The organism is Frigoribacterium sp. Leaf186 (genome assembly GCF_001423905.1).
GTDB lineage: Bacteria > Actinomycetota > Actinomycetes > Actinomycetales > Microbacteriaceae > Frigoribacterium.
The window spans coordinates 496,562-538,877 of sequence record NZ_LMPQ01000012.1; the positions used below are offsets into that span (position 1 = coordinate 496,562).

The 42,316-nt window shown below is 70.4% G+C and carries 43 protein-coding genes; 40 read left to right on the forward strand and 3 right to left on the reverse strand.

Going from position 1 to position 42,316, the window contains the following annotated elements; genetic code table 11:
- The first annotated feature begins 133 nt into the window (after positions 1–133).
- The 13 genes from ASG05_RS15410 to dapF all read left to right on the forward strand — a co-directional run bounded on the left by ASG05_RS15410 (position 134) and on the right by dapF (position 13,502).
- Entirely contained in the window at positions 134–1,159 is a 1,026-nt protein-coding gene (locus tag ASG05_RS15410) for an efflux RND transporter periplasmic adaptor subunit (protein ID WP_056262847.1), read from the forward strand.
- The gene (locus tag ASG05_RS15415) at positions 1,159–1,863 is read left to right on the forward strand and encodes an ABC transporter ATP-binding protein (protein ID WP_056262848.1); all 705 of its coding nucleotides are present in this window, start codon (positions 1,159–1,161) and stop codon (positions 1,861–1,863) included. Before ASG05_RS15410 ends, ASG05_RS15415 begins: the two co-directional genes overlap by 1 nt.
- Entirely contained in the window at positions 1,860–3,077 is a 1,218-nt protein-coding gene (locus tag ASG05_RS15420; protein WP_056262851.1) for an ABC transporter permease, read from the forward strand. The genes ASG05_RS15415 and ASG05_RS15420 overlap by 4 nt, the downstream gene beginning before the upstream one ends.
- Before the next feature lie 54 nt (positions 3,078–3,131).
- Complete coding sequence (locus ASG05_RS15425; RefSeq protein WP_056262855.1) at positions 3,132–6,005, forward strand: DNA translocase FtsK; 2,874 nt, start codon at positions 3,132–3,134, stop codon at positions 6,003–6,005.
- 3 nt (positions 6,006–6,008) lie between these two features.
- Positions 6,009–6,656 (forward strand): CDP-diacylglycerol--glycerol-3-phosphate 3-phosphatidyltransferase, encoded by a 648-nt coding sequence (gene pgsA / locus ASG05_RS15430; protein WP_056262859.1) that lies wholly within the window; start codon positions 6,009–6,011, stop codon positions 6,654–6,656.
- Positions 6,653–7,144 (forward strand): CinA family protein, encoded by a 492-nt coding sequence (locus tag ASG05_RS15435; protein ID WP_056262862.1) that lies wholly within the window; start codon positions 6,653–6,655, stop codon positions 7,142–7,144. The genes pgsA and ASG05_RS15435 overlap by 4 nt, the downstream gene beginning before the upstream one ends.
- Positions 7,145–7,295: 151 nt before the next feature.
- Positions 7,296–7,604 (forward strand): helix-turn-helix domain-containing protein, encoded by a 309-nt coding sequence (locus ASG05_RS15440; protein WP_056262865.1) that lies wholly within the window; start codon positions 7,296–7,298, stop codon positions 7,602–7,604.
- A gap of 70 nt (positions 7,605–7,674) precedes the next feature.
- A complete protein-coding gene (locus ASG05_RS15445; protein ID WP_056262867.1) occupies positions 7,675–7,899 on the forward strand; it encodes a DUF3046 domain-containing protein in 225 nt (74 codons plus the stop codon).
- Between the two features lie 293 nt (positions 7,900–8,192).
- Entirely contained in the window at positions 8,193–9,254 is a 1,062-nt protein-coding gene (gene recA, locus ASG05_RS15450; protein ID WP_056262869.1) for a recombinase RecA, read from the forward strand.
- Positions 9,255–9,484: 230 nt separating this feature from the next.
- Positions 9,485–10,093, forward strand: coding sequence for a regulatory protein RecX (locus ASG05_RS15455; RefSeq protein ID WP_162240667.1), 609 nt, complete (start codon positions 9,485–9,487; stop codon positions 10,091–10,093).
- Positions 10,094–10,130: 37 nt separating this feature from the next.
- Positions 10,131–11,714, forward strand: a complete 1,584-nt coding sequence (miaB, locus tag ASG05_RS15460) for a tRNA (N6-isopentenyl adenosine(37)-C2)-methylthiotransferase MiaB (RefSeq protein WP_056262874.1) — start codon at positions 10,131–10,133, stop codon at positions 11,712–11,714.
- A 1-nt stretch (position 11,715) separates the two neighbouring features.
- Complete coding sequence (gene miaA, locus ASG05_RS15465; RefSeq protein WP_056262876.1) at positions 11,716–12,627, forward strand: tRNA (adenosine(37)-N6)-dimethylallyltransferase MiaA; 912 nt, start codon at positions 11,716–11,718, stop codon at positions 12,625–12,627.
- Positions 12,624–13,502 (forward strand): diaminopimelate epimerase, encoded by an 879-nt coding sequence (gene dapF / locus ASG05_RS15470; protein ID WP_056262879.1) that lies wholly within the window; start codon positions 12,624–12,626, stop codon positions 13,500–13,502. Before miaA ends, dapF begins: the two co-directional genes overlap by 4 nt.
- A gap of 98 nt (positions 13,503–13,600) precedes the next feature.
- Here dapF and ASG05_RS15475 read toward each other — a convergent pair whose 3' ends face one another.
- Positions 13,601–14,221: a class I SAM-dependent methyltransferase gene (locus ASG05_RS15475; RefSeq protein WP_056262882.1), complete on the reverse strand. Its 621-nt coding sequence runs from the start codon at positions 14,219–14,221 to the stop codon at positions 13,601–13,603.
- Between the two features lie 76 nt (positions 14,222–14,297).
- On the opposite strand from ASG05_RS15475, the gene hflX reads away from it, so the two are divergent.
- Positions 14,298–15,842, forward strand: a complete 1,545-nt coding sequence (gene hflX / locus ASG05_RS15480; protein ID WP_056262884.1) for a GTPase HflX — start codon at positions 14,298–14,300, stop codon at positions 15,840–15,842.
- 91 nt (positions 15,843–15,933) lie between these two features.
- Here hflX and lexA read toward each other — a convergent pair whose 3' ends face one another.
- On the reverse strand, positions 15,934–16,647 hold the full coding sequence (gene lexA / locus ASG05_RS15485) for a transcriptional repressor LexA (protein WP_056262886.1): 714 nt from the start codon (positions 16,645–16,647) through the stop codon (positions 15,934–15,936).
- A gap of 273 nt (positions 16,648–16,920) precedes the next feature.
- Here lexA and ASG05_RS15490 point away from each other — a divergent pair, with 273 nt between their 5' ends.
- From ASG05_RS15490 to ASG05_RS15515, 6 genes are all read left to right on the forward strand, one after another.
- Positions 16,921–17,289: a LysM peptidoglycan-binding domain-containing protein gene (locus tag ASG05_RS15490; protein WP_056262888.1), complete on the forward strand. Its 369-nt coding sequence runs from the start codon at positions 16,921–16,923 to the stop codon at positions 17,287–17,289.
- 92 nt (positions 17,290–17,381) lie between these two features.
- Positions 17,382–18,467: a histidinol-phosphate transaminase gene (locus ASG05_RS15495; RefSeq protein WP_056262890.1), complete on the forward strand. Its 1,086-nt coding sequence runs from the start codon at positions 17,382–17,384 to the stop codon at positions 18,465–18,467.
- The gene (gene hisB / locus ASG05_RS15500) at positions 18,464–19,081 is read left to right on the forward strand and encodes an imidazoleglycerol-phosphate dehydratase HisB (protein WP_056262893.1); all 618 of its coding nucleotides are present in this window, start codon (positions 18,464–18,466) and stop codon (positions 19,079–19,081) included. Before ASG05_RS15495 ends, hisB begins: the two co-directional genes overlap by 4 nt.
- Positions 19,078–19,716, forward strand: coding sequence for an imidazole glycerol phosphate synthase subunit HisH (gene hisH / locus ASG05_RS15505; RefSeq protein ID WP_056262897.1), 639 nt, complete (start codon positions 19,078–19,080; stop codon positions 19,714–19,716). The genes hisB and hisH overlap by 4 nt, the downstream gene beginning before the upstream one ends.
- A gap of 67 nt (positions 19,717–19,783) precedes the next feature.
- Positions 19,784–20,530 (forward strand): bifunctional 1-(5-phosphoribosyl)-5-((5-phosphoribosylamino)methylideneamino)imidazole-4-carboxamide isomerase/phosphoribosylanthranilate isomerase PriA, encoded by a 747-nt coding sequence (priA, locus tag ASG05_RS15510; protein WP_056262899.1) that lies wholly within the window; start codon positions 19,784–19,786, stop codon positions 20,528–20,530.
- The gene (locus tag ASG05_RS15515; protein ID WP_056262902.1) at positions 20,530–21,363 is read left to right on the forward strand and encodes an SseB family protein; all 834 of its coding nucleotides are present in this window, start codon (positions 20,530–20,532) and stop codon (positions 21,361–21,363) included. The genes priA and ASG05_RS15515 overlap by 1 nt, the downstream gene beginning before the upstream one ends.
- Before the next feature lie 71 nt (positions 21,364–21,434).
- Here ASG05_RS15515 and ASG05_RS15520 read toward each other — a convergent pair whose 3' ends face one another.
- Positions 21,435–21,767 (reverse strand): DUF1844 domain-containing protein, encoded by a 333-nt coding sequence (locus ASG05_RS15520; protein WP_056263238.1) that lies wholly within the window; start codon positions 21,765–21,767, stop codon positions 21,435–21,437.
- Between the two features lie 398 nt (positions 21,768–22,165).
- Here ASG05_RS15520 and infC point away from each other — a divergent pair, with 398 nt between their 5' ends.
- The 20 genes from infC (at position 22,166) to tyrS (ending at position 41,798) form a co-directional block, all read left to right on the forward strand.
- Positions 22,166–22,795 (forward strand): translation initiation factor IF-3, encoded by a 630-nt coding sequence (infC, locus tag ASG05_RS15525; RefSeq protein ID WP_082486865.1) that lies wholly within the window; start codon positions 22,166–22,168, stop codon positions 22,793–22,795.
- 3 nt (positions 22,796–22,798) lie between these two features.
- Positions 22,799–22,993 carry a 50S ribosomal protein L35 gene (gene rpmI, locus ASG05_RS15530; protein ID WP_043596704.1) on the forward strand — a complete coding sequence of 65 codons (195 nt, stop codon included), beginning with the start codon at positions 22,799–22,801 and terminating at the stop codon, positions 22,991–22,993.
- A 30-nt stretch (positions 22,994–23,023) separates the two neighbouring features.
- Positions 23,024–23,410, forward strand: coding sequence for a 50S ribosomal protein L20 (gene rplT, locus ASG05_RS15535; protein WP_043596706.1), 387 nt, complete (start codon positions 23,024–23,026; stop codon positions 23,408–23,410).
- Between the two features lie 123 nt (positions 23,411–23,533).
- Positions 23,534–24,334 (forward strand): RNA methyltransferase, encoded by an 801-nt coding sequence (locus ASG05_RS15540; protein ID WP_056262906.1) that lies wholly within the window; start codon positions 23,534–23,536, stop codon positions 24,332–24,334.
- 129 nt (positions 24,335–24,463) lie between these two features.
- Complete coding sequence (locus ASG05_RS15545) at positions 24,464–25,201, forward strand: amino acid ABC transporter ATP-binding protein (protein ID WP_056262908.1); 738 nt, start codon at positions 24,464–24,466, stop codon at positions 25,199–25,201.
- A gap of 110 nt (positions 25,202–25,311) precedes the next feature.
- Positions 25,312–26,175, forward strand: coding sequence for a glutamate ABC transporter substrate-binding protein (locus ASG05_RS15550; protein ID WP_056262909.1), 864 nt, complete (start codon positions 25,312–25,314; stop codon positions 26,173–26,175).
- Between the two features lie 78 nt (positions 26,176–26,253).
- Positions 26,254–26,922, forward strand: a complete 669-nt coding sequence (locus ASG05_RS15555) for an amino acid ABC transporter permease (protein WP_056262910.1) — start codon at positions 26,254–26,256, stop codon at positions 26,920–26,922.
- Positions 26,919–27,836, forward strand: coding sequence for an amino acid ABC transporter permease (locus ASG05_RS15560; RefSeq protein WP_056262912.1), 918 nt, complete (start codon positions 26,919–26,921; stop codon positions 27,834–27,836). Before ASG05_RS15555 ends, ASG05_RS15560 begins: the two co-directional genes overlap by 4 nt.
- A 94-nt stretch (positions 27,837–27,930) precedes the next feature.
- The gene (pheS, locus tag ASG05_RS15565) at positions 27,931–28,971 is read left to right on the forward strand and encodes a phenylalanine--tRNA ligase subunit alpha (RefSeq protein ID WP_056262915.1); all 1,041 of its coding nucleotides are present in this window, start codon (positions 27,931–27,933) and stop codon (positions 28,969–28,971) included.
- A complete protein-coding gene (pheT, locus tag ASG05_RS15570) occupies positions 28,971–31,481 on the forward strand; it encodes a phenylalanine--tRNA ligase subunit beta (protein ID WP_056262916.1) in 2,511 nt (836 codons plus the stop codon). Before pheS ends, pheT begins: the two co-directional genes overlap by 1 nt.
- Before the next feature lie 58 nt (positions 31,482–31,539).
- Complete coding sequence (argC, locus tag ASG05_RS15575; protein ID WP_056262918.1) at positions 31,540–32,589, forward strand: N-acetyl-gamma-glutamyl-phosphate reductase; 1,050 nt, start codon at positions 31,540–31,542, stop codon at positions 32,587–32,589.
- Positions 32,586–33,743, forward strand: coding sequence for a bifunctional glutamate N-acetyltransferase/amino-acid acetyltransferase ArgJ (gene argJ / locus ASG05_RS15580; protein WP_056262920.1), 1,158 nt, complete (start codon positions 32,586–32,588; stop codon positions 33,741–33,743). The genes argC and argJ overlap by 4 nt, the downstream gene beginning before the upstream one ends.
- Entirely contained in the window at positions 33,743–34,789 is a 1,047-nt protein-coding gene (argB, locus tag ASG05_RS15585) for an acetylglutamate kinase (RefSeq protein WP_082486866.1), read from the forward strand. The genes argJ and argB overlap by 1 nt, the downstream gene beginning before the upstream one ends.
- Positions 34,790–34,791: 2 nt before the next feature.
- The gene (locus ASG05_RS15590; protein ID WP_056262922.1) at positions 34,792–35,988 is read left to right on the forward strand and encodes an acetylornithine transaminase; all 1,197 of its coding nucleotides are present in this window, start codon (positions 34,792–34,794) and stop codon (positions 35,986–35,988) included.
- Positions 35,985–36,905 (forward strand): ornithine carbamoyltransferase, encoded by a 921-nt coding sequence (gene argF, locus ASG05_RS15595; protein ID WP_056262925.1) that lies wholly within the window; start codon positions 35,985–35,987, stop codon positions 36,903–36,905. Before ASG05_RS15590 ends, argF begins: the two co-directional genes overlap by 4 nt.
- Positions 36,906–36,958: 53 nt before the next feature.
- Positions 36,959–38,161: an argininosuccinate synthase gene (locus ASG05_RS15600; protein WP_056262928.1), complete on the forward strand. Its 1,203-nt coding sequence runs from the start codon at positions 36,959–36,961 to the stop codon at positions 38,159–38,161.
- Complete coding sequence (gene argH / locus ASG05_RS15605; protein WP_056262931.1) at positions 38,158–39,624, forward strand: argininosuccinate lyase; 1,467 nt, start codon at positions 38,158–38,160, stop codon at positions 39,622–39,624. The genes ASG05_RS15600 and argH overlap by 4 nt, the downstream gene beginning before the upstream one ends.
- Positions 39,621–39,758, forward strand: coding sequence for a hypothetical protein (locus ASG05_RS16760; RefSeq protein ID WP_200936901.1), 138 nt, complete (start codon positions 39,621–39,623; stop codon positions 39,756–39,758). Before argH ends, ASG05_RS16760 begins: the two co-directional genes overlap by 4 nt.
- 46 nt (positions 39,759–39,804) lie before the next feature.
- A complete protein-coding gene (locus ASG05_RS15610; RefSeq protein WP_056262934.1) occupies positions 39,805–40,449 on the forward strand; it encodes a DNA-3-methyladenine glycosylase in 645 nt (214 codons plus the stop codon).
- Between the two features lie 35 nt (positions 40,450–40,484).
- Positions 40,485–41,798, forward strand: a complete 1,314-nt coding sequence (gene tyrS, locus ASG05_RS15615; protein ID WP_235491544.1) for a tyrosine--tRNA ligase — start codon at positions 40,485–40,487, stop codon at positions 41,796–41,798.
- Positions 41,799–42,316 lie beyond the last annotated feature (518 nt).

Here is a 42,316-nt window from a genome sequence, read left to right on the forward strand (position 1 = left end):
CTCGTGCCGACGCGGGTCCGGTCCGAGAGGCGGACCTTCGGCGACGCCAGTCATCCTCGGGGGTGAGGCGCTGATCCCCCCGGCCTCGCTACGGTGACGTCTGACACGTCAGTACATCGACCGGGGGTAGCCCTTGCGCATCGCCAAAGTCTGGGTCTTCCCGATCCTGCGCATCCTGATCTTCGTCGCGATCGCGGCGGCACTCGTCAAGCTCGCGTTCTTCGCGGCTCCCGCCGCCGGGGACGACACGGTGGCCGTCCCGACGGGTGAGCTCGTCGAACCGCAGGTCGCCGTCGCGATCGGCACCATCACCAACGACGTCGTGGTCGACGCCACGGTCGTGTCCGACCCGGCGTCGGCCGTGCCCGCCACCCTCGCCGGCACGGTGACGACCGTCGACGTGGCCACCGGCCAGGTCGTGGCGGCCGGTGACCGGCTGGCGACCCTCCGGTCCGAGACGCCGCAAGACCCGCTCGTCGCGGCCGACGGCACGGTGACCGAGCGCAAGCCGATCGTCAAGACGGCGGTCGTCACGGCACCCGTGGCGGGGACGGTCACGTCGGTGGCCGTCATCAAGGACCAGACGGTGGCCGTGGGTGACGCGGTCGCGCAGGTCGCGCCTCCCACCTTCCACGTCACCGGGTCGTTGGCGGCCGACCAGCTGTACCGCCTCGTCAGTCGGCCGACCGAGGGCTCGGTCGCCATCACCGGCGGGCCCGCGCCGTTCACGTGCACGGGGCTGACCGTCGGCGGGTCGACCTCGACGCCCGCCGGCGACGACGCCTCCTCGGACGGTGCCACGTCGGCGCAGGGCTCCTCGTCGGGTCAGGGCGTCTCGTGCGTCGTGCCCGGCGACGTGACCGTGTTCAGCGGGCTCGCGGCGAAGCTCACGATCCCTGCCGGCGTCGCCACAGACGTCCTTACCGTGCCCCTCACGGCCGTCGAGGGCGCAGCAGGCAAGGGCGTCGTGTCGGTGGTCGGCGCGGACGGCACGGCCGAGAAGCGCGACATCACCCTGGGCATCAACGACGGCACGACGGTCGAGGTCACGGACGGCCTCTCGGAAGGCGACCTCGTGCTCGAGTTCGTCCCCGGCGCGGCCGCCGTGCCCCAGGACGGCTGCGTCGACGCCGAGACCGGCGAGGACCTCTGCAGCTGATGTCCCTGATCAGACTCGAGGCGGTCACCAAGACCGTGCCGCTGGCCGACGACGCCACCCTCGACATCCTCACCGGCGTCGACCTCGAGGTCGACGCCGGCGAGCACGTGAGCATCGTCGGGCGGTCCGGCTCGGGCAAGTCGACGTTGCTCAACATCCTCGGGCTCCTCGACGAGCCCTCGACCGGCACCCACTGGTTCGACGACGTCGACGTGCGGACCCTGCGCAGCGGGCGTCGAGATCGTCTGCGGGGTGCACAGGTCGGGTTCATCTTCCAGCAGTTCAACCTCTTGCAGGGGCGCACGGCGCTCGAGAACGTCATGACGCCACTGCTGTACTCGTCGGGCTCCGAGTTCTGGCGTCGTCGGGCCATCGCGGGCGAGATGCTCGAGCGCGTCGGCCTCGATCACCGGGCCGAGTCGATGCCCCACCGGCTCTCCGGCGGCGAGCAGCAGCGTGTGGCCATCGCCCGGTCGCTCGTCCGGCGGCCCCGGGTCATCCTGGCCGACGAGCCCACGGGGGCCCTCGACGTCGAGACCGGGGCCGGGGTGATGACCCTGCTCGACGGCATCGCCCGAGAGAACGAGGCCGCGCTGGTGACCATCACCCACGACCTCGCGGTGGCCGCACTCGCGTCGCGCCACTACCGGCTCGACGCCGGCGTCCTCTCAGCTGCTGCCTCCTCGACCATGGTGGACGCGTGAAGCGCGCGGTGGCCGACGTCGTGGGTGCCGTCGTCGAGGCGTGGGCCGAGCTCCGCGTCAACAAGCTGCGCGTGCTCCTCAGCCTGGTGGGCGTGGCGGTGGCGGTCGCGGCGCTGACCGGGGTCGTCGCCCTCGGTGGCCTCGCCGAGCAGTCGTCGCGCGAGAGCGCCGAGCGGAACGGCGGACGGCCCGCGAACTACTACGTCAACGCCTACTCGACCGGTTCGTCGTCACCCGACGCCGACGCGATCCAGGACGCCTTCGTGACGGCGACGGAGCGCTACGGCATCGACCAGATCAGCCGTGTCGCCTACGGCACCCGCGCCGTGCAACTGTCGGACGGCGTGACCGAGGTCGGTTCCGTGACGGTCGACGTCCCCTACGGCGAGATGCACCGGGTCGTCATGACCGAGGGGTCGTGGTTCACCGAGGCGGACACCTCACGGCTGGCGCCCGCGGTCATCGTGAACGAGGTGCTCTGGCGCCAGCTCGGTTCCCCGCCCCTCTCGACCCACCCGACGCTGCTCCTCCGTGGGTCCGACTCGGCCACGGTCGTCGTCACCGGCGTGTCCGCCGCGGCCGACTACGAGTCGGCGTCGCTGTACCTCCTGCCCGTCCCCGACCACGACCTCGCCGTGACGACCTACGGCGAAGAGACCCCGCAGTACGAGATGTGGTTGCCGCCCGAGACGAGCGACGCACTCAGTGCCCAGGTGGCGTCCGACATGGAGGCCGCACTCGGCGACGGCTTCCAGGTCGACGTCAGCCGACAGGACTACGCCGCCGGCGGCGACGCCGATCCTTTCGGCCCGATCAAGCTGATCATCACCGGGGTGGGCGTCCTCGTGCTGCTGCTCGGCGGTCTCGGCCTGGTCAACATCGCGCTCGTGACGGTCCGGCAACGCATCCGCGAGATCGGGGTGCGTCGATCGTTCGGGGCCACGGCGCCTCGCGTCTTCTTCTCGGTCATGCTCGAGAGCGTGGTGGGGACGGTCGTGGCCGGCGCGGTCGGGGTGATGGCCGCCGTCCTCGTGGTCGAGAACCCGACCGTGCAGGGCTTCATCGCGCAGGGGTCCGTCAGCGACCTGCCGCCGTTCCCCGTCGAGGCCGCCCTGATCGGGCTGGCGTCCGCCACGGCGATCGGGGCCGTGGCCGGAGTGCTGCCGGCCCTCGTCGCGATCCGCGTCAAGGTGATCGACGCCATCCGCTACTGACACACACCGGACCGCCTCCGGCCCCTGTCGGTGCCGCGAGGTACCTTGGAGCCCATGGCCACGCCCACCAAGTCGACCGCGCGTTCGCGCTCGTCGTCGCGCGCGGCGCAGCCCTCCGGCGCCACGAAGGCGACCAAGAAGCTGCCCGCGGCCCGTCAGCCCGACCCCGTCCGAGAGGGCCCCGGTCCACTCGCCTCGGCGTGGATGGGCCTCGCCCACCTGACCGGGGGCGCGTTCCGCCTGCTGGGCAAAGAGTCCCTCGCCAAGGACGAGCGTCGAGACGGCGTGCCGTTCCTGCTCGTCCTGCTCGCCGTGGCCGGCGCGGTCGTCGAGTGGCTGAACCCCACCAGCCCGCTCGCCGTGGGGTTCGACGCCTACACGTTCGGTGGGCTCTTCGGGCGGGTCGCCTACGCCCTGCCGGTCATCATGGTCCTGTTCGCCGGTTGGTTGTTCCGACACCCGGCCTCGGTGCACGACAACACGCGCATCGGCATCGGCCTGGGGCTGTCGATCGTGTCGATCAGCGCCCTGTGCCACATCTTCGGCGGACAGCCCCAAGCGGCCGAGGGTCTTCGTGCCCTCGCCACCGGCGGTGGGGTGCTCGGTTGGGTCGTGGCCTCGTGGCTCGTCGCCCTCGCGACCGAGTGGGTGGCCGTCCCCCTCGTGATCGTCCTCCTGGCGTTCTCCCTGCTGATCATCACGAAGACGCCCCCCAATCGCATCCATCGGCGCCTCGGCGAGCTGTACTCCTACCTCTTCGGCGAGACGACGTCGACGTCGTCCGACGGCGCCGAGGGCGACCGCGACCTGGTCGACCTGGCCGAGTCCGAGTCCCTGCCGTGGTGGCGACGCAACAAGGACCAGCGCGAGGACGACCCGGCGTACGACACCCCGCTGGTCAGTGCCGGCGAGACCTCTCCGACCGAGACGCTCGGTCGTCGGCGTCGCAAGAAGCCCTCGTTCGAACCCGTCGCCGACGACCCGGGTGCCACCACGGGCGCCGGCACCGTGGGCGCTTCCGCCACGGCGGGGGCGGGGGCGGGGGCCGGGGTGCCGCCGACGGCGGCGACCGACGTGTTCTCGGCCGACCTCCTCGGCGATCTCGACCGCGCCGAGGACGCCGTCAGGGCGCAGGGTTTCGACGTGCCCGCGGCCCGGCCCACCACCTCCACCACCGTCCTGCCGTCCGTCCCGGCCGAGCCCGTCGGCGAGAGCGACGCGGCCGCCGACTTCCTCGCCGTCGATCCCGACGAGCCCGCTCCGCCGTCGCTCGACGAGGTCGACGACGGTGCCGAGAGTGCCCCGTACCGGCTCCCCGCCGTCTCCAGCCTGTCGGTGGGCGAGCCCGCCAAGGCTCGCAGCGAGGCGAACGACGCGATCGTCGCGGCGATCAGCCAGGTGCTCGACCAGTTCAACGTCGACGCCAAGGTCACCGGCCTGAAGCGTGGACCGACCGTCACGCGCTACGAGATCGAACTCGGTCCCGGCGTCAAGGTCGAGCGCGTCACGGCCCTGACGAAGAACCTCGCCTACGCGGTGGCCTCGAACGAGGTCCGCATCCTGTCCCCGATCCCGGGCAAGAGCGCGATCGGCGTCGAGATCCCCAACACCGACAAAGAGATCGTCGCCCTGGGCGACGTGCTGCGCTCGTCGGCGGCGACCAAGAGCGTCCACCCGCTGACGATCGGCGTCGGAAAAGACGTCGAGGGTGGCTACGTGGTCGCGAACCTGGCCAAGATGCCCCACTTGCTCGTGGCCGGCGCCACGGGTTCGGGCAAGTCGAGCTTCATCAACTCGATGATCACCTCGTTGCTCATGCGGGCCAAGCCGACCGACGTCCGGATGGTCCTGATCGACCCCAAGCGGGTCGAGCTGTCGATCTACGCCGGCGTCCCTCACCTCATCACGCCCATCATCACGAACCCCAAGAAGGCCGCCGAGGCGTTGCAGTGGGTCGTCAAAGAGATGGACATGCGGTACGACGACCTGGCCAGCTTCGGATTCCGTCACATCGACGACTTCAACCGTGCCGTGGTGGGCGGAGAGATCGTCCTGCCGGCCGGCAGCCAGCGCAAGCTCAAGCCCTACCCGTACCTGCTCGTGGTGGTCGACGAGTTGGCCGACCTGATGATGGTCGCGCCCCGCGACGTCGAGGACAGCATCGTCCGCATCACCCAGCTCGCACGCGCCTCGGGCATCCACCTCGTCCTCGCCACGCAACGGCCCTCGGTCGACGTGGTGACCGGGCTCATCAAGGCCAACGTGCCCTCCCGTTTCGCGTTCGCGGTCTCGAGCGTCACCGACTCGCGGGTCATCCTCGACCAACCGGGTGCCGACAAGCTCATCGGCCAGGGCGACGGTCTCTTCCTCCCGATGGGCGCCTCCAAGGCCATGCGGGTCCAGGGGGCCTGGGTGCAAGAGAACGAGGTGGCGCAGGTCGTCGCCCACGTCACCCGTCAGGCCCGGCCCGACTACCGGCCCGACGTCGCGGCGGTGGTCGAGAAACGCGAGATCGACGGCGACATCGGCGACGACCTCGAGCTGTTGCTCGCTGCCGCCGAACTCGTGGTCAGCACGCAGTTCGGTTCGACGTCGATGCTGCAGCGCAAGCTCAGGGTGGGGTTCGCCAAGGCGGGACGCCTGATGGACCTCATGGAATCCCGCGACATCGTCGGTCCCTCCGAGGGGTCCAAGGCGCGTGACGTGCTCGTCACGACCGAACAGCTCCCCGGCGTGCTGGCGAAGCTGCGCGGCGGAGACGCCGGCGGTGCCTCGTCCGCAGGAGGCGCCTCCTCGGCCGCTGCGACGTCGTCGCGAGCCGAGGCGGGCGACTACGACGACGACCCGGTCGAGGCGATGACCCGAGGTTTCGCGGAAGACGACGACGCCGGCAGCGAAGACGCCTGGCACCTGACGGGCAGGGACTAGACCATGAGCCAGCACGACCCGACCGATCCGGCTGCCCCACGTTCGGCCTTCTCGTTCCGCGGGCGGGTCGCCTCGAAGGGTGCGGGGCCGGCCAGCACGGGCAACATCGCGAACGTCATCACGGTCGTCCGCATCTTGATGGCACCGCTGTTCATCGCGTGGTTGCTGATCGACGACGGTGCCGATGGATCGTTGCGCATCTGGGCTGCGGTGCTCTTCGTCGTGGCGATCCTGACCGACAGCCTCGACGGCATGCTGGCGCGAGGGCTCGACCTCGTCACCGACTTCGGCAAGATCGTCGATCCGATCGCCGACAAGGTGCTGATCGGCGGCGCGCTCGTCTCGCTGACGATCCTGGGTGAACTGCCCTGGTGGGTCACCGCCCTCATCCTCGTGCGCGAGATCGGCATCACGGTGTACCGCTTCGCGGTGTTGCGCGACCGTGTCATCCCGGCCTCGCGGGGTGGCAAGGCCAAGACGGTCCTCCAGGCCGTGGCCGTGACGCTCGCACTCTTCCCGCTCTGGAACGTCTTCGGTGAGGGCATGCACTGGGTCAACGGCGTGCTCATGACCGCGGCCACGGTCGCGACCCTCGTCTCCGGTGCGGACTACATGCGCGTGGCCCTCCGACACGGCAAGGCCGGCGCGTGACCCTGGCCTCCGATCTCGTGGCCGAGTTGACGCGTCGGCGGCTGACGGTGGCGGTTGCCGAGTCCTTGACCGGCGGTGCCCTCGTCTCCGAGTTCGTGTCCGTGCCGGGGGCGTCGGCGGTCGTGAGCGGTGGAGTGGTCGCCTACCAGACCGAGCTCAAGCACACCCTGCTGGGGGTCGACGCGGGCCTGCTCGCCCGCCACGGGCCCGTGCACCCCGACGTGGCCGAGGCCATGGCGACCGGGGTGCGCGACGTCCTCGCCACCGACGGACGCTCGGCCGACATCGGACTGGCGACGACGGGCGTCGCCGGGCCCGATCCGCAGGGCGGGCACGAGCCCGGGACGGTGTTCGTCGGGCTCGCTTGGTCAGGAGGCGCGCGCGTCGTGCGCCTCTCGCTCGCCGGCGACCGGCAGGCCATCCGAAACGGCACGGTCTCCGAATCACTGGCAGCACTCGACCGATGGTTGGCCGAGACGAGGGAATAGCCGGCGTTTCGGTCTCGTTACAACTCCCGAGTTCACAACAGGTGCACAGTCCCCGATGGCTACAGTCGTGGTCAGTCGGTCAGAGCACCACACCCGTCGTCCCCCACCTGAAACCATCCCGTCAGGTGGGTCGTCCCCGAAGGAGGGTCCCATGGTCCTGGTACGTCAAGAAATCGGCGACGTCCTCCGCGACTTCCGTCTGCAGAAGGGGCGCACCCTCCGCCAGGTCGCGAGCAAGGCGAGCGTCGCCCTCGGTTACCTCAGCGAGGTCGAGCGTGGTCAGAAAGAGGCGAGCTCCGAGATCCTCGCGTCGGTCGCGGACGCCCTCGAGACGCCCATCTCCGTCATCATGCGAGAGGTCGGTGACCGCATGGCCGTCATCGAGGGGTTGAACCCCATCCCCGACACGCTTCCCGACGACCTCGTCGCCGAGTTCGACGCCGACCTCGCGGTGCGCTGACGCCCCGAAGTCCCTCCGAACGCCCCCGGCTCACGCCGGGGGCGTTCGTCGTCCGGGGTACCCTCGTCTGATGCGCAAGAGCGAGTTCGCCCGAGCCGTCGAGGACGAGTTCGGAGACGCCTACGGTCGCGTTCTCACGCGAGACCTCGTCATCCAGTCGCTGGGCGACCGGACGGCCGACCAGGCCATCGCGCAAGGGGAGTCGCCTCGAGACGTCTGGCTCGCCCTCTGCGAGGCCGAGGGCGTCCCGGTGCCCCGCCGACACGGGGTGGGTCTCCCCGAGCCGAAGGGCTGACGACGATCGGCTCGACCGTGTGTTCGACACGCCGGGGCGGATCGGTCGAACACGTGTTCGGGTGGGTGATAGCGTCCTCCACAAGGACGTAGATCGTCGAGTTGTGCACCTCGGGCCGTCGTCGCCACCGCGATGTCGGGGGTGGCCCGTAGCGTTTCTCGCATCGACGTCCCGCGTCACCGGCACACGCCGGCGACACCAGCCTTGTCGTAGCGACGCCGACCTTGCACCACCGGTCGACGGCGACGCGACAGCCTACAGGCGCACGGACGACCACCACGAAGGAGAACGACATGCCCTCAGCCGAAAACCGCGAGAAGGCCCTCGAGACGGCTCTCGCCCAGATCGACCGACAGTTCGGCAAGGGCGCCGTCATGCGCCTCGGCAGCGACGAGCGTGCTCCCGTGGCCGTGATCCCGACCGGCTCGATCGCCCTCGACGTCGCTCTCGGCATCGGCGGCATCCCCCGGGGCCGCATCGTCGAGATCTACGGTCCCGAGTCGTCGGGCAAGACGACCCTGACCCTGCACGCCATCGCCAACGCCCAGCGCAACGGCGGCATCGCCGCCTTCATCGACGCCGAGCACGCCCTCGACCCCGAGTACGCCAAGAAGCTCGGCGTCGACATCGACGCCCTGCTGGTGTCGCAGCCCGACACCGGCGAGCAGGCGCTCGAGATCGCCGACATGCTCGTCCGCTCGGGGTCGATCGACCTCGTCGTCATCGACTCGGTCGCCGCCCTCGTGCCGCGTGCCGAGATCGAGGGCGAGATGGGTGACTCGCACGTCGGCCTGCAAGCTCGACTCATGTCTCAGGCGTTGCGCAAGTTGACCGGTGGGCTCAGCCAGACCGGCACCACCATGATCTTCATCAACCAGTTGCGCGAGAAGATCGGTGTCTTCTTCGGCAGCCCCGAGACGACGGCCGGTGGCAAGGCGCTCAAGTTCTACGCGTCCGTCCGCCTCGACATCCGGCGCATCGAGACGCTGAAAGACGGTACCGACGCGGTCGGCAACCGCACCCGCGTCAAGGTCGTCAAGAACAAGATGGCGCCGCCTTTCAAGCAGGCCGAGTTCGACATCCTCTACGGCGTGGGCATCTCGCGCGAGGGCAGCCTCATCGACTTCGGTGTCGAGCACGGCATCGTCCGGAAGTCGGGTGCCTGGTACACCTACGACGGCGACCAGCTCGGCCAGGGCAAAGAGAACTCGCGCAACTTCCTCATCAAGAACACCGCGATCGCGCAAGAGATCGAGCAGAAGATCCTCGCCAAGCTCGGTGTCGGCGGTGCGAAACCCGTCGAGGCACCCGTCGAATCGATCGAGGCGAAGATCGCCGCTCGAAAGGGCGCATGACCTCGCGCGACGACGACGGTGCCACGGCGTCGGGGCCGTCTGACGACGGTGCCGACGCCGGGCGTCTCGCTCCGGTCACGCCTCTCTTCGGCGCCTCGACCGATGGCGGGCGACAGCCGGCATCACTCGCTCAAGCCGACGACGGCGACGGGCGTCACGCAGACGGTGCAGCCGACAGAGACGCCGTCCTCACAGCGATCAGTGCCCACTGGGCGGGCGACGATGGTGGCGTGGCCGCGTCGGCGGCGGATCATCCGTCGGCCCGCGGAGCCCGTGCCGGGTCCGCCGGGCGGCCCAAGGCGACGGGCTTCGACGAGCAGCCCGACGACGGGCCAGAAGACCTCGAGGCCCAGCGTCGCCGCGCAGAGAACGTGAGCCTGCACGCCCTGTCCCGTCGAGGCGTGTCGTCGCACGAGATGGAGAAACTCCTCCGGTCACGCGACCTCGACGAGTCGGTCGTGTCCGACGAGATCGCGCGTCTCGAACGCGTCGGACTCCTCGACGATGCCGAGCTCGCCGCGACCTTGGTCCGCTCCAAGCAAGAGCGCAAGGGGCTCGGCCGCGGCGCCGTCACGTCCGAGTTGCGGTCGCGGGGCATCGACCCGGCGGTCATCGACGAGGCGCTGGGCGAGACCGACGACGACGAAGAGCAACAGCGGGCCGACGAGTGGGCACGGAAGCGAGCGGGGTCCCTGCGGGGACTCGATCGAGAGACGGCCGAGCGTCGACTCAACGGCTACCTGATGCGACGGGGCTATCGCTCCGAGGTCGTCCGTCGGGCTGTCGAGAAGGCCCTCCCTCGCGGCGGAAGCTCCCGCGGCGGCGTCCGCTTCGAGTGACCGGCTCGGGGGTGGCGGCGATCTACACTGAGTCACCATGACGACGGTCGCCACCATCCCCCTCGCCTCGCCCGTCGACGGGTCGGCCCGCACGTACGAGGTCCGTACCTTCGGCTGTCAGATGAACGTCCACGACTCCGAGCGTCTGAGCGGCTCTCTCGAGGCGGCGGGCTACGTCCGCGCCGACGGGGTCGAGGCCGACATCGTCGTCATCAACACGTGTGCCGTGCGCGAGAACGCCGACAAGAAGCTCTACGGCACGTTGGGCACGCTCGCGGGTCAGAAGAAGAAGCACGAGGGCATGCAGATCGCCGTCGGCGGCTGCCTGGCCCAGAAAGACCGCAGCGTCATCCTCGACAAGGCCCCCTGGGTCGACGTGGTCTTCGGCACCCACAACATGGGGGCGCTCCCCACCCTGCTCGAGCGCGCGCGCCACAACGACGAGGCCCAGCTCGAGATCCTCGAGTCCCTCGACGTGTTTCCCTCGACCCTGCCCACCAAACGGGACTCCACCCACAGCGGCTGGGTCTCGATCTCGGTGGGGTGCAACAACACCTGCACCTTCTGCATCGTGCCGTCGCTCCGTGGCAAGGAGAAAGACCGTCGCCCGGGTGACGTCCTGGCCGAGGTGAGGTCCCTCGTCGTCGACGGCGCCGTCGAGGTCACGTTGCTCGGCCAGAACGTCAACTCGTACGGCGTCGAGTTCGGTGACCGCCTCGCCTTCGGCAAGCTGTTGCGAGCCGTCGGGGCGATCCCCGGCCTCGAGCGCGTCCGCTTCACCAGCCCGCACCCCGCCTCCTTCAGCGACGACGTGATCGCCGCCATGGCCGAGACCCCCACCGTCATGCCGCAACTCCACATGCCCCTCCAGTCGGGTTCCGACCGGGTGCTGAAAGCCATGAGGCGCAGCTACCGCAGCGAGAAGTTCCTCGGCATCATCGACCGTGTCCGCGCAGCCATGCCGGACGCCGCGATCAGCACCGACATCATCGTGGGGTTCCCGGGCGAGACGGAAGACGACTTCGCCGAGACCCTGAGGGTCGTCGAACGGTCGCGGTTCGCCTCGGCCTTCACGTTCCAGTACTCGGTCCGTCCCGGCACGCCGGCGGGCGAGATGGCCGATCAGATCCCGAAGGCCGTCGTGCAAGAGAGGTTCGAGCGGCTGACGGCCCTCCAAGACCGCATCTCGGCCGAAGAGAACCGTCGCCAGGTGGGTCGACGGGTCGAGGTCCTCGTGGCGGCCGACGAAGGCCGCAAGGACGCCTTCACCCACCGCCTCTCGGGGCGGGCGGAAGACAGCCGACTCGTCCACTTCGAGGTGCCCGCCGGGCGCGAGGTGCCGCGTCCCGGCGACGTCGTCAGCGTTCGCGTGACCGACGCCGCGTCGTTCTTCCTCCTCGCCGACGCCGAGGCCCCCGGCACTTCCGGATCGCTGTACGAGGTGCGTCGCACGCGGGCGGGCGATGCGTGGGATCGCGCCCAGGCGGCGTCGTGCGGGGTGCCGTCCGCGAGCGAGGCGACCAGCGCCTCCTCGGCTCGACCGGCGAGGGTGAGTCTCGGGCTGCCGACGATCAGGGTCTCGACGACTCCGATCTACAGCACCACCGACGACCTCCGCTGACGTGCTGGTCGCGATCGTCGGTGCCACCGGCACGGGCAAGTCCGCGTTCTCGCTCGCGATCGCCGAGGCACTCGTGGCCCGGGGGCGGCCGGTCGAGGTCGTCAACGCCGATGCCATGCAGTTGTACCGAGGCATGGACATCGGCACCGCGAAACTGCCGGTGGCCGAGCGCCGGGGCATCCCGCACCACCTCCTCGACGTGCTCGACGTCACCGACGAGGCGAGCGTCGAGTGGTACCAGCGCGAGGCCCGTGCGGCCGTCGACGACATCGTCGGTCGCGGCGCCGTGGCCGTGCTCGTGGGCGGCTCGGGACTCTACGTCTCGAGCGTCCTGTTCGACTTCCGGTTCCCGGGCACCGACGCCGCCGTCCGGGCACGGTACGAAGCGATCGCCGACGAGCGAGGGGCGGGCGCCCTGTACGACCTCCTGGCCGAACGCGATCCGGCGTCGGCGGCGTCGATCGGGCGGTCCAACGCCCGGCGACTCGTCCGGGCCCTCGAGGTGGGCGACCTCACCGGGCGTCCGCTCTCGGGAACGCTGCCCGAGTCGTCGACGCCCTGGCGGCCCTCGACGGTGTTCGGGGTCGCCGAAGAGCGTCCCGTCCTCGTGGAGCGACTCGACCGACGGGTCGGACGCATGTGGCAGGACGGCCTCGTCGACGAGGTGCGCGGCCTCCTGCCGCTCGGACTCGAGCAGGGGGTGACCGCCGGTCGAGCGATCGGCTACGCCCAGGCGGCGGCGCAGGTCAGGGGGCAGCTGAGCGAGTGCGAGGCGATCGAGGCGACGGCGGCCCTCACCAGGCGGTACGCCCGACGGCAGGCGAGCTGGTTCCGCCGGTACGACGACGTCGAGTGGTCCCGTTCGGGCGACGCCCAGGCCGTCGACCGGGCCGTGGCTAGACTCCTCGGGTGACGACCACGCTGCAGTTCACCAAGGGGCAGGGCACGGGCAACGACTTCGTCCTGTTCACCGACCCCGACGCGAGCACCGACCTGACGCCCGCGACGATCCGGGCACTGGCCGACCGACGCTTCGGCGTGGGCGGCGACGGGGTCATCCGTGCCGTCCGCACGGCCGCCCTGTCGACCGAGGCGGGCCTGCTCGAGACCGAGCCGCGCGCCGAGTGGTTCATGGACTACCACAACGCCGACGGCAGCCCCGCCGAGATGTGCGGCAACGGCATCCGGGTCTTCGCGCGGTACCTCGTCGAGCGGGGGCTCGTCTCGATGGGCGACGACGACGTCCTGGTGGTCGGCACCAGGGCCGGCGCGCGCGAGGTGCGCCGTGACGGCACCGGGTTCCGGGTCGACCTGGGCCCGTGGCGGCTCGGAGACGACGACCCGGTCGTGCGGGCTCGGCAGCTGCACGCCGCGCGACCCGGCCTGCCGATCTCGGTCGGCAACCCGCACGTGGTCGTGGCCCTCGCCGGCGACGAAGAGCTCGACGGCCTCGACCTGACCTACGTGCCGATCATCGAGCCGGCCCCGGCCGACGGGGCGAACGTCGAGTTCGTCGTCCCGGCCGACCCGCTCGTCGTCGACGGTCTCGGGCGCATCCGCATGCGGGTGCACGAACGGGGCAGCGGCGAGACCCTCTCCTGTGGCACGGGGGCAGCCGCGGCGGCCCTGGCCACCCGACACTGGGCGGGTGCCTCGGCGCCCGACGCCTGGTTGGTCGACGTACCCGGGGGTGTCGTGGGCGTCTCGATCAGCCACCACGCCGACGGCGAGCACGTCTCGCTCAGTGGCCCGGCCGAACTCGTCTTCACCGGGGCGCTCGAGATCTGACGTCGGGTGACGCCACGAGGGGGCCGGTGACGCCGAGAGCGTCGCGTCAGCGGACGGCGTGGGGCGCTGCCGACGCTGCCGACACCGCGGGCGATGCGTCAGCGGGCTGTGTCTACCCGTTCGGCGCGGAGCACGCGGTAACCCTTGCTGGTGGAGGCGCGGGTCACGTCGACGACGTCGCCCATCGTCTCGTCCATCCACCGGTGCAGCGAGTCCGCCCCGAGGTTCTTCTGCACCACGAGCCAGGCCTCCGCACCGTCGTCGAGCCGGGGCAACCAGCGCTCGAGGAGCGAGTGCAGTTCGGCCTTGCCGACCCGGATGGGCGGGTTCGACCAGATCGTCGCGAAGCGGAGGTCGTCGGGAACATCGTCAGGGGTCACGGCGTTGACGTTCTCGAGGCCGACCGACCGCGCGTTCTCGCGCACGAGGTCGAGCACTCTCTCGTTCACGTCGACGGCCCAGACCGTCGCGTCGGGTGACGACAACGCGAGGCTCAGTGTGATGGGCCCCCACCCGCACCCGACGTCCAGCAGATGGCCCGTCTCCGGCGGCGTCGGCGTGCCGGCCAGCAGCACCGCGGTGCCCGGGTCCACGCGGCCGGGGCTGAACACGCCCGCGGCGGTGGTGAGCGTCAACTCGCGCCCCGCGAGGACGACGTCGATCGTCCTCGGCTTGGCCGCGCTGCCGGGCTGGGGGGAGAAGTAGTGCTCGCTGGCCATGCCCGTCAACCTACCGAACATCGACGGGGACGTCGTTCCCCGCTCACCGCACACCGAAAGGGTTAGTATCACCCCGATGACAGACCACACCACGACACCGCTCGACTCCGAGCGGGACGACCAGCCCGACGACGTCGTCGCGCGCGTCCTCGATCGTGCGGCCCAGCGAGCCTCCGGGTACACCGTCTTCTCGCCGGCGCAGGCCATCCAGACGCGGTCCCTGCACGACGGGGGTTCCGACGGCGACCAGTCCGAGCGCGACGACCGCCAGGCCCTGCGACGCGTCGCGGGCCTCTCGACCGAACTGCAGGACGTCACCGAGGTCGAGTACCGCCAGTTGCGCCTCGAGAACGTCGTCCTGATCGGCGTCTACTCGCAGGGCTCGATGTCGGACGCCGAGAACTCCCTCCGCGAACTCGCGGCGCTGGCCGAGACCGCGGGCGCCGTCGTGCTCGACGGCCTGTTGCAGCGTCGTCCGAACCCCGACCCGAGCACGTACCTCGGCAAGGGCAAGGCCGAAGAGCTGCGGGGGACGGTGGCCGCCCTCGGTGCCGACACGGTCATCGCCGACACCGAGCTGGCCCCCAGCCAGCGCCGCGCCCTCGAGGACGTCGTCAAGGTCAAGGTGATCGACCGCACGGCCGTCATCCTCGACATCTTCAGCCAGCACGCCAAGAGTCGCGAAGGCAAGGCGCAGGTCGAACTGGCCCAGCTCGAGTACCTGTTGCCGCGCCTCCGAGGCTGGGGCGAGTCGATGTCCCGGCAGGCCGGTGGCCAGGTGGGAGGCGCGGGTGCCGGAATGGGCAGCCGCGGCCCCGGTGAGACCAAGATCGAGCTCGACCGTCGTCGCATCCACACGCGCATGGCGCGGCTGCGTCGGCAGATCAAGGAGATGAAGCCCGCCCGGGATGCGAAGCGGGCGAACCGCGACCGCAACGAGGTGCCCACCGTCGCCATCGCCGGGTACACCAACGCGGGCAAGTCGAGCCTGCTGAACCGCCTCACGAGTGCCGGCGTCCTCGTCGAGAACGCCTTGTTCGCGACCCTCGACGCGACGGTGCGCAAGAGCGCGACCGCCGACGGCCGCCCCTTCACCTACGCCGACACGGTCGGATTCGTCCGCAACCTGCCGCACCAGCTGGTCGAGGCCTTCCGGTCGACGCTCGAGGAGGTCGAGGCGTCGGACGTCATCGTGCACGTCGTCGACGGGTCGCACCCCGACCCGGCCGCCCAGCTGGCCACGGTGCGCGACGTCATCGCCGAGGTCGACGGGCGCGACATTGCCGAGATCGTCGTGTTCAACAAGAGCGACCTCGTCGACCCCGACCAGCGGCTCGTCCTGCTCGGGCTCGAACCGACGGCCGTCTTCGTCTCGGCGCGGACGGGCGAGGGGATCGACGAGCTCCTCTCTCGCATCGCGTCCGTCCTGCCCGAGCCCGAGATCGAGCTCGACCTGCTGGTGCCCTACGACCGCGGCGACGTGGTCTCGCACCTGCACGACTCGGGCCGTGTCGTCAGCACCGACTACGAAGAAGACGGCACCCGAGTGCACGCTCGCGTCTATCCGAGCGACGTCGCCGGACTGACGGAGTACGTCGCCCCGGTCTCGTCCGCCCGCTGACGCCGTCTCCGTCGCGTCGGACACGACGAAGCGCCGATCACCTCGAGGTGACCGGCGCTTCGTCGTTGGGGCACCGCGGTGCCCTGAGGATCTAGACCGAGCGCAGCACCGCGACGACCTTGCCCACGATCTGGGCGTGATCGCCGACGATGGGCTCGAAGGCGCTGTTGCGAGGGAGCAGCCAGGTGTGGCCGTCGCGCTGACGGAACACCTTGACCGTCGCCTCGTCGTCGAGCATGGCGGCGACGATGTCGCCGTTCTCGGCGTCCTGCTGCTGCCGGACGACGACCCAGTCGCCGTCGCAGATGGCCGCGTCGATCATCGAGTCGCCGACCACCCGCAACATGAACAACTCGCCCTTGCCGACGAGCTGTCGCGGCAGGGGCATGACGTCCTCGATCTGCTGCTCGGCCGTGATGGGGATGCCGGCGGCGATGCGTCCGACCATGGGCACGTGTGCGGTGTCACCGTCGTCGCTCGTCGTGAAGACGGTGGCAGGGGGAGCGACCGGTGCGGCCTCGTCGACGAGCACCTCGAGGGCGCGCGGTCGGTTCGGGTCACGACGGATGCGGCCGGCGAGTTCGAGCTGGTTCAGCTGATGGGTGACGCTGGAGAGGGACCTCAGCCCGACGGCGTCACCGATCTCACGCATGCTCGGCGGGTAGCCCCGGTGGCCGATGCTCTCGGTGATGGCCGCGAGGATCGTGGCCTGCTTCGCCGTCAGCTCCTTGCGAGGGAGGAGGCCCGACTCGGGCCGACGGGGCGCGTCGGGGGCCGCCTGCGGGGTTCGCTTCGGGTCGCTCATGGGTCTCCTGCCGTCGATGTCGGTGGTCCCTGTTTGACTCCTACCACCGATCGAAACCGTATCCGATCAGGCGGTGTCGACAAAACACATGTTCGAGTGTGTCGCGTCTTCTCCGCGTGATCAGGCGTCCGATCGGGGCTGAGATCCCGTCAGAGGGGTTGAAAGCGCGTGAAATCGAATGTATGTTCGGAACACGTCTTCGTGTCCGGCATTCCCGGCCGAGTGCCGGGCACGAACTCGTCCCCTGTCTTCCCACGGTGAAAGGACCACCTCATGAGCGTCACCTCATCTGCAGCAGTTGCGTCCCCCGTCGACTCGTCCCGGGTCGTCCGCACGCGCCTCCGCATCACCCGGCGAGGCCGAGCGGTCGTCGCGGCGCTCGTGGCGGTCCCGGTGGTCATCGTGGTCGGCGCGCTCGTCCTCAACGGGGGAGGGGCCGTCGCGTCCGACACGACGGGCTCCGCCGACTTCCAGCACGTCACGGTCGACGGCGGCGAGACCCTGTGGCAGGTCGCCTCCGAGATCGCCCCCAGCTCCGACCCCCGCGACGTCATCGCCGACCTGGTGTCGCTGAACAACCTCCCCAGCGCCGAGGTCTCCGCCGGTCAGAGCCTCGCGGTCCCCACGCAGTACGCCCGCTGACCCACGAGCCGCACGGCCCCGGCACTCCTGCCGCCCACCGTCCCCGTGGCTGACGGAGGCGGGGGCCACCGGCCCGCCCGTACCATGGTGGGGTGTCCTTCAGTCTCGACGACCTGCCCATCCGTGACGACCTGCGCGGTCTGACGCCCTACGGCGCCCCGCAGAAGAAGGTCGCGGTCGCCCTCAACGTCAACGAGAACACGCATCCCATCCCCGAAGACGTGGCCCGCGACATCGTCGAGTCCATGGCCCGAGCAGTGCTCGACGTCAACCGGTACCCCGATCGCGAGTTCACCACCTTGCGTGAATCGCTCGCGACGTACCTCGGGCACGGGCTGACCCCAGAGAACATCTGGGCGGCGAACGGGTCGAACGAGGTCATCCAACAGCTCCTCCAGGCCTTCGGCGGGCCTGGTCGATCGGTGCTGGGCTTTCCCCCGACCTACTCGATGCACTCGATCATCACGACGGGTACGGGCAGCCGGTGGGTCGAGGGTCGCCGTGACGAGGGGTTCCGCATCTCGCCCGAGACGGCCGTCTCCGAGATCGAGCGCACCCGCCCCGACATCGTCTTCTTCTGCGGCCCGAACAACCCCACGGGGACGCCCCTCGACCTCGCCACCGTCGAGGCGGCCTACGAGGCCACCGACGGCATCGTCTTCGTGGACGAGGCCTACGCCGAATTCATGCCAGCCGACCAGCCGACGGCCCTGACCCTCCTCGAGGGGCGTGAGCGGCTCGTCGTGTCGCGGACGATGAGCAAGGCCTTCGCCTTCGCCGGCGCCCGGGTCGGCTACCTGGCCGCGCACCCGGCGGTGACCGACGCGCTCCGTCTCGTGCGCCTCCCGTACCACCTCTCGTCCCTGACGCAGGCGGCCGCCGTCGCGGCGCTCTCGCACGCCGGTGAGATGCTGGCCATGGTCGACGACATCAAGGCCCAGCGCGACCGCATCGTCGACGTGCTGACCGAGCTCGGCTACGAGCCGTGGCCGAGCTGGTCGAACTTCGTCCTCTTCGGCGGGGTCGACGATCCGGCCGACGTCTTCGAGCGCCTGCTCGAGCGGGGCATCATCGTCCGCGACCTCGGCATCCCGAACCACCTGCGGGTCAGTGCGGGCACCGAGGCCGAGACCACCGCGTTCCTCGAGGCGCTCCGCGACATTAGGCTCTCTTCGTGACCGAGACGACCCGCGCCGCCCGTACCGCCTCCCTCTCTCGCGAGACGAGCGAGTCGAGCATCACGCTCGCGCTCGACCTCGACGGCTCGGGCCGATCGACGATCGACTCGTCGGTCCCGTTCTTCGACCACCTCCTGACGGCGCTGTCGAAGCACTCGTTGATCGACCTCGAGGTCTCGGCGCGGGGCGACACCCACATCGACGTGCACCACACGGTCGAAGACATCGGCATCACGTTCGGCACGGCGCTGAAGCAGGCGCTCGGCAACAAGTCCGGCATCTCGCGCTACGGCGACGCGCTGGTGCCACTCGACGAGGCGCTCGTGCAGGCGGTGGTCGACGTCTCGGGGCGTCCGTACCTCGTCCACACGGGTGAGCCCGAAGGGTTCGAGTACCACCTGATCGGCGGGCACTTCACGGGCTCGATGGTCCGCCACGTCTTCGAGGCCATCACCTTCCACGCGGGCATCACGGTGCACGTCCGCGTGTTGGGCGGTCGTGACCCGCACCACATCGCCGAGGCCGAGTTCAAGGCGTTCGCCCGGGCGCTGCGTCAGGCCGTCCAGCCCGATCCGCGCGTCAGTGGCATCCCGTCGACGAAGGGCGCCCTGTGACGGGCGCCCGACCGTCGGTCGTCGTCCTCGACTACGGCAGCGGCAACGTCCACTCGGCCGTCAAGGCGCTCGAGCTCGCCGGTGCCGACGTCGAGCTGACGGCCGACCGTGCCCGGGTGCAGGCGGCGGACGGTCTGTTCGTGCCCGGCGTCGGGGCGTTCTCCGCGGTCATGAGCCAACTCGAGTCGGTGCGCGGCGGAGAACTGATCGATCGCCGTCTCGCTGGCGGTCGCCCCGTGATGGGCATCTGCGTCGGCATGCAGGTCTTCTTCGAGGGCGGCGTCGAGCGCGGCAACACGACCGGCGGCCTGGGGGCCTGGCCCGGCGTGGTCGACGAGCTCAAGGCCGGGGTCCTGCCGCACATGGGCTGGAACACCGTCGACGTGCCCGAGGGCAGCGTCCTGTTCGACGGCGTGGCCGACGAGCGCTTCTACTTCGTCCATTCGTTCGCGGCTCAGGAGTGGTCGCTCGACGTGATCCGGCCCTTCGCCGAGCCGCACGTCACCTGGGCCGACCACGGCGGGCGCTTCGTCGCCGCCGTCGAGAACGGCCCGCTGTGGGCGACGCAGTTCCACCCCGAGAAGTCGGGGCAGCCGGGCATCCGGTTGCTCTCGAACTGGCTCGGCACCCTCTGACCCCGACGCGACCGACCCGATCGCGCCTCCTGACCCTGCGGTGCCCCGGCCCCGTGAGAGAGACGACATGAGCGAGTTCTGCACCACCCCCGCCCTGACCCTGTTCCCCGCCGTCGACGTGGCGGGCGGGCAGGCCGTCCGCCTGACCCAGGGCGAGGCCGGCAGCGAGACGAACTACGGCGACCCGGTCTCGGCGGCCGACGACTGGGCGAGCCAGGGGGCCGAGTGGCTGCACCTGGTCGACCTCGACGCCGCCTTCGGTCGCGGCGACAACCGCGCCGTGATCAAGAAGGTCATCAAGCAGGTCAAGGGGGTCAACGTCGAGCTCAGCGGCGGCATCCGCGACGACAAGTCGCTCGAGGACGCACTGAGCACCGGCGTCAAGCGGATCAACCTCGGCACCGCCGCCCTCGAGAACCCCGAATGGGCCGCCCACGTCATCGCCGAGTACGGCGAGGCGGTGGCGGTCGGGCTCGACGTGCGTGGCACGACGCTCGCGGCCCGCGGCTGGACCGAAGAGGGCGGCGACCTCTGGACGGTGCTCGCCCGGCTCGAGGAGGCCGGTTGCGCGCGCTACGTCGTGACCGACGTCACGAAGGACGGCACGCTCCGGGGCCCGAACGTCGACCTGCTTCGACAGGTCATGGACCGCACCGACCGCCCGGTCATCGCGTCCGGCGGCATCTCGAGCCTCGACGACCTCGCCGCCTTGCGCGAACTCGTGCCCCAGGGCCTCGAAGGCGCCATCGTCGGCAAGGCGCTCTACTCGGGCGCCTTCACGCTCGCCGCGGCCCTCGACGTCGCCTCGAACTGATGACCGCTGCTCCGGAGGGCCGGGGGCACGCGCGAGACGGGTCGGCGGCTGGCGACTCCGAGCACGGCGACTCCGGGCGCGGTGCCGACAGCGCTGGTCACCCCTGGGCGGGTCGCACCTTCGACCACCACGACACGGCGCACGCGGGGGACGACGGGTCGGCCGACCCGCGCCTCCTCGACGCCCTCCTCGGCTTTCGGGAGGGGCGACTCGGCGAGGCCGACGTCGTCGACGCCCTGCGCCCGGCACGACTGCTCGTGCCCCTGGTCGCCGTGGCCGGCGACGAGGGTCTCGACGAACACGGGCGGCGCGTCGACAAGACCCAGGAGCTGTCGATCGTCACGGTGTCGGGCCCGGACGGTCGTGACGTGCTGCCGGCCTTCACCTCGGTCGAGACCCTGACCAGGTGGCGTCCTGCCGCGCGTCCCGTGCCGGTGGACGCCCGCCGCGTGGCCCTGGCCGCCGCCTCCGAGTCGACCGACCACATCGTGCTCGACCCCGGGTCGATCACCGAGTTCGGTCTCCGCCGCCCGGCGGTCTGGGCAGTCGCCCAAGACCTGCCGTGGACGCCCAGCCACCACGACGAACGCGTCCTGCGCGCGTTCCTCGACGCGTCGCGAGACGAGGAGGCGCTGGTCAGCCTGGTGGTCGCGCCCGGTTACCGGGACGCCCGGCTCGGTGCCCCCGAGATCGTCGTGCAGCTCGGGATCGTTGCCGGCCTCGACCGCGACGCGCTCGCTGCCCTCGTCGGGCGACTGCAGGCGGCGTGGGCCGCCGATCCTGTCATCGTCGAGCGGGTCGACAGCATGTCGGTCAAGGTCGTCGCGGGCTGAGGCCGCCGCAGGCTGCGGTCGTCGCGGGCTGAGGCCGCCGCGGCCCCGGCGGGCGCGCGACGCGGGGCCCGTCAGTTGACGGGGCCGGTGTACTTCTCGCCGGGACCCTGGCCGACGGCGTCGGGGATGGCCGAGGCCTCGCGGAACGCCAGCTGCAGCGACCGCAGCCCGTCGCGCAGGGCACGGGCGTGCTGGTCCCCGATCTCGGGCGCGCTGGCCGTGACGAGCCCCGCCAGCGACGTGATGAGCTTGCGGGCCTCGTCGAGGTCGGTCTGCGTCTGCGGGTCGTCGGCCAGGCCCACCTTGACGGCGGCGGCACTCATCAGGTGCACGCAGACCGTGTTGATCACTTCGACGGCGTTGACGTCGGCGATGTCGCGGGCCTCGTCGTCGCCGAACCTCAGGTCGTCCTCGAATCGGGACGCCGCGGGCGCCGTGTCGGGGGTGGTCACCGACACGGCATCGCCGAAGCGGGCGTCGGGTGTGGGTGCGTCGTCGGGGGAGTGGCTCACGAACTGATCCTCTGCTAAACTCGTCCAGGCTCGGAGCGTCTGCTCCGGGCGAAAGTGGAGATTCTCCCACCCGCGCTTGACCGTTGCACAAGGTTACCGGGTTGTTGGCACCCCGTTCGATCAGCACCATCGCTCCGTCCCGCTCCTCGTCAGAGGCCGCGGGCAGGCACCGGTCGAGCAGCCAGGGTGCAGTGTGACGTGTCCCTGATGACGCCCGCACGAACCTCCTCTTTCTCTGGCGAAGCCGTCCGGCTCCGCCAGGTGCAGAAGAAACGACAGAGGAGTTCCGCATCAGCGATCCCCGTACGAACGACCGCATCCGCGTCCCCGAGGTCCGCCTCGTCGGGCCTGGCGGAGAACAGGTCGGTGTCGTCCCCATCGCCATGGCCCTGCGTCTCGCCGCAGAGGCCGAACTCGACCTGGTCGAGGTGGCCCCCAACTCGAAGCCTCCCGTGGCCAAGATCATGGATCACGGAAAGTTCAAGTACGAGGCCGCGCAGAAGGCGAAAGAAGCGCGTCGCAACCAGGCGAACACGATCCTCAAAGAGGTTCGTTTCCGTCTGAAGATCGACAAGCACGACTACGAGACGAAGCGCAAGCGCGCCGAGGGCTTCCTCCAGGGCGGCGACAAGGTCAAGGCCATGATCCTGTTCCGCGGTCGCGAGCAGTCGCGTCCCGACCAGGGCGTCCGCCTGCTGCAGCGCTTCGCCGAAGACGTCGCCGAGTTCGGCAGCGTCGAGTCGACCCCGACCATCGACGGCCGCAACATGGTCATGGTGATCGGCCCGCACAAGAACAAGTCCGAGGCGAAGGCCGAGGCCGAGGCTCGCAAGGCGGCCAACAAGGCGCCGAAGCACCCGACGTCCGACGAGGTCCCGGCCGACGCACCGGCCGACCGACCGACAGAAGAAAGCAAATAAGACATGCCCAAGCAGAAGACCCACTCCGGCGCCAAGAAGCGCTTCAAGGTCACCGGTTCCGGCAAGATCATGAAGCAGCAGGCCGGCATGCGCCACAACCTCGAGGTGAAGAGCGCCAAGCGCAAGGCTCGCCTGAACCAGGACCAGGTGCTCGCGCCCGCCGACGCCAAGGTCGCCAAGAAGCTTCTCGGTCACTGACCGCTGACACGAACGTAGAGGAACAAGAAAATGGCAAGAGTCAAGAGAGCGGTCAACGCCGCCAAGAAGCGTCGCGTCATCCTCGAGCGCGCCGAGGGTTACCGCGGTCAGCGTTCGCGCCTGTACCGCAAGGCCAAAGAGCAGGTCACCCACTCGCTCGTCTACTCGTACCGTGACCGCCGTGCTCGCAAGGGCGAGTTCCGTCGCCTGTGGATCCAGCGCATCAACGCCGCGTCGCGTGCGAACGGCCTGACCTACAACCGCCTCATCCAGGGCCTGTCCCTGGCCGGCGTCGAGGTCGACCGTCGCATCCTGGCCGAGCTGGCAGTCAACGAGCCCGCCACGTTCGCGTCGCTCGTCGCCACCGCCAAGGCCGCGCTGCCCGCCGACACCTCGGCCCCCAAGGTCGCCGCGTAGTCGCAACCGCACCACACACCCGAGGCCCGACGGCCGACACCTCACCGGTGTCGCCGTCGGGCTTCGTGCGTCCCCGCGCCACCCGGTCGCGTGCGGCATCATGGACGGGTGCCCCACGACTCAATGCTCGACAACCCCCGTTCGCCCCGGGTCCGGGCGGTGGCCAAGCTCTCGAAGCGCGACGCCCGCACCGAGACCCGCACCTTCTTGCTCGAGGGGCCGCAGTCGGTCGGTGAGGCCCTCGCCTTCCGACCCGAACTGATCGTCGAGCTCTTCGGCACCCCGACGGCCCTCGAGCGCTACCCCGCGGTGTCGGCGGCCGCCGAGGCCGAGGGCATCGACGTGCAGTTCGTCACCGAGCCGGTGCTCGAGGCCATGGCCGACACGGTGACGCCGCAGGGCATCGTCGCCGTCTGCCGGCAGTTCCCCACGTCCGTCAAGGACGTCTTCGCCGCCCGGCCGAAGCTGATCGTCATCCTCGAAGAGGTCCGTGACCCGGGCAACGCCGGCACCGTCATCCGGGCCGCCGACGCCGCCGGGGCCGACGCCGTCATCATGACCGGCCGCAGCGTCGACCTCTACAACCCGAAGGTCGTGCGGTCCACGACCGGCTCGCTCTTCCACGTGCCCGTCGCCGTGGGCGTCGAGCTCGCAGGCGTCGTCGACCGCTGCCGCGAGGCCGGCCTGCAGGTGATCGCGGCCGACGTCAAGGGTGACGACCTGCTCGCCGCCCGCGGCGAGGGCGTCCTCGCGGCGCCGACCGCGTGGCTCTTCGGCAACGAGGCCCGGGGTTTGACCGACGTCGACCTCGGTCGTGCCGACCGCGCCCTGGTGGTGCCCATCTACGGTCACGCCGAATCGATGAACCTCGCCACGGCGGCCTCGGTGTGCCTGTACGAGAGTGCGTTCGCCCACCGCAGCTAGCGCCTCCTCGTCCACCAGGAGGCGCGGGTCGGGTCGCGCGCGGACGTCGCGACCGAACACGTCGTTTCGTTTTCATTAAGAATCGACTGTGAATTTGACCCCGACCTGGGGGTCTGTTTGTGTGGGCGCATGGAACCCCTCGTCGTGGTCGACCACGTCAACAAGCACTTCGGTGACCTGCACGTCCTGAAAGACATCACCACGACGGTGGGCAAGGGCGAGGTGGTCGTGGTCATCGGGCCGAGCGGTTCGGGCAAATCGACCCTCTGCCGGGCCATCAACCGGCTCGAGACCATCGACGACGGCGTCATCACCATCGACGGGACGCGCCTGCCCGACGAGGGTGCCGGCCTGGCGCGGTTGCGCGCCGACGTGGGCATGGTGTTCCAGAGCTTCAACCTCTTCTCGCACAAGTCGGTCCTCGAGAACGTCATGCTGGGTCAGCTCAAGGTGCGCAAGCGCAGCAAGGCCGAGGCCCGCGAGCGGTCGATGCAGCTGCTCGAGCGGGTCGGCGTGGCGGACCAGGCCGACAAGATGCCCTCGCAGCTCTCGGGCGGCCAGCAGCAGCGCGTGGCGATCGCCCGGGCCCTCGCGATGGACCCCAAGGTGATGCTGCTCGACGAGCCCACGAGTGCGCTCGACCCCGAGATGATCACCGAGGTGCTCGACGTCATGGTGCAGCTCGCGAAGGACGGCATGACGATGATCGTCGTCACGCACGAGATGGGGTTCGCGCGCAAGGCCGCCGACCGCGTCGTGTTCATGGCCGACGGCCAGATCGTCGAAGAGGCCACGCCCGAACAGTTCTTCACCGACCCCCGGTCGACCCGCGCGCAGGACTTCCTGGCGAAGATCCTCACGCACTGAGCCGGGCTGCGGAGGCCGTCGCGTCCGCCACCCGTCCCCGGCGCCCGACGCGCCGGCCCCCGACACCCGATCGCCGCCCGGCGTCCGGGTCACCCAGCAAGGAGATCAGAATGCGACTCAGCAAGGGATTCGTCGCCGTAGCCGCAGCAGCCGCCGTGGTCCTCGGCCTCTCGGCCTGCACCGACTCGTCGGCCCCGGCCGTCGACGTCGAGACGCCGGCCGACTTCGCCGAAGGCAGCACCATGGCCCGGCTCGCCGACGCCGGTGAGATCACCATCGGCACCAAGTTCGACCAGCCGCTCTTCGGCCTCGCGAATCCGGACGGCGTGCCCGAGGGCTTCGACGCCGAGATCGGCAAGCTCGTCGCCGCGAAGCTCGGCATCCAGCCCGAGAACATCACCTGGACCGAGACGGTGTCGGCGAACCGCGAGCCGTTCATCCAGAACGGTCAGGTCGACCTCGTCATCGCGACCTACACGATCAACGACGATCGCAAAAAGGTCGTCTCGTTCGCCGGCCCGTACTACACGGCCGGTCAAGACCTGCTGGTGCTCGACGGCAACCCCGAGGGCATCGAGTCCGCGGACGACCTGGCCGGCAAGAAGGTCTGCACGGTCAGCGGCTCGACCAGCGAGAAGAACGTGGCGGCCTACACGACCGACATCCTCGCGACCGACACGTACTCGAACTGCCTCGAGCCGCTGCGGACGGGTGCCGTCTCGGCCGTGACCACCGACAACGTCATCCTGGCCGGCCTCGCCGACCAGAACGAGGGCGAGTTCGAGGTCGTCGGCGAGCCGTTCACCGAGGAGCCCTACGGCATCGGCCTGGCGCTCGACGACACCGACTTCCGCATGTTCGTCAACGACACGCTCCAGGAGGCCGAGGACGACGGCACCTGGGACGAGCTGTGGGAGAAGACGGCGGGCAAGGTGCTCGACACCCCGACCCCGCCCGCGATCGACCGCTACTGATCACCCTGCGGGCACCCGGGGCGTCCTGCCCCGGGTGCCCGCAGCACGAGCCCTGACCGAAGGACCCCGTTGAACCCCTTGGACGTCATCCCCGGCTTCGACGCCGTGACCGACAACTGGCCCCGTTTCTGGGGCGGCTTCGTCACGACGCTGCAGCTGCTGGTTCTCTCGGGCCTCGGGGCCCTCGTGATCGGCTTCTTCGTGGCCGCGTTACGCATCTCGCCCGTGGCCTCGTTCCGCACCTTCGCCACGGTCTACACCGAGGCGCTGCGCAACATCCCGCTGACGCTCGTGCTCTTCTTCTGTGCGTTCGTCCTGCCCTACCTCGGCGTCGACTTCGGCACGTACTTCCCGCTGGCGGTGGTCGGCCTGACGGCCTACACGTCGCCGTTCGTCGCCGAGGCGATCCGCTCGGGCATCAACGGCGTGCCCGTCGGGCAGGCCGAGGCGGCCCGCAGCATCGGCCTCGGCTTCGGTCAGACGCTCGGTCACGTCGTCCTGCCGCAGGCCATGCGCATGGTCGTGCCGCCGCTCATCAACGTCTTCATCGCCCTGACGAAGAACACCTCGGTCGCGGGTGGCTTCTTCGTCGGCGAGCTCTTCGCCGCCGGCCGGTACATCGCGAACGACCGCGGTGACGCCGTCATCACGACGCTGCTCGCCGTGGCGTTCTTCTACCTGCTCGTCACCATCACGCTCGGCCGCCTCGCCGCCGTGGTCGAGAAGAAGGTCGCAGTCCTCCGATGAGCACCTCCGTCCTCTACGACGCCCCCGGCCCCAAGGCCCGCCGCACGTCACGGATCATCTCGGTGGTCGGCGTCGTGCTCGTCCTGGCGCTGGTCGCCTACGTCGCGTACCTCCTCGCACGCCCGCGCATCAGCGCGAACGGTGCCGAGACGCCGGGCGTCTTCGACGCCTCCCGCTGGGACATCCTCCAAGACCTGGCCCTGTGGCGTGCCATCGGCCGCGGGTGGCTCGGCACCGTCCAGGCGGCCGCCCTCGCCTCGGTGCTGGCCGTCGTGATCGGCGTCCTGTTCTCGTTCCTCCGGACGGCCCGTTCGCCGCTGGTCCGCGTGCCCACGACGATCGTCCTCGAGTTCTTCCGGGGCATGCCCGTCCTGCTGATGATGCTGTTCATCCTGCTGGTCTTCTCGACCGGGGCGTTCTGGGCGGTCGTCGCCGCCCTGGCGGTCTACAACGGTGCGCTCATCGGCGAGGCCCTGCGGGCGGGCATCGCGTCGCTGCCGAAGGGGCAGCGCGAGGCGGGCCTCGCCATCGGGCTGACGCCGATCCGCACGAGGTTCGCGATCGAGTTCCCGCAGGCGTTCCGTCAGATGTTGCCGATCATCCTGGCCCAGCTCGTCGTCCTGCTGAAGGACACGTCGCTCGGCTACATCGTGGGCTACCTCGAGCTCACCCGGGTCGGTCTCAACCAGCTGGGGTCGTACTACGGCAGCCGGTACACCTTCACGCTCTTCGCCGTCGTGCTGGTCGTCTACCTCGCGACGAACCTCCTGCTCTCGTGGGTCGTCCGCGTCGTCGACCGACGCACGGGTCGTCGCGCCGTCGTCGCGAAGCGCCCGGGCACCCCGAAGGACCCCGGCATGTCCGCCCGCGGTGGCCGGTACGAGTCCGACCACGTGTCGGGCCGCGCGACCTGACCCGGCCCGTCGCCTCGTCCCCAGCCCGCGCCTCCTCGTCGTCCCCGACCAGGAGGCGCGGGTCGCCTCCGCAAGATCGCTAAGCTTGGTTCTCGTGTCAGACTCCGTCCCCCTCTCCGAAGACGCCGTCGCGTCGGCCGTCGACGCCGCCCTCGCGGCGATCGCCACGGCCGCCACCGTCGCCGAGCTCAAGACCGCGCGTGCGCATCACGTCGGCGAGGCCTCGGTGCTGGCACGCCTGAACGCCGGTCTGCGCGACCTGCCGAACGACCAGAAGGCCGCGGCGGGCAAGCTCGTCGGCCAGGCCCGCGGTCGCGTCGGCCAGGCCGTCGCCACGCGTGAGGCCGAGCTGGCCGTCGTCGAGGAGAACGCCCGGCTCGAGGCCGAGACCGTCGACGTCACGGCCCTGCCGTCGCGTCGTCGCGCCGGGGCCCGGCACCCCCTGACGCTGCTGCAAGAGCGCATGGCCGATCTCTTCGTCGGCATGGGGTGGGAGGTCAACGAGGGGCCTGAGCTCGAACACGAGTGGTTCAACTTCGACGCCCTGAACTTCGACGCCGACCACCCGGCGCGAGCCATGCAAGACACCTTCTTCGTCGACCCCGTCGATCGTCACCTCGTCCTGCGGACGCACACGTCGCCCGTCCAGATCCGCACCCTCCTGTCGAAAGAGCTGCCGGTCTACAACGTCGCGCTCGGCCGGGTGTTCCGCACCGACGAGCTCGACGCGACGCACACGCCCGTCTTCACCCAGCTCGAGGGCATCGCCGTCGACGAGGGGCTGACGATGGCCCACCTGCGCGGCACGCTCGAGCACCTCGCGCGGTCGATGTTCGGCGCCGAGGCGCAGATCCGCCTGCGCCCCAACTACTTCCCCTTCACCGAGCCCAGCGCCGAGATGGACGTCTGGCAGCCGAACGCCAAGGGTGGCGCGCGGTGGGTCGAGTGGGGCGGCTGCGGCATGGTGAACCCGAACGTGCTGCGCGCGGCGGGCATCGACCCCGAGCGCTACCAGGGTTTCGCCTTCGGCATGGGCATCGAGCGCACGCTCCAGTTCCGCAACGACCTCAACGACATGCGCGACATGGTCGAGGGCGACGTCAGGTTCAGCGAGCAGTTCGGGATGGTGGTCTGATGCGGGTTCCGCTGAGTTGGCTGGGCGAGTTCGTCGACCTGCCGGGTGACATCTCGCTCGAGAGCGTCCACGCCGCCCTCGTGTCGGTGGGCTTCGAAGAAGAAGACGTGCACGTCGGCGACGTGACCGGGCCGCTCGTGGTCGGGCAGGTCCTCGAGTTCACGCCCGAGCCACAGAAGAACGGCAAGACCATCAACTGGTGTCAGGTCGCCGTCGGTCCCGACGCGGCGAACGACCCCGACGACGTCCGCGGCATCGTCTGCGGCGCCCACAACTTCGTGGTCGGCGACAAGGTGGTCGTGTCGCTGCCCGGTGCCGTGCTGCCCGGGCCCTTCCCGATCGCGGCCCGCAAGACCTACGGGCACGTGTCCGACGGCATGATCGCCTCGACCCGCGAGCTCGGCCTCGGCGACGAGCACGACGGCATCCTCGTGCTGTCGTCGCTCGGCCTCGACCCCGAGGTCGGCACCGACGCGATCGCCCTGCTCGGCCTCGACGAGGCGGCGGTCGAGATCAACGTCACGCCCGACCGCGGCTACGCCTTCAGCATCCGCGGGGTGGCCCGCGAGTACTCGCACGCGACCGGGGCGAGCTTCCGCGACCCGGCGTCCCTGGTGTCGCCGACCCCGTCCGAGGGCTTCTCGGTCGTCGTCGACGACCAGTCGCCCGTGCGAGACCGCGTGGGCGTCCAGACCTTCACCACCAAGGTGGTCCGCGGCATCGACGCGACCCGCCCGACGCCGCCCTGGCTGGCCTCGCGCTTGCGGCTGGCGGGCGTCCGCAGCATCTCGTTGCCGGTCGACGTGACCAACTACGTCATGTTCGAGCTCGGGCAGCCGATCCACGGCTACGACCTCGACAAGGTCAGCGGGGGGCTGTCGGTCCGCCGGGCGGCACCCGGCGAACGCCTCGAGACGCTCGACGGCCAGGTGCGCGACCTCCACGCCGACGACCTCGTGATCGCCGACGAGTCCGGCGCCATAGGCCTCGCCGGCGTCATGGGCGGAGCCTCGACCGAGATCGGCGCGAGCACGACCGACGTCCTGATCGAGGCCGCGACCTTCGACCCGACCTCGATCGCTCGGACGGCCCGCCGGCACAAACTGCCCAGCGAGGCGTCAAAGCGCTTCGAGCGCGGTGTCGACCCCCAGGTCGCCGAGGCGGCCGCCCAGCGTGTCGTCGACCTGCTCGTCGAGCTCGCCGGCGGCACCGCCGACACGCTCGGGTCCCGGTGGGACGCGTCGACGACGCCCGAGACGATCACCCTGCCGGTCGGTCGGGCCGCGAGCCTGATGGGCGTCGACTACACCGACGACGAGGTGTCCGAGGCCCTGACGGCGATCGGTGCGCGCGTCGAGCGTGCCGGCGACGACTGGCTCGTCACCCCGCCGACCTGGCGCACCGACCTCGTCGACTCGGCGTCGCTCGTCGAAGAGGTCGCCCGCATCACGGGCTACGACCGCATCCCCTCCGTGCTGCCCGTCGCTCCCGCCGGGCGCGGCCTCAGCCGTGACCAGCAGTTGCGTCGACAGGTGTCGAACGGCCTCGCCGCATCCGGCTCCACCGAGGTCGCCGCGTACCCGTTCGTCTCGGCGGCCCAGAACGCCTCCTTCGGTTCGACCGACGGCACGGCGTCGCCTGCCGTCCGACTCGCGAACCCGCTCGACTCGGCGGCGCCCGAGTTGCGCCGCTCGCTCGTGCCCGGCCTGCTCGACATCGCGCGCCGCAACGTCGGGCGCGGCCTGGTCGACCTCTCCCTGTTCGAGGTGGGCACCGTCTTCCTGCCGTCCGAGGGCGTCACCTACGGCAGCGACGAGGTGCCGTTCGGGGCCGCTCGTCCCGACGACGCCACGCTGGTCGCCCTCGCCGAGGCCCTGCCTCCCCAGCCGCGACACCTCGGTCTCCTCGCTGTGGGCACGGTGGTCGACCGCGCACCGGGCCAGCCGGCCGTCGCGGCCTCGCTCGCCGACGTCCTCGACGCCGTCCGCGTCGCCGCGTCGTCGGTCGCCGCCGAGGTCTCGTTCCGGCAGGCCCGACACGTCTCGCTGCACCCCGGCCGCACGGCCGAGGTCCTGGTGGGTGACGAGGTCGTGGGCATCGCCGGCGAACTGCTGCCGAGCGTCGCGGCCGACCTCGACCTGCCCCGCGTCGTGGCCGTGGCCGAGCTCGACCTCGACCGGCTGCTCGCCCTCGCCGCGGTCGAACCGGCCACCTCCGCCCTGTCGTCGTACCCCGCGGCGACGCAAGACCTCTCGCTCGTCGTGGCCGTCGACGTCCCGGCGGGCGACGTCCTCGCCACGGTGCGCGAGGGCGCCGGCCCGCTGCTCGAGAGCGCACGGCTGGTCGACGACTACCGAGGTGCCGGGCTGCCCGACGCGTCGAAGTCGCTCACCTTCGCCCTCCGCTTCCGGGCCGACGACCGCACCTTGACCGCGGCCGAGGCCTCCGAGGCCAAGTCCGGCTCCGTCCGCCTGGCCGGCGAGCGATTCGGGGCGGCGCTCCGCGACTGACACTCGCCCGGCGCCGCCGCCCCTGATCCCAGGCCGATTCGAACATTAGGGTGGACGCATGCCTTTCTCCGTTGCCGTGGCCGGCGCGAGTGGTTACGCCGGTGGTGAGCTGTTGCGCTTGCTGGCCGAGCATCCCGACTTCGAGGTGCAGACCGTCACGGCGTTCCAGAACGCCGGTCAGCGACTCCTCTCGGTGCAGCCGCACCTGCGCTCCCTCGCGCACCTGACCCTGGTCGAGACGACGCCCGAGGCCCTCGCGGGCCACGACGTCGTGTTCCTCGCGTTGCCCCACGGCAAGTCCGGGGCGATCACCGCGCAGTTGTCCGACGACACGCTCGTCGTCGACTGCGGTGCCGACCACCGCCTGACCGACGAGTCGGCTTGGCAGGCGTTCTACGGCGGCGAGTTCTACGGCGCCTGGTCGTACGGCCTGCCCGAGCTCGTCCTCGGCGACACCCCGGGCCGCCAGCGTGACGTCCTGGTCGGCACCAAGCGCATCGCGGTGCCCGGCTGCAACGTCACGGCCGTCACCCTGGGGCTCGCGCCCGGCGTCCAGGCCGGCGTCGTCGAGACCGCCGACATCGTGACCGTGCTCGCCGTCGGCCCGTCCGGAGCGGGCAAGGCGTTGAAGACGCACCTGCTGGCGAGTGAGCTGATGGGCTCGGCGTCCGCCTACGGCGTGGGCGGCAGCCACCGGCACGTCCCCGAGATCCAGCAGAACCTCCGTGTCGCCGGAGCGACCGAGGTGAACGTGTCGTTCACCCCCGTGCTCGTCCCGATGTCGCGGGGCATCCTCGCCACGACGACCGCCCGTCTCGCCCCGGGCGTCTCGGCCCACGACGTGAGGTCCGCCTGGCAGCAGGCCTACGCGAACGAGCCGTTCGTGCACCTCCTGCCCGAGGGCGAGTTCCCCCGCACCGCCGACACCCTCGGTGCCAACACGGCGCTCATCGGGCTCGCCGTCGACGAGGCGGCCGACCGCGTCGTCGTCGTGAGCGCCATCGACAACCTCGTCAAGGGCACCGCGGGCGCCGCGATCCAGTCCGCCAACATCGCCCTCGGCCTGCCCGAGACCACCGGCCTCGGCCAGAACGGAGTCGCCCCGTGAGCGTCACCGCAGCAGCCGGCTTCGAGGCCGCCGGCGTCGTCGCCGGCCTGAAGAGCACCGGTGCCCCCGACGTCGCGCTGGTCGTCAACCGCGGCCGCAGCACGGCGGCCGCGGCCGTCTTCACGAGCAACCGGGCGAAGGCCAACCCCGTCCTCTGGTCGCAGCAGGTGGTCGCCGACGGGCGCGTCGACGCCGTCGTCCTCAACTCAGGAGGCGCGAACTGTTTCACCGGAGCCTTCGGCTTCCAGACGACCCACTCCACGGCCGAGACCGTGGCCACGGCCCTCGACGTGTCGGCGACGGACGTCCTCGTCTGTTCCACGGGTCTCATCGGAGTCGGTGACCAGACCTTCCGCGACAAGGTGCTGGCCGGGTCCACCGCGGCAGCCGCGGCACTGTCGGCCGACGGCGGCCTCGAGGCCGCGACGGCCATCATGACGACCGACACCAAGCCCAAGCAGGCGGTCGTGACGGGCGACGGCTGGGTGGTCGGCGGCATGGCGAAGGGTGCGGGCATGCTCGCCCCCGGCCTCGCCACGATGCTCGTCGTGCTCACGACCGACGCCGACGTCGACGCGGCCGGGCTCGACTCCGCCCTCCGCGAGGCGACCCGGGTGACCTTCGACCGTCTCGACTCCGACGGGTGCATGTCGACGAACGACACCGTCGTGTTGCTGGCCAGCGCCGAGTCCGGGGTCGCGCCTCCTGCCGGCGACTTCGCCGCGGCGGTCACGGCGCTCTGCGCCGACCTCGCCGAGCAGCTGCAGGCCGACGCCGAGGGCGCCTCGCACGACATCCGCATCGAGATCGTGGGGGCGGCCAGCGACGACGACGCCGTCGAGGTCGGTCGGTCGATCGCGCGCAACGCCCTGTTCAAGGCGGCCGTCTTCGGCAACGACCCCAACTGGGGACGGGTGCTCGCGGCCATAGGCACCACCTCGGCCGAGTTCGACCCCTACGACGTCGACGTGACCATCAACGGCGTCCGGGTGTGCCACGCCGGTGCCCCCGACCGGCCGAGCGACGAGGTCGACCTGATCCCGCGCGCGGTCCACGTCCTCGTCGACCTCAAGACGGGCCCCGTCGAGGCGACCATCCTGACGAACGACCTCACGCACGACTACGTGCACGAGAACAGCGCGTACTCCAGCTGATGGGCGTCCACACGAACACCGGCGCCACGGCTGCCGACGAGCAAGAGCTGGCCGCGGTCAAGGCCTCGACGTTGATCGAGTCCCTGCCCTGGCTGAAGCGGTTCTCGGGCAAGGTGGTCGTCGTCAAGTTCGGCGGCAACGCCATGGTCGACGACGCGCTCAAGCAGGCGTTCGCCGAAGACATGGTCTACCTCCGCTACGCGGGGCTGCACCCCGTGGTCGTGCACGGCGGGGGGCCGCAGATCTCGGCGGCGCTCGACGCGGCGGGCATCGAGAGCGAGTTCCGGGGCGGCTACCGGTACACCTCGACCGAGGCGATCTCGGTCGTCCGCGACGTCCTGGCCGGCGAGGTGAACCGCGAGATCGTCGAGCTCATCAACGAGCACGGTGACCTGGCCCGCGGTGTCTCGGGTGAGGGCTCGACGTTGTTCGAGGGCCGCAAGCGCGGCGTCGTCGTCGACGGTGAGACCTTCGACCTGGGCCACGTGGGCGACGTCACGCGCGTCGACCCCTCGTCGGTGCTGGCCGAGATCGCCGCGGGGCGCATCCCCGTCGTCTCGTCGATCGCGACCAACCGGGTCGATCCCGAGCACGCCCTGAACGTCAACGCCGACGCCGCAGCGGGGGCGCTGGCCATCGCCCTCGGCGCGGCCAAGCTCGTCGTGCTGACCGACGTCGCCGGGCTCTACGCCGACTGGCCGAACCGCGACTCGCTCGTCGAGGCCATCACGGTCTCGGCCCTGACCGACATGCTACCGACCCTCGAGTCGGGCATGATCCCCAAGATGCGCGCCTGCCTCGACTCGGTCGTCGGCGGCGTGGGTGGGGCGACCATCATCGACGGTCGCATCCCGCACTCGATCCTCCTCGAGGTGTTCACCCAGCGCGGGTCGGGCACCGAGGTGGTCCCCGACGACAGGGCGGCCTCGACCGGCGCGCCCGTCGTCACCTCGTTCGGCACCCCCGCCGGCGAGCCCGTCACCACCCGGGGCTCCACCCCGGGCGGCCCTGCCGCGAGCGGCACCGACACGAAAGGACAGTCGTGACCATGATCCAGACCCAAGGCGGTACCTGGCAGCGCCGATTCGGCGACTCGATGATGCGCTCGCTGTCCACGCCGAAGGTGATGCTCGACCGGGGCGAGGGCTGCCAGGTGTGGGACGTCGACGGCAAGCGCTACCTCGACTTCCTGGCCGGCATCGCGGTCAACGCCCTCGGGCACGCCCACCCGGTGCTCGTCGAGGCGCTCACCGAGCAGGCGAGCAAGTTGATCCACGTCTCCAACTACTTCGCGACGGCACCGCAGGTCGAGCTCGCCGAACGGTTGACCCGCATCAGCGGCGCCGGCGAGCGGGGGCGCGTCTACTTCGGCAACAGCGGGGCCGAGGCCAACGAGGCCGCGGTCAAGCTGGCCCGCCTCAACCGAGGCGACGGTTCGCGCACGCGCATCCTCGCCCTGCAGAACTCGTTCCACGGCCGCACGATGGGCTCGCTCGCGTTGACCGGCAAACCCGCGCTGCGGGAGCCCTTCGAGCCGATGATGCCCGGCGTGGAGCACATCGACACGACGATCGAGGCCCTCGAAGCCGCCCTCGACGACACGGTCGCGGCACTGTTCGTCGAGCCGATCAAGGGCGAGGCCGGCGTCGTCGACCTGCCCGACGGCTACCTCGAGCGGGCCCGAGAACTGACCACCCGACACGGCGCCCTGCTGATCCTCGACGAGATCCAGACCGGCATCGGGCGGACCGGCTCGTGGTTCGCCTTCCAGCAGCACGATCTCGTGCCCGACGCCATCACGGTGGCCAAGGGCATCGCCGGGGGAGTCCCGATCGGTGCGCTCATCACCTTCGGCGACGCGTCCGACCTGTTCGAGGCCGGGCAGCACGGCAGCACCTTCGGCGGCAACCCGCTCGCCACGGCCGCCGCGAACGCCGTGCTCGGTGAGATCGAGGCGAGCCAGCTCGTGCTCAACGCGATCGTCCGGGGCGACCAGCTCCGGGCGGCCGTCAAGGCGATCGGTTCGCCGCTCGTCGGCGAGATCCGGGGCGCCGGACTCCTGATCGGCCTGGGCCTGACCCAGCCCGTGGCGGCACGGATCGCGGCCGACGCCCTCGAGGCCGGCCTGATCGTCAACGCACCGAACGACTCGAGCATCCGTCTCGCGCCTCCGCTCATCGTCGGCGACGACGAGATCGCCGAGTTCACCCAGATCATGACCACCGTCCTGAAAGGCCTCGAATGACCCGCCACTTCCTCCGGGACGACGACCTGACGACCGCCGAGCAGCTCGAGATCCTCGACCTCGCCGACGAGCTCAAGCGCGACCGCTGGTCGCAGCGCCCGCTGGCCGGCCCGCAGACCGTCGCCGTCATCTTCGACAAGTCGTCGACGCGCACCCGGGTGTCGTTCGCCGTCGGCATCGCCGACCTCGGCGGCAGTCCGCTCATCATCGCCACGGCGAACAGCCAGCTCGGTGGCAAGGAGACGCCGTCCGACACGGCCCGCGTGCTCGAGCGCATGGTGTCCGCCATCGTCTGGCGCACCTACGCGCAGTCCGGCCTCGAAGAGATGGCGGCGGGCACGACCGTCCCCGTCGTCAACGCCCTGAGCGACGACTTCCACCCCTGCCAGCTGCTGGCCGACCTGCAGACCATCCGTGAGAAGAAGGGGACGCTCGCCGGGCTGTCGGTGGCCTTCGTCGGCGACGGCCGCTGCAACATGGGCCAGTCGTACCTGCTCGCCGGTGCGACCGCGGGCATGCACGTCCGCATCGGTGCACCAGAGGGCTTCCTGCCCGACCCGACCGTCGTGGCCGACGCCGAGGCGATCGCTGCCCGGACGGGCGGCTCGGTGCTCGTCACGACCGATGCGGTCGAGGCGGTCGACGGCGTCGACGTCGTCGTGACCGACACCTGGGTCTCGATGGGCAAAGAAGACGAGAAGGACGAACGAGTCGCCGTCTTCGGGTCGTTCAAGGTCGACCAGGCGTTGATGGCCCGGGCCGACGCCGACGCGATCTTCTTGCACTGCCTCCCCGCCGACCGCGGGTACGAGGTCACGGCCGACGTCATCGACGGCCCGACCAGCGTCATCTGGGACGAGGCCGAGAACCGGCTGCACGCCCAGAAGGCGCTGCTCACCTGGCTGCTGGCCCGCTGAGCACCCCCACCACCTCACCCACGTAGACACACCCACACCACACAAGGAGAACCATGGCGGAACGCGTCGTCCTCGCATACTCAGGAGGCCTCGACACCTCGGTCGGCATCGGCTGGTTGGCCGACGCCACCGGCAAGGAGGTGGTCGCCCTCGCCGTCGACGTCGGACAGGGCGGTGAGGACATGGAAGACATCCGCCAGCGCGCGCTCGACTGCGGCGCCGTCGAGTCCGTCGTCGTCGACGCCAAGGAGGAGTTCGGCACCGACTACCTGATGCCGGCCCTCAAGGCCAACGCGCTGTACCAGAAGACCTACCCGCTGGTCTCGGCCCTGAGCCGCCCGTTGATCGCCCGCCACCTGGCGTCGGTCGCGAAGGAGCTCGGCGCGAACAGTGTCGCGCACGGCTGCACGGGCAAGGGCAACGACCAGGTCCGCTTCGAGGCGGCCGTCGCGGCCCTCGCACCCGACCTCACGAGCATCGCCCCGGTCCGCGACCTGGCCCTCACCCGTGACAAGGCGATCGTGTACGCCGAAGAACACGCCCTGCCGATCCGTCAGAGCGCCAAGAACCCGTACTCGATCGACAAGAACGTCTGGGGCCGCGCAGTCGAGACCGGGTTCCTCGAGGACCCCTGGAACGCCCCGATCGAAGACCTCTACGAGTACACGCAGGACCCCGCCGTCCTCAAGGACGCCGACGAGGTCGTCATCACGTTCGAGGCCGGCGTCCCGACCGCGATCGACGGGGTGGCCTTCACCCCCCTCGGCATCGTCGAGCGCATGAACGAGCTCGCGGGCAAGCACGGCGTCGGCCGCATCGACGTCGTCGAGGACCGCCTGGTCGGCATCAAGAGCCGCGAGGTCTACGAGGCCCCCGGTGCGATGGCACTGATCGCCGCACACGAGGCTCTCGAGGCCCTGACCATCGAGCGCGACCTGGGTCGCTACAAGCGCGGGGTCGAGGCCGAGTGGTCGAACCTCGTCTACGACGGCCTCTGGTTCTCGGGGCTCAAGCGCTCGCTCGACGTCTTCATCGACGACACCCAGAAGTACGTGTCGGGTGAGATCCGCCTCAAGCTGCAGGGCGGTCGCGCCGTCGTCACGGGCCAGAAGAGCGACGCGAGCCTCTACGACTTCGACCTCGCGACCTACGACACGGGGGACACCTTCGACCAGTCCCTGTCGAAGGGCTTCATCGAGATCTGGTCGCTGCCGAGCAAGATCTCGGCTCGTCGCGACCTGGCCCACGGGGCGTGACCGACGCGGGCGGGCTCGGCGACGGGCCCGGCAAGAACGAGCGCGCAGGCGAGGCGGGCGCCCTCTGGGGCGGTCGCTTCGCCTCCGGGCCGTCCGCCGAACTCGCGGCGCTGAGCAAGTCCACGCAGTTCGACTGGCAGCTGGCCTCGTACGACATCGCCGGGTCGCGCGCACACGCCCGGGCCCTCTCGGCCGCGGGTTACCTCGACGGCTCCGAGCTCGAGGCGATGCTGTCGGCGCTCGACCGCCTCGAGTCCGACGTGCTCGACGGCACGTTCACCGCGGCCGAGTCCGACGAGGACGTGCACTCCGCCCTCGAGCGGGGGCTCATCGGCATCGCCGGGCCCGAGCTCGGCGGCAAGCTGCGAGCCGGTCGAAGCCGCAACGACCAGATCGCGACGCTCGTGCGCCTGTACCTGCGCGACCACGCCCGAGTCATCGGTCGGCAGGTCGTCGACCTCGTCGACGCCGTCGCGGGGCAGGCGACCGCGCACCCGACGGCCGTCATGCCCGGTCGGACGCACCTCCAGCACGCCCAGCCCGTCCTGCTGGCTCACCACCTCCTGGCCCACGCGTGGCCCCTGGTCCGCGACCTCGAGCGCCTGCGCGACTGGTCGCGTCGAGCCGGTGCCTCGCCGTACGGTGCGGGTGCCCTCGCCGGCAGTTCGCTGGGGCTCGACCCGCTGCTGGTGGCGACCGAACTCGGCTTCGACCGCACGACCGAGAACTCGATCGACGCGACGGCGAGTCGAGACGTCGTGTCCGAGTTCGCCTTCGTCACGGCGTCGATCGGCATCGACCTCTCGCGCCTCGCCGAAGAGATCATCCTCTGGAACACCCGCGAGTTCGGCTTCGTCCGGCTGCACGACGCCTTCTCGACCGGGTCGAGCATCATGCCGCAGAAGAAGAACCCCGACATCGCCGAGTTGGCTCGGGGCAAGTCCGGGCGCCTGATCGGCAACCTGACGGGTCTGCTGGCCACGCTCAAGGGCCTGCCGCTCGCCTACAACCGCGATCTGCAAGAAGACAAAGAGCCGGTCTTCGACTCGGTGACCCAACTCGAGGTGCTGCTGCCGGCCTTCACGGGCATGGTGGCGACGCTCGACTTCGACGAGGGTCGCATGGCCGAGCTGGCGCCGCAGGGCTTCTCGCTCGCGACCGACGTCGCCGAGTGGCTCGTCCGTCAAGGAGTCGCCTTCCGTGACGCGCACGAGATCAGTGGTGAGCTGGTGCGGTTCTGCGAGCAGCACGACCTCGAGCTGCACGAGCCCACCGACGAGCAGTACCGGGCCGTCTCGCCGCATCTCACCCCCGATATCCGACCGGTCCTGACGGTCGAGGGGTCCATCGCGAGTCGCCGTGGCGTGGGCGGCACGGCTCCCGAACGGGTTGCCGAGCAACTCGCGCAGCTCACCGAGCAGATGCGCCACCTCGTCCAGGCCCTCGACCCGGTGGCGGCGTGAGCCCTCGCCGCCCCGGCTCGGGCGACGACCGGCCGACCCGCACCTGGGTCGTGCCGGTCGTCGTCGCCCTCGCCGTGGCGGTGCTCGTGGCCGTCGTGGTGATCGCGGTCGCCAGCGGACAGCGACTCTTCTGAGCCGCGTGGGCACCGGGGGTCCGAGCCGAGTGGGCACGAGGAGGCGGTGACCACGACGTCCGTCGACGACACGCTCGCGAGGCTGTTGGCCGAGCCGGCGCTGGAGGTCGCACCGCGCCTCCTCGGCTCGATCGTCTGGTCCGGGGGAGTCGGGGTGCGCCTGACCGAGGTCGAGGCGTACCACGGTCAAGGGCAGGACCCCGGATCGCACGCGCACCGCGGCCCTTCGGCACGGAACGGCAGCATGTTCGACGCCGGCGGCACGCTCTACGTGTACCTGTCGTACGGCATCCACCGGTGCGTCAACATCGTGTGCGGCCCCGAGGGGTACGCATCGGGCGTCCTGCTCAGGGCGGGCGAGGTCGTGGCCGGCCTCGACGAGGCGCGGTCCCGTCGGTCGACGTCGCGGACCCCGGACGACCTCGCCCGAGGCCCCGGTCGACTCGGTTCGGCCCTCGGCATCGAGCTCGGCGACGACGGCTCGCGCCTCGTCGCCGACGCCCCCGGTCAGGAGGCGCGGTTCCGGTTGCGCCTCCCGTCCGCACCGGTCGGCGCCGTCGCCGCGGGCCCCCGCGTCGGTGTGTCGGGTCACGCGGGCGGCGAGGCCTTCCCCTGGCGGTTCTCGCTGGAGGGCGACCCGACGGTCTCGCCCTACCGGGCAGCCGTGTCCCGCCGACGCGGTGGGGCGTGACGAGCGCGCCGGCGGCCGCTGGTAGCGTGTCGCGGGTGACCAGTGAAACGACCGCAGACGTGCTGGCCGCCCAGGGCAACGACCCGTCGTTCGACGACGTGTGGGACGAGTTGCACTGGCGCGGCCTGGTGCACGTCTCGACCGACGCCGACGCACTGAAGACGCTGCTCGCGGGCGAGCCGATCACGTTCTACTGCGGGTTCGACCCGACGGCGCCGAGCCTGCACCTCGGCAACCTCGTGCAGCTGCTCACGATGCGCCGCCTGCAGCTCGCCGGGCACCGGCCGCTCGGCCTCGTGGGCGGTTCGACCGGTCTGATCGGTGATCCGCGACCGACCGCCGAGCGGGTGCTCAAGACGCCCGAGCAGACCGCCGAGTGGGTCGACCGCATCCGCGTGCACGTCGAGAAGTTCCTGTCGCCCGACGGCGACAACGGCCTCCGGGTGGTCAACAACCTCGACTGGACGTCACCGCTCAGCGCCATCGAGTTCTTGCGCGACATCGGCAAGAACTTCCGCGTCAACACGATGCTCAAGAAGGACGCCGTGGCAGCGCGCCTGAACTCCGACGCCGGCATCAGCTACACCGAGTTCAGCTACCAGATCCTGCAGGGGCTCGACTTCCGCGAGCTGTACCGCAGCTACGGCTGCGTGCTGCAGACCGGCGGCAGCGACCAGTGGGGCAACCTCACGAGCGGCACCGAGCTGATCCGCCGGACCGAGGGCGTCTCGGTGCACGCGATCGGCACGCCGCTCATCACGAACTCCGACGGCACCAAGTTCGGCAAGAGCGAGGGCAACGCGGTCTGGCTCGACGCCGACCTGACCAGCCCGTACGCCCTGTACCAGTTCTGGCTCAACACCGACGACTCCGACGTCGTCTCGCGCCTCAAGGTGTTCACGTTCCTCTCGCGTGCCGAGATCGAACGCCTCGCCACGGCCGTCGCCGACGAACCCTTCCGTCGGGAGGCGCAGCGCGCGTTGGCCTGGAACGTCACGTCCCTGGTCCACGGCGCCGCGGCCACCCGTTCCGCGATCGCCGCCGCCGCAGCCCTCTTCGGTCAGGGCGATCTCGCCGAGCTCGACGGATCGACCCTGCGGAGCGCGATCGCCGAGTTGCCGGCCGCGACGGCCGACGCGTCGACCACCGTCGCCCAGGCCCTCGTCGACACAGGTCTCGTGTCGTCGCTGGGGGCGGCCCGCCGCGCCACCGCCGAAGGCGGCGTCTACGTGAACAACACGAGGGCCGAGAACGGCGACGCCCTGGTGGCCGACTCGCAACTCGACGGGGGAGTCGTCGTCCTGCGGCGAGGCAAGAAGACGTTGGCCGGCGTGACCGTCCAGGTCTGACACGCGTCTGCACCGAGCAGTCGAGAAGCCCGCATTCCTCGTCGAGGTGCGGGCTTCTCCTCGTCTGAGGAGAGCTGCAGCAACCACATCCCCGTGTTTCCGGGCCTCGCGATCACGACACGCCCGGGATGCATGGAGATTTGGGGGTGGGCCCGAAGCCCTGTGTAAAGTAATCCGAGTCAGCCCAAAGGTGCGGCGGAGCGGCCAGGACAGAGACCAGAAATGGTCCCGATCCGGAGCTCACCGGCCTCAAGTGGTGACATCCTCCCCGAGATCACGTCGTTCACGACGCGAGAATCGTGTGGTAGGGTTTCAAATCCATCCTCTGGTTCTGCCAGGCGCTGGTCTTCACAACCTGAAGATCGGAAATCGAGTCGGTTTGACTTGGTCCACCAGGATGATATGGTTCCACAGCAGCTTCGAGCGAAGGTCTACTAAGACCGGGTCTCGAGTGCGTTTGGTCCTTGAGAACTCAACAGCGTGCACATTGTCAAATGCCAAATTATACCCTGGCATTG

Excerpts from the sequence above, each read along its gene's own strand:
- ASG05_RS15415 (WP_056262848.1), top strand. The coding sequence starts at position 1,159 with ATGTCCCTGATCAGACTCGAGGCGGTCACCAAGACCGTGCCGCTGGCC.
- ASG05_RS15425 (WP_056262855.1), top strand. The coding sequence starts at position 3,132 with ATGGCCACGCCCACCAAGTCGACCGCGCGTTCGCGCTCGTCGTCGCGC.
- pgsA (WP_056262859.1), top strand. The coding sequence starts at position 6,009 with ATGAGCCAGCACGACCCGACCGATCCGGCTGCCCCACGTTCGGCCTTC.
- ASG05_RS15440 (WP_056262865.1), top strand. The coding sequence starts at position 7,296 with ATGGTCCTGGTACGTCAAGAAATCGGCGACGTCCTCCGCGACTTCCGT.
- ASG05_RS15445 (WP_056262867.1), top strand. The coding sequence starts at position 7,675 with ATGCGCAAGAGCGAGTTCGCCCGAGCCGTCGAGGACGAGTTCGGAGAC.
- recA (WP_056262869.1), top strand. The coding sequence starts at position 8,193 with ATGCCCTCAGCCGAAAACCGCGAGAAGGCCCTCGAGACGGCTCTCGCC.
- miaB (WP_056262874.1), top strand. The coding sequence starts at position 10,131 with ATGACGACGGTCGCCACCATCCCCCTCGCCTCGCCCGTCGACGGGTCG.
- ASG05_RS15475 (WP_056262882.1), bottom strand. The coding sequence starts at position 14,221 with ATGGCCAGCGAGCACTACTTCTCCCCCCAGCCCGGCAGCGCGGCCAAG.
- hflX (WP_056262884.1), top strand. The coding sequence starts at position 14,298 with ATGACAGACCACACCACGACACCGCTCGACTCCGAGCGGGACGACCAG.
- lexA (WP_056262886.1), bottom strand. The coding sequence starts at position 16,647 with ATGAGCGACCCGAAGCGAACCCCGCAGGCGGCCCCCGACGCGCCCCGT.
- ASG05_RS15490 (WP_056262888.1), top strand. The coding sequence starts at position 16,921 with ATGAGCGTCACCTCATCTGCAGCAGTTGCGTCCCCCGTCGACTCGTCC.
- priA (WP_056262899.1), top strand. The coding sequence starts at position 19,784 with ATGAGCGAGTTCTGCACCACCCCCGCCCTGACCCTGTTCCCCGCCGTC.
- ASG05_RS15515 (WP_056262902.1), top strand. The coding sequence starts at position 20,530 with ATGACCGCTGCTCCGGAGGGCCGGGGGCACGCGCGAGACGGGTCGGCG.
- rpmI (WP_043596704.1), top strand. The coding sequence starts at position 22,799 with ATGCCCAAGCAGAAGACCCACTCCGGCGCCAAGAAGCGCTTCAAGGTC.
- rplT (WP_043596706.1), top strand. The coding sequence starts at position 23,024 with ATGGCAAGAGTCAAGAGAGCGGTCAACGCCGCCAAGAAGCGTCGCGTC.
- ASG05_RS15540 (WP_056262906.1), top strand. The coding sequence starts at position 23,534 with ATGCTCGACAACCCCCGTTCGCCCCGGGTCCGGGCGGTGGCCAAGCTC.
- ASG05_RS15545 (WP_056262908.1), top strand. The coding sequence starts at position 24,464 with ATGGAACCCCTCGTCGTGGTCGACCACGTCAACAAGCACTTCGGTGAC.
- ASG05_RS15550 (WP_056262909.1), top strand. The coding sequence starts at position 25,312 with ATGCGACTCAGCAAGGGATTCGTCGCCGTAGCCGCAGCAGCCGCCGTG.
- ASG05_RS15560 (WP_056262912.1), top strand. The coding sequence starts at position 26,919 with ATGAGCACCTCCGTCCTCTACGACGCCCCCGGCCCCAAGGCCCGCCGC.
- pheT (WP_056262916.1), top strand. The coding sequence starts at position 28,971 with ATGCGGGTTCCGCTGAGTTGGCTGGGCGAGTTCGTCGACCTGCCGGGT.
- argC (WP_056262918.1), top strand. The coding sequence starts at position 31,540 with ATGCCTTTCTCCGTTGCCGTGGCCGGCGCGAGTGGTTACGCCGGTGGT.
- argB (WP_082486866.1), top strand. The coding sequence starts at position 33,743 with ATGGGCGTCCACACGAACACCGGCGCCACGGCTGCCGACGAGCAAGAG.
- ASG05_RS15590 (WP_056262922.1), top strand. The coding sequence starts at position 34,792 with ATGATCCAGACCCAAGGCGGTACCTGGCAGCGCCGATTCGGCGACTCG.
- argF (WP_056262925.1), top strand. The coding sequence starts at position 35,985 with ATGACCCGCCACTTCCTCCGGGACGACGACCTGACGACCGCCGAGCAG.
- ASG05_RS15600 (WP_056262928.1), top strand. The coding sequence starts at position 36,959 with ATGGCGGAACGCGTCGTCCTCGCATACTCAGGAGGCCTCGACACCTCG.